At 50.1% G+C, this 57,671-nt stretch carries 49 protein-coding genes (1 of these 49 only partly in view); 44 read left to right on the forward strand and 5 right to left on the reverse strand.

Annotation, left to right across the window (positions count from 1 at the left end; all coding sequences use genetic code 11):
• The 11 genes from AC0YN3_RS00255 to AC0YN3_RS00305 form a co-directional block, all read left to right on the forward strand.
• Positions 1–333, forward strand: partial view of a FecCD family ABC transporter permease gene (locus AC0YN3_RS00255; RefSeq protein WP_475773177.1) — the 3' end only. The gene continues 705 nt to the left of window position 1, outside the view; the window shows 333 of its 1,038 coding nt (coding positions 706–1,038); its start codon lies beyond the left edge, outside the window; its stop codon occupies positions 331–333.
• A 1-nt stretch (position 334) separates the two neighbouring features.
• Positions 335–1,285, forward strand: coding sequence for an ABC transporter substrate-binding protein (locus tag AC0YN3_RS00260; protein WP_475773178.1), 951 nt, complete (start codon positions 335–337; stop codon positions 1,283–1,285).
• Positions 1,286–1,486: 201 nt separating this feature from the next.
• Entirely contained in the window at positions 1,487–2,566 is a 1,080-nt protein-coding gene (locus AC0YN3_RS00265) for an AI-2E family transporter (protein WP_475773179.1), read from the forward strand.
• Positions 2,567–2,661: 95 nt separating this feature from the next.
• Positions 2,662–3,492: a uroporphyrinogen-III synthase gene (locus tag AC0YN3_RS00270; protein WP_475773180.1), complete on the forward strand. Its 831-nt coding sequence runs from the start codon at positions 2,662–2,664 to the stop codon at positions 3,490–3,492.
• Between the two features lie 175 nt (positions 3,493–3,667).
• Entirely contained in the window at positions 3,668–4,843 is a 1,176-nt protein-coding gene (locus tag AC0YN3_RS00275; protein ID WP_475773181.1) for an ROK family transcriptional regulator, read from the forward strand.
• Positions 4,844–4,896: 53 nt separating this feature from the next.
• Complete coding sequence (locus tag AC0YN3_RS00280; RefSeq protein ID WP_475773182.1) at positions 4,897–6,090, forward strand: MFS transporter; 1,194 nt, start codon at positions 4,897–4,899, stop codon at positions 6,088–6,090.
• The gene (locus tag AC0YN3_RS00285; protein WP_475773183.1) at positions 6,090–8,390 is read left to right on the forward strand and encodes a helix-turn-helix domain-containing protein; all 2,301 of its coding nucleotides are present in this window, start codon (positions 6,090–6,092) and stop codon (positions 8,388–8,390) included. Before AC0YN3_RS00280 ends, AC0YN3_RS00285 begins: the two co-directional genes overlap by 1 nt.
• Positions 8,391–8,670: 280 nt before the next feature.
• A complete protein-coding gene (locus AC0YN3_RS00290) occupies positions 8,671–10,278 on the forward strand; it encodes an extracellular solute-binding protein (protein WP_475773184.1) in 1,608 nt (535 codons plus the stop codon).
• A gap of 87 nt (positions 10,279–10,365) precedes the next feature.
• On the forward strand, positions 10,366–11,268 hold the full coding sequence (locus AC0YN3_RS00295; RefSeq protein WP_475773185.1) for an ABC transporter permease: 903 nt from the start codon (positions 10,366–10,368) through the stop codon (positions 11,266–11,268).
• A gap of 31 nt (positions 11,269–11,299) precedes the next feature.
• Complete coding sequence (locus AC0YN3_RS00300; RefSeq protein WP_475773186.1) at positions 11,300–12,172, forward strand: carbohydrate ABC transporter permease; 873 nt, start codon at positions 11,300–11,302, stop codon at positions 12,170–12,172.
• Between the two features lie 26 nt (positions 12,173–12,198).
• Positions 12,199–13,785 carry a hypothetical protein gene (locus tag AC0YN3_RS00305; RefSeq protein ID WP_475773187.1) on the forward strand — a complete coding sequence of 529 codons (1,587 nt, stop codon included), beginning with the start codon at positions 12,199–12,201 and terminating at the stop codon, positions 13,783–13,785.
• A 73-nt stretch (positions 13,786–13,858) separates the two neighbouring features.
• Here the strand turns inward: AC0YN3_RS00305 and AC0YN3_RS00310 are convergent, their stop codons facing one another.
• The gene (locus tag AC0YN3_RS00310; RefSeq protein WP_475773188.1) at positions 13,859–14,761 is read right to left on the reverse strand and encodes an AraC family transcriptional regulator; all 903 of its coding nucleotides are present in this window, start codon (positions 14,759–14,761) and stop codon (positions 13,859–13,861) included.
• 162 nt (positions 14,762–14,923) lie between these two features.
• Between AC0YN3_RS00310 and AC0YN3_RS00315 the strand changes: the two genes are divergently transcribed.
• Both AC0YN3_RS00315 and AC0YN3_RS00320 read left to right on the forward strand, forming a co-directional pair.
• Complete coding sequence (locus tag AC0YN3_RS00315) at positions 14,924–15,955, forward strand: alcohol dehydrogenase catalytic domain-containing protein (RefSeq protein WP_475773189.1); 1,032 nt, start codon at positions 14,924–14,926, stop codon at positions 15,953–15,955.
• On the forward strand, positions 15,952–16,938 hold the full coding sequence (locus AC0YN3_RS00320; RefSeq protein ID WP_475773190.1) for a Gfo/Idh/MocA family protein: 987 nt from the start codon (positions 15,952–15,954) through the stop codon (positions 16,936–16,938). Before AC0YN3_RS00315 ends, AC0YN3_RS00320 begins: the two co-directional genes overlap by 4 nt.
• A 132-nt stretch (positions 16,939–17,070) precedes the next feature.
• On the opposite strand, the gene AC0YN3_RS00325 is transcribed toward AC0YN3_RS00320, so the two are convergent.
• Complete coding sequence (locus tag AC0YN3_RS00325) at positions 17,071–17,739, reverse strand: GntR family transcriptional regulator (RefSeq protein WP_475773191.1); 669 nt, start codon at positions 17,737–17,739, stop codon at positions 17,071–17,073.
• A 210-nt stretch (positions 17,740–17,949) separates the two neighbouring features.
• On the opposite strand from AC0YN3_RS00325, the gene AC0YN3_RS00330 reads away from it, so the two are divergent.
• Entirely contained in the window at positions 17,950–19,179 is a 1,230-nt protein-coding gene (locus AC0YN3_RS00330; protein WP_475773192.1) for an MFS transporter, read from the forward strand.
• Positions 19,180–19,629: 450 nt separating this feature from the next.
• On the opposite strand, the gene AC0YN3_RS00335 is transcribed toward AC0YN3_RS00330, so the two are convergent.
• Complete coding sequence (locus AC0YN3_RS00335; RefSeq protein WP_475773193.1) at positions 19,630–20,514, reverse strand: helix-turn-helix domain-containing protein; 885 nt, start codon at positions 20,512–20,514, stop codon at positions 19,630–19,632.
• Between the two features lie 163 nt (positions 20,515–20,677).
• On the opposite strand from AC0YN3_RS00335, the gene AC0YN3_RS00340 reads away from it, so the two are divergent.
• The 26 genes from AC0YN3_RS00340 to AC0YN3_RS00465 all read left to right on the forward strand — a co-directional run bounded on the left by AC0YN3_RS00340 (position 20,678) and on the right by AC0YN3_RS00465 (position 51,651).
• Positions 20,678–21,760 carry a Gfo/Idh/MocA family protein gene (locus AC0YN3_RS00340; protein WP_475773194.1) on the forward strand — a complete coding sequence of 361 codons (1,083 nt, stop codon included), beginning with the start codon at positions 20,678–20,680 and terminating at the stop codon, positions 21,758–21,760.
• Positions 21,761–21,784: 24 nt separating this feature from the next.
• Positions 21,785–22,621, forward strand: a complete 837-nt coding sequence (locus AC0YN3_RS00345) for a sugar phosphate isomerase/epimerase family protein (RefSeq protein WP_475773195.1) — start codon at positions 21,785–21,787, stop codon at positions 22,619–22,621.
• 226 nt (positions 22,622–22,847) lie between these two features.
• Entirely contained in the window at positions 22,848–25,232 is a 2,385-nt protein-coding gene (locus tag AC0YN3_RS00350) for a glycoside hydrolase family 95 protein (protein WP_475773196.1), read from the forward strand.
• Between the two features lie 5 nt (positions 25,233–25,237).
• Positions 25,238–28,066 (forward strand): glycoside hydrolase family 3 C-terminal domain-containing protein, encoded by a 2,829-nt coding sequence (locus tag AC0YN3_RS00355; protein ID WP_475773197.1) that lies wholly within the window; start codon positions 25,238–25,240, stop codon positions 28,064–28,066.
• 400 nt (positions 28,067–28,466) lie between these two features.
• Positions 28,467–28,814 (forward strand): hypothetical protein, encoded by a 348-nt coding sequence (locus AC0YN3_RS00360; RefSeq protein WP_475773198.1) that lies wholly within the window; start codon positions 28,467–28,469, stop codon positions 28,812–28,814.
• 178 nt (positions 28,815–28,992) lie between these two features.
• Positions 28,993–30,795, forward strand: a complete 1,803-nt coding sequence (locus tag AC0YN3_RS00365) for a sensor histidine kinase (RefSeq protein WP_475773199.1) — start codon at positions 28,993–28,995, stop codon at positions 30,793–30,795.
• Positions 30,788–32,347, forward strand: a complete 1,560-nt coding sequence (locus AC0YN3_RS00370; RefSeq protein ID WP_475773200.1) for a response regulator — start codon at positions 30,788–30,790, stop codon at positions 32,345–32,347. The genes AC0YN3_RS00365 and AC0YN3_RS00370 overlap by 8 nt, the downstream gene beginning before the upstream one ends.
• Before the next feature lie 288 nt (positions 32,348–32,635).
• A complete protein-coding gene (locus tag AC0YN3_RS00375; protein WP_475773201.1) occupies positions 32,636–33,595 on the forward strand; it encodes an ABC transporter permease in 960 nt (319 codons plus the stop codon).
• A gap of 12 nt (positions 33,596–33,607) precedes the next feature.
• Positions 33,608–34,501 (forward strand): carbohydrate ABC transporter permease, encoded by an 894-nt coding sequence (locus AC0YN3_RS00380; protein WP_475773202.1) that lies wholly within the window; start codon positions 33,608–33,610, stop codon positions 34,499–34,501.
• A gap of 72 nt (positions 34,502–34,573) precedes the next feature.
• On the forward strand, positions 34,574–36,283 hold the full coding sequence (locus AC0YN3_RS00385) for an ABC transporter substrate-binding protein (RefSeq protein WP_475773203.1): 1,710 nt from the start codon (positions 34,574–34,576) through the stop codon (positions 36,281–36,283).
• A gap of 91 nt (positions 36,284–36,374) precedes the next feature.
• Positions 36,375–38,399, forward strand: a complete 2,025-nt coding sequence (locus AC0YN3_RS00390) for a beta-galactosidase (protein WP_475773204.1) — start codon at positions 36,375–36,377, stop codon at positions 38,397–38,399.
• A gap of 384 nt (positions 38,400–38,783) precedes the next feature.
• Entirely contained in the window at positions 38,784–39,236 is a 453-nt protein-coding gene (spoVAC, locus tag AC0YN3_RS00395; protein WP_475774246.1) for a stage V sporulation protein AC, read from the forward strand.
• Position 39,237: 1 nt separating this feature from the next.
• On the forward strand, positions 39,238–40,251 hold the full coding sequence (gene spoVAD / locus AC0YN3_RS00400; RefSeq protein WP_475773205.1) for a stage V sporulation protein AD: 1,014 nt from the start codon (positions 39,238–39,240) through the stop codon (positions 40,249–40,251).
• Between the two features lie 6 nt (positions 40,252–40,257).
• The gene (gene spoVAE, locus AC0YN3_RS00405) at positions 40,258–40,608 is read left to right on the forward strand and encodes a stage V sporulation protein AE (RefSeq protein WP_441943435.1); all 351 of its coding nucleotides are present in this window, start codon (positions 40,258–40,260) and stop codon (positions 40,606–40,608) included.
• Between the two features lie 140 nt (positions 40,609–40,748).
• Entirely contained in the window at positions 40,749–41,705 is a 957-nt protein-coding gene (locus AC0YN3_RS00410; RefSeq protein ID WP_475773206.1) for an AAA family ATPase, read from the forward strand.
• Positions 41,706–41,709: 4 nt separating this feature from the next.
• A complete protein-coding gene (locus AC0YN3_RS00415; RefSeq protein ID WP_475773207.1) occupies positions 41,710–42,957 on the forward strand; it encodes a DUF58 domain-containing protein in 1,248 nt (415 codons plus the stop codon).
• A complete protein-coding gene (locus tag AC0YN3_RS00420) occupies positions 42,954–45,200 on the forward strand; it encodes a DUF4129 domain-containing transglutaminase family protein (protein WP_475773208.1) in 2,247 nt (748 codons plus the stop codon). The genes AC0YN3_RS00415 and AC0YN3_RS00420 overlap by 4 nt, the downstream gene beginning before the upstream one ends.
• Before the next feature lie 199 nt (positions 45,201–45,399).
• Positions 45,400–45,924, forward strand: a complete 525-nt coding sequence (locus AC0YN3_RS00425) for a YqeG family HAD IIIA-type phosphatase (protein WP_475773209.1) — start codon at positions 45,400–45,402, stop codon at positions 45,922–45,924.
• Positions 45,924–47,048 (forward strand): ribosome biogenesis GTPase YqeH, encoded by a 1,125-nt coding sequence (gene yqeH, locus AC0YN3_RS00430; RefSeq protein WP_475774247.1) that lies wholly within the window; start codon positions 45,924–45,926, stop codon positions 47,046–47,048. The genes AC0YN3_RS00425 and yqeH overlap by 1 nt, the downstream gene beginning before the upstream one ends.
• 30 nt (positions 47,049–47,078) lie before the next feature.
• Positions 47,079–47,948, forward strand: a complete 870-nt coding sequence (gene aroE, locus AC0YN3_RS00435; protein WP_475773210.1) for a shikimate dehydrogenase — start codon at positions 47,079–47,081, stop codon at positions 47,946–47,948.
• Positions 47,949–48,020: 72 nt separating this feature from the next.
• Positions 48,021–48,326, forward strand: a complete 306-nt coding sequence (gene yhbY, locus AC0YN3_RS00440; protein WP_183563978.1) for a ribosome assembly RNA-binding protein YhbY — start codon at positions 48,021–48,023, stop codon at positions 48,324–48,326.
• 113 nt (positions 48,327–48,439) lie between these two features.
• A complete protein-coding gene (gene nadD / locus AC0YN3_RS00445; protein WP_475773211.1) occupies positions 48,440–49,030 on the forward strand; it encodes a nicotinate-nucleotide adenylyltransferase in 591 nt (196 codons plus the stop codon).
• Positions 49,020–49,574 (forward strand): bis(5'-nucleosyl)-tetraphosphatase (symmetrical) YqeK, encoded by a 555-nt coding sequence (gene yqeK, locus AC0YN3_RS00450; protein WP_475773212.1) that lies wholly within the window; start codon positions 49,020–49,022, stop codon positions 49,572–49,574. The genes nadD and yqeK overlap by 11 nt, the downstream gene beginning before the upstream one ends.
• A 21-nt stretch (positions 49,575–49,595) precedes the next feature.
• Positions 49,596–49,943: a ribosome silencing factor gene (gene rsfS, locus AC0YN3_RS00455; protein ID WP_441943444.1), complete on the forward strand. Its 348-nt coding sequence runs from the start codon at positions 49,596–49,598 to the stop codon at positions 49,941–49,943.
• The gene (locus tag AC0YN3_RS00460) at positions 49,940–50,887 is read left to right on the forward strand and encodes a CvfB family protein (RefSeq protein ID WP_475773213.1); all 948 of its coding nucleotides are present in this window, start codon (positions 49,940–49,942) and stop codon (positions 50,885–50,887) included. Before rsfS ends, AC0YN3_RS00460 begins: the two co-directional genes overlap by 4 nt.
• A complete protein-coding gene (locus AC0YN3_RS00465) occupies positions 50,884–51,651 on the forward strand; it encodes a class I SAM-dependent DNA methyltransferase (RefSeq protein ID WP_475773214.1) in 768 nt (255 codons plus the stop codon). The genes AC0YN3_RS00460 and AC0YN3_RS00465 overlap by 4 nt, the downstream gene beginning before the upstream one ends.
• 109 nt (positions 51,652–51,760) lie before the next feature.
• Here AC0YN3_RS00465 and AC0YN3_RS00470 read toward each other — a convergent pair whose 3' ends face one another.
• Positions 51,761–52,624: an SDR family NAD(P)-dependent oxidoreductase gene (locus AC0YN3_RS00470; RefSeq protein WP_475773215.1), complete on the reverse strand. Its 864-nt coding sequence runs from the start codon at positions 52,622–52,624 to the stop codon at positions 51,761–51,763.
• Positions 52,625–52,842: 218 nt separating this feature from the next.
• On the opposite strand from AC0YN3_RS00470, the gene AC0YN3_RS00475 reads away from it, so the two are divergent.
• Positions 52,843–53,280, forward strand: a complete 438-nt coding sequence (locus AC0YN3_RS00475; RefSeq protein ID WP_475773216.1) for a MerR family transcriptional regulator — start codon at positions 52,843–52,845, stop codon at positions 53,278–53,280.
• 225 nt (positions 53,281–53,505) lie between these two features.
• Here AC0YN3_RS00475 and AC0YN3_RS00480 read toward each other — a convergent pair whose 3' ends face one another.
• Positions 53,506–53,721 carry a hypothetical protein gene (locus AC0YN3_RS00480; RefSeq protein ID WP_475773217.1) on the reverse strand — a complete coding sequence of 72 codons (216 nt, stop codon included), beginning with the start codon at positions 53,719–53,721 and terminating at the stop codon, positions 53,506–53,508.
• Between the two features lie 283 nt (positions 53,722–54,004).
• Between AC0YN3_RS00480 and nrdI the strand changes: the two genes are divergently transcribed.
• Genes nrdI through nrdF form a run of 3 tightly spaced genes read left to right on the forward strand, consistent with a single transcriptional unit; the run spans position 54,005 to position 57,438 of the window.
• Positions 54,005–54,364 carry a class Ib ribonucleoside-diphosphate reductase assembly flavoprotein NrdI gene (gene nrdI / locus AC0YN3_RS00485; RefSeq protein ID WP_475773218.1) on the forward strand — a complete coding sequence of 120 codons (360 nt, stop codon included), beginning with the start codon at positions 54,005–54,007 and terminating at the stop codon, positions 54,362–54,364.
• Positions 54,351–56,435 carry a class 1b ribonucleoside-diphosphate reductase subunit alpha gene (nrdE, locus tag AC0YN3_RS00490; protein WP_475773219.1) on the forward strand — a complete coding sequence of 695 codons (2,085 nt, stop codon included), beginning with the start codon at positions 54,351–54,353 and terminating at the stop codon, positions 56,433–56,435. The genes nrdI and nrdE overlap by 14 nt, the downstream gene beginning before the upstream one ends.
• 46 nt (positions 56,436–56,481) lie before the next feature.
• Positions 56,482–57,438, forward strand: a complete 957-nt coding sequence (gene nrdF, locus AC0YN3_RS00495) for a class 1b ribonucleoside-diphosphate reductase subunit beta (RefSeq protein WP_441943451.1) — start codon at positions 56,482–56,484, stop codon at positions 57,436–57,438.
• The last annotated feature ends 233 nt before the right edge of the window (positions 57,439–57,671 follow it).

Genomic DNA, 57,671 nt, shown 5'->3' on the forward strand with positions numbered 1-57,671 from the left:
GGCGTGGGCAGCCCGGTTGGGCGAAGCCGGTTGATGCTGACGATCCTTGCTGTTGCTTTAGCCTGTGCGAGCGTAGCGATGGCCGGCGGGATCGGCTTTATCGGCTTGATTGCGCCGCATATTGCAAGACGGCTGGCTGGACCGCAGCATCGTCATTTTTTGCCGATTGCAGGTCTTATCGGTCTTGTCGTTCTAGTCGCGGCGGATACGGTAGGCAGATCCCTGTTTCAGCCGAATGCCATACCTGCAGGGGTTGTCGTGGCAGCAATCGGAGGACCTTATTTCTTGTATTTGCTCTTGCAGTCCAAACCAAACTCTCGGAGGAATCCTTAACATGAATAGAAAATGGCTTGCTTTGTTCGTTTCGCTTATTGTTTTCGTTGTTTTATCCGCATGTGGCGACAAGGCCCCATCCAATCAGCAGTCAGCGGAATCGCCGGTACCAGCCGAATCTGCAGCTTCAAACGAGGGAACGGCAGCCCATGATGCAAATGCCAAAATCGCATCGATGTCGATCCACATTACGAATAATTTGCTCGCACTCGGCATTAAACCTGCAGGCTCGGTTGTCGGCGGGGATGTAAAGGACTTTCTTCCGCATGTTGCCGATCAGCTGCAGGGAGTTGCTAAGCTCGGCGTTGTAACGGATCCTGACATGGAATCCGTATTGGCGCTGAAGCCGGATGTTATTTATCTGGACGAGGTTTACTCCGGCGATGAGCAAGCAAAGTTCGAGAAGATCGCGCCCTCGATAAGTATCGATATGGATCAAGGGACCTGGCGCGACCATCTGAACCGGATTGCTCAGCATGTCGGCAAAGAGAAGGAAGCGGAAGCGTTCATCAAGGAGTACGCCGATCAAGCAGAGCATGTCCAAACATTAATCGATTCCGAGCTGGGACAAGAGGCGAAAGTAATGGCGATTCGCATGACGGCGAAGGAGCTGCGGGTGATGGGCATGAAACGCCCCTTAGGACCTATTCTATTCGAGGATCTTGCTCTTAATCCGGCTGCTGGCGTGGAGAAAATAACAGAAGAGCCCTACGCTGTTATTTCGCAAGAGGTACTGCCTGATTTCGATGCGGATGCCATCTTTGTTATCATAAGCAAAGGCAGCGAGGCGAAAGCCAGATTCGACGAGCTAGCAACTAATATAGTATGGCAAAATCTGAAAGCCGTGAAAAATAACCACGTTTATGTGCTCGATGGGCAGAAATGGCTGGATTACTCATCAATTGGGCATCGCATGGCTTTGGATGATGCCGAAACATTATTCACAAAGTAATATCTTGGTTTGGAATGGACCGCTGCTTGGGGGAGGAAGTGCCCTCGGGCAGCGGTCCATTTTTGTTAACGGCGTTTCATACACGGCGGCCAAGGGTAAAAGGTACGTAACCTATTTTGAACAGTGAGGCTTATGTCAGGGGGAAAAAGCGGAAACAGGGCACAAGGACCGCCCATTCTAAAAAGAGAAGAAGGTGCGCATATGGCAAGGCATAATCGGTTCATCCGCTGGTGCATTTCGATTATTTTAATTTTAATCATTATTTATTTGGGCTCGCGCGTTGATTTTATTTTCAGGCCAATCCTCTCGTTATTCAGCATGATTATTATCCCCCTTATGCTTGCGGGGTTTTTCTATTATTTGCTAAGGCCGCTTGTGAACCTTATGGAGCGGCGAAAGATGAACCGCACGTTGGCGATTTTGTTTATATATTTGGCCTTCGCACTGATCGTGGTCGGCTTCAGCATCGGGGTATGGCCTTCGCTCCGAACGCAGCTGGTCAATTTGGTGGAAAATGCGCCAAGCTTATTCACGGCCTTGAGCGAACAGGTTGCAGAGCTTGAGCACAACGGCTTCATTTCGTCATTTTTGCCTGAGAATTCGAATCCTCTCTCCAAGCTTACCGAGTATTTGAATCGGGGCTTCACGCTTTTGACGGATTATCTGTCAGGCATGCTGACGTTCTTTTCGAATTTTGCAATCGTGTTGATTACGTTTCCGATCCTCCTGTTCTATATGCTGAAGGAGGGAGGGAAATTCGGCGAGCAGCTCGTTCGATTTATTCCCAAACGGTTTCGCCATGACGGCTCAGAGGTTATGGAGGATATCGACCATATGCTCAGCAGCTTCATCGTTGGCCGCGTTATCGTAAATGTAGCGCTCGGCATCCTGATGTATGTCGGTTTCCTGTTTATTGATTTGCCCTATGCCTTATTGCTAACGGTCGTCGCGGTCATACTGAACTTTATCCCGTTTATCGGGTCGTTCCTTTCTTCCGTTCCCATCGTTATTATTGGCTTCATTGAGTCGCCGTCGATTGCGATCTGGTCGATTGTCATCATCACGGTTGCCCAGCAAATACAAGATAATCTGGTAGCTCCCTACGTATTTGGCAAGCAGCTCGATATCCATCCGCTTACTACGATTATATTAGTGCTCGTCGGCGGGGATATTGCAGGCATTTTAGGCATTTTGCTTATTATTCCGATCTATATGATCTTAAAGATCGTATATCGCAAAGTCTATGCTCTGTTTTTCAAGGAGCAATGGGAAAATGCCTAACACAAAAATGACATAAGGGATGCTTATTGGCTCTTCATTTGATATAATGACCACGGCTGAGGCTAATTTACCGAAAGTACGGTGGCTTTTAGATTATGGGGATAACTGGGTTGCAAGGAAAACGAATCGTCATTGCCGGGTCGCGGAAAACGGATGAGATGAGCTTGATCATAGAAAAGCAGGGCGGGATTGCGCTTACGCGTTCTCTACAGGGATTAACGATGTTCGAAGAGGAGCAGCTCGAGGAACCGCTGCGGAAATTTGCAGCTGAAGGTGCCGACTGGGTCATTCTGACGACGGGGATGGGGTCGGACAGCTTGATGGGCGCTGCCGATAAGCTTGGTATCGGCGAAGAGGTAAAGGAACGTCTGTCGCAGGCCAGAATCGCGACCAGAGGGTACAAAACCTCTGCTTTCATTAAGCGGACGGGTCTGAAAGCAACTGTCAGCGATGATGACGGAACGATGCAGGGTCTCATGGAAAACTTATCGGCTTACGGCTTTGAAGGGCAGCGCATATGGATTCAGCTGCATGGGGAAGCAGCGCCTGAGCTGGTTCGCTTCCTTCAGGAAAAAGGCGCGGCCGAGGTGGTATCCGTTCTGCCCTATCGGCATGTCCCGCCTGAACCGGCAACATTAGCTTTATTAATGGGAGAGCTCGCCGAAGCGGCTGTGGATACCGTTTGTTTCACAACGGCCGTACAGGTCCATTATTTGTTCAGGCATGCCCTTCAGGCTGGCAATCAAGAACGGCTGCGGGAAATCTTCGATAAGCATGTTGTCGCCGCAGCGGTCGGAAAGGTAACCGCGGAAGCACTTACCGAATATGGCGTGAAACGAATAGTCGTCCCGGACCTCGAGAGAATGGGCGCGCTCATTATCGAAATCGTACGGTATTATGAGCTGCATGAGGGTGCGCAGTCTTAGCGCTTTTCTTATTTTGGATCTCAAAGACGATGAAAGCCTTTCCTTTTTACTGAAGGAGAGGCTTTTTTGCGTTTATGGACTATTCGATTGACGGCTGTCGAATAGGGTGATTATAATAGCTTTATATAATTAGTTAAACTAACTTACTAATTAGGAGGAGAGGTAAAAACCGCTTATGCAAAAGGGAGATTCACAATATATAAGAGGATTGAACGATCAATTCGTTCTGGACATTATTTTCCGCCAAGCACGGATATCAAGAGCGGAGATTAGCCGGATCGCCGAGCTGAGCAAGCCTACGGTATCGGCCTCCGTGCAGCGGCTGCTGGATAAGGGGTTGCTGAAGGAGGTTGGCCGAGGGGGGAATGCGCAGGGACGCAAAGCGACCATGCTTGAATTCAATCACGCAGCTTACTTCGTGTGCGGCATAGAGCTAAGCGGATACCGGGCGCGGATTGCGTTTGCCCGTCCTGACGGCTCGCTTCTCGACTACGAGGAGCTTGAAATGCGGAGCGTGCCGCCTGAGGCGTTTTTGCGCATTCTTCGAGAAACGGTGGAAAGCATGATTACGCGTCATGGCGGAGACTGGAGCAAGCTTCCGTATGTATCCGTTGCGCTGCCAGCGGTCATCGTGCCGGAAACGGGCGAGGCTTCTTTATTGCTAACAGAATTAGCCCCCTATGCGGATGCCTTTGCGCGGGAGTCGCTAGAGAGCGCTTTTGCGTCAAAGGTGCTTATCGAGAACGACGTTAATTTAGCGACTATGGCGGAGCAAAGCAGCGGTGCCGCGGTAGGCCGTGCATGGTTCGTCTATCTATCGGTCGGTTCAGGCATTGGCGCTGGGCTCGTCGTTGGCGGTCAGCTGGTTAGGGGAATGGGAGGAGCAGCCGGAGAGATCGGGCATATGAACTTAGGCAAAGCAGGGCGCGTTGAGGAGCTGTTGTCCACGGAAGGCTTGATCAACCTCGCGCAGAAGCAATTGTTGTCGCATGAAAGCACTTCGATGCTCCGGGAGCATGGCGAGCTGTCCGTGACATTGTTGTTTCATGCAGCGCGTTTTGGCGATGCTGCAGCGATTGCAATCCTTGAACAATATAGCGAAATGCTTGCGCTGGCGATCCATAATGTGACTGTCATTCTGGCTCCCGAGCTCATTGTCCTCGGCGGCGAGATCGGGCAGCATGCAGATGTATTGCTGCCCATGCTGGAGAAGCATGCGGACAAGCAATTTCCGATCCGGCCGAAATGGGCAGGCTCGGCCCTTGGTGAAACGGCAGTCGCGTTAGGGGCGGTGAATATGGCTGCATCGAAAGCTTATGAGGAAATAAGGAAAGATCTGGCGCAATTATAAAGAGAAGCACGGCGGGGGTCAAAGCCAATACGCGGAAAAGGAAGATTAACTTCATGGAAAAGGCTATGGCAGTAGAATCGTCGGCAATTACAGGAGAGGCGAGGGCTGTGCTGTTCAAGCTCCGTTTGCTTTATTTATTTACAGGTCTTGCAGGAGGCATGTTTAACCCTTATCTGACCACATTATTCGTGCATCAGGGCATGTCAGCCAGCCATGTCGGTATCATGATGGCAGTAGGTACGCTGCTGTCCATCCTTGTGCAGCCGTTATGGGGGCTGATGGTGGATCGCTTCCGTCAGACGAAGCTGGTTCTCGTCCTCAGCATTTCAGTCCCGTCTATTCTAGCGTATTTCTATAGCGTCAAAATATTTGCGATCATGGTGCTTGTCTATACGGTCTCTATTATTTTTCAAGTTACGCAGAGTCCGATTGCGGATTCTTACGCCGTTACGGCCGCTAGAAACGCGCGTACCTCTTACGGGACGATTCGCAGCTTAGGCAGTCTAGGCACGGCACTCGGAGGTTATGCCGGCGGATTATATTTATCGCATTTCTCTATTACGCAGCTGTGGATGCCTTTTTTCATCTTCAGCGCGGCAGGCGCGATTACCGTTTTATCGATTGCCGGGCAAACCGACCATTACAAATCGGCGGTATCGCTATCTGAGGGCTTCAAGAAGCTGTTAAGCAACCGCAACTTTGTCGTTTTCCTCATTGCCTGTTTTTTTGTCAACCAAACGTTAACGGCCTATAATTCTTTTTTTGTGTTATCTTTTCAAAAAGCGGGGGGAAGCTACTCCATGGTTGGAATAGCGCTTCTCCTCGCATCCATGACGAACGTCCCTTCCATGCTCTTGGCTGCGAAGGTGGTCGGTAAGATCGGCCATGAAAAAACATTGGTTCTTGCTGCGCTGGCGTACGCGCTGCGCTGGGCGATTCAGTGGTGGCTCCCGGTTCCGTCGGTCATGATCGGCATACAAGCGCTCCACGGCCTTTCCTTCGGATTGTTTTATGTCGCCGCGGTAGAATATGTGGCGTCAGCATCGGGCAGGCAGATGCAGGCAACCGGACAAAGCTTGTTTAATATGGTATTTGTTGGATTGGGCGGCATTGTCGGCAATCTGCTGAACGGTTACTTATTTAATGCCGGCGGCCCGGAAGCGATGTATTTGGCCTGTACCGTTAGTGCCTTAATCGGGGTAATCATGCTATATTGGGTGAACAAGAGAGCGAGCAGCCACGTATAATGGCGATGTTTAGTCAGTATGACGGGCTTGCGTCTGCCCGTTCTCCAAATCCGAATAAAGCGGCGCGGGGGGATGAGATGAGAAGAAATTGGTCAAGCAGGATGATGTTTTCTTATTTCCCGATTTTTTTATTGACGGTCTCGATTCTAATCTTTTTATCCTTCCTTATCGTTGGGGAGCTCTCGCGTTCAGAGACAAAGAAGGCCAATGAAATTTCAACGGGATACATCGTGGATACGGTGCAGCGCTCATTGAATGAGATCGAGCTCTCGGTGCTTCAGGAGATGGAAACCAACCGCGTATACAATGATTTCCTGAGCGGTTTCAACCAAGCGGAAGACAGTAGCAGGCTTTACGATACCGTACAGGAATTGAACGGAATGCTGAACCGAAATAAGCTGATAGACTCGATTTATTTGTACCGCAAGCTCGATGAGAAGGTTCTGACGACAAGCGGCTTGCGGGCACTCGATATATTCGCGGACCGGAAATTTCTGGAGCAAGCTTTGATTGACCATCAATCAGCGAGTTGGAGCGCCGTGCGCCCGTTCCAGCAAAAAAACGCTGACATCTCAAACCGGGTCATCAGCATTTATAAGCTGCTGCCCATTCCTTTCGGAGCGGAAGGAATGGTTGTCGTCAATATCAATATGTATGGGATCGAGCGCATGATTGACGATATGACGAACAATCAGATTTCATTTATGCGGATCGTGGACGACAAAGGCGGGCTCATATATGCCGCTCACGGCGAAAAAGAGCAGAATAGCGAAGTATTGACCCGTTTTCGTTCGGAGAATACGGGCTGGTCATTCGAGAGCGGAATCAAAGCGGGACAGCTATTCGCATGGGTCTCGGTCGTATCGTACATATGGATCATTATCGGGATACTAACCGTCATTCTGGGAACCATTTATATCATGTATATTACGCGCAAAAATTACCGGCCAATTCAAGTCATGATGAACCGGATTCAAGCTTTGCAATTCCAAGGCGGGAATCTTGCAGTGAGCAGCGAGCTTGTCGTAATCGATCAGGCGCTTGAGAAGCTCATCGAGCAGACGATGCATTACGAACAGCAGCATCACGAGAATTTGCTTGTACAGCGGAGGCAGCTTTTTCTGGATTTAATTGAAGGAGAACGGCTAGGCAGCCTGCCTGACCGTTTAGTTCAATTTGAAGCGATGCCGATTGAGCCGTCCAAGCTCGTATTTATCGCGGCAGAAATAAACCAATACAGTGAATTTCGCAAAAGCTATTCGCTTAAGGATCAGAACATGCTGAAATTCACGCTGATGAACCTTTTCCAAGAGTTTACCGATGACGTTAACGTATACAGCTGGTCAGAATGGATCAGCGGCAGCCGTATGGGGATCATTATGGGGTGGGATCAGACCGCTACCGTAAACAAGGAGACGCTTCGCGCATTAGCCGATAATGGGCTTAGATGGGTGAGCGATAACCTTGGGCTTTCGTTGGCGATTGGCGTCGGCGCGATTGTTGATCACTGGGAAGCCGTTCCGGCATCCTGCCAAGCGGCGAACGCCGCATTGCAGCATAAGCTGTCACTCGGGCAGGATATGGTGGTTATGAGCGAAGAGCTGCCAGATAAGACTGCCATGCAATCCTACAAGTATTTGCAGGTATTCAGCGAGATCGTCCGCGACTTCCGGATTGCGGACGAGAGCTGGCGCGCGAAACTCGATAGCCTGTTCGAGTCCTTCCAGAAGGATTCGATGAAAGACGAGCAGATTCGGATGCTGCTTCATGCACTCATGCAAATGCTGGAACGCGAGATCGGGGATCTATCGGAGAGCCTGCGCAAAACCTTTGACGGGTCGAGCATGCGATTCTACGAAACGGAGCTTGAGGACGCCGCAACCTTAACGCAAGTGCGCGAGGTGCAGCTGAATTGGTTGACTGAACTTTACCGCATCTATGTGTCCGTTAACGAAACGAAAAGCTACCGCGCCATGATCAGCGAGATGAAAATTTATATCGAAGAAAATTTCGCTAATCCCGTTTTGTCCCTTAAGCATTTGAGTGACCGGTTCCAAATCTCGGGCAAATATGCGAGTTATTTGTTCAAGGAAGAATTTGATATGAAGTTTGTCGATTTTCTCATGCAGTTGCGAATGCAACGAGCAGAATATTTGATTGCTGGCAGCAGCGATCCGATTCAAGAGATTGCGCTTCAGGTCGGTTATGCCAACTCGATTACGTTCGGTCGAGTATTCAAACGAATCATCGGTGTTACGCCAGGCGATTACCGCAAGTTGAAAATGAAGCCAGAGCAATAAACCTGACACGAATCTAAATGAAACGTCCGTTGTTTTACCTGACAAGGTAGAATAATGGACGTTTTTATATATAAATGATCAGGAAAATGGTTTACTTTTGCGAAAATAGTTGGGTGTGATAGAAAAAGTGACGCGAAATCACGGATAATATGATGCGAATCTAGTTTATTGTTCGTTTTTAAACTATCATGTAATAATAGGTGACATCGAGGTGCTGCTGAACATATTGCAGAGGCCGATGATAATAAACGGACATAGAGAAGGGTTTGGGTGAAGGGTTATGGAGAGAAACCGTTATGCAAAGCTGGCACGTATGGGAGTCGCAGTTACATTAATCTCTAGCGTATTGCTCACGGCATGTTCATCTAAAAGTGAAACGCCAGACGCGGAAGGCGGCAATGCAGCAAGCAAGCCTTCTACATTAAAGGTAGAGCTGTTCGACAGAGGCAACACGCCGGCTGGATACACTATCACGAACAGCTATTTAACGAACCTGGTGAAAGAACGGTTCAGCGTGCCAAACAACATCGACGTTCAATTCGTCCCCGTACCGCGTTCAGAAGAGATTCAGAAGCTAAACGTGTTAATGGCTAGCGGCACCGAAGTTCCTGACATTGTATTCACTTACGACTCCGGTACGTTCAATCGTTATGCGGAGCAAGGCGGACTAACGGAGCTTACGGATTTGATTAATGAATACGGCCCTAACCTGAAGAAATTTCTCGGCGAAGATACATTAGCTTACGGACAATACAACGGAGAGCAATTCGCAGTGCCAGGCAGGCGGCTTGTATTAGGCAAATATGCTTCCTACGTCCGTCAGGATTGGCTCGACAAGCTCGGCTTGCCCGCACCGCAAAACAGCGAACAGCTGTATGACACACTCAAAGCTTTTAAAGAAAAGGACCCGGGCAATACGGGCGGCAAAGTAATCCCGCTTGGCATGACGATTGCATCCGCGCAGTATGAACCGCTTCTGTGGTCGTTTATCGAGCCGCTTACGGAAGAGCAAAGGTATACGCTGACTCAACAGCTTGGCTCGAATGATTTCCCGACGCTTCTACCGGGCTTCAAAACCGCGCTGCAATATATGAACAAATTATACAATGAAGGCTTGATCAGCAAAGACTTTGGTCTTGATAAAGATAAAAAACAGCTATGGGAAGACGTGCAAAGCGGACGCGTTGGTTTCTACAGCGAGGATGCGGGCGAGCTTTATTTCACGCAAAACAATACGTACAAAAACCTGCAAACGAATGTGCCTGGCGCTGTAATGACGCCATTGGATGCATTCGCGAATTCGGAGGGCAAATTCGCTAAGCCGACTTATGCGCCGAACGGAATGTATGTCATGATTCCAAAATCAAGCAAGCACGCGGTTGAAGCGATCAAATATTTGGACTGGATGGCATCGGGCACGAACTTGTTCGACATTCAATTCGGCATTGAAGGCGAAAACTTTACGCTCGTAGACGGCGTGCCGGTTGTTAAACCGGATGCCGCGCAGGAAGCGATCGACAAAATTTATAACTTTGGCGACTTTGCCGTCATCGTAAACGGAAAGTTTGCGGGCGATGACAAGAAAAACACTGATGCCTATATCGCTCAAACGCCTGCGGAGTATCAAGCGGCAATGCGCAAATCGGTTGAAATTTCCAATACGGATCCGATTGCTCCCGTTCGTTTCGATCACCCCATCGCTGCGGAATCGAAATACGGAAATGGCCTAGCTGACAAATTCCAAGAGTTTATCGTAAAAGCGACGATGGTGAAAACCGACCAATTCGAAGCGACTTATTCCGCAATGCTGAAAGACTACATGGCTAGCGGCGGCCAAGCGATATTGGACGAGCGTATTGAAGCGTACAAACAAATGAGCTCGAAGTAACAACCTATAAGCATCTTGCGAGGTGGGAGGAATGAACCGATCATTCCTTCCGGCCACGTATTTCAGTTACAAGGAGGACTAGTGGCCATGAGAACAAACATGTATTTACGAAGAAACTGGCATCTCTATATGTTGTTGGTATTTCCATTAGCTTATTTTTTCCTGTTCAAATATGGCCCTATGTACGGCGTTCAGATCGCTTTCAAGGATTTTAACTTCTTTCAAGGCATTTCCGGAAGCAAATGGATTGGGCTCGATGCGTTTCGGGAAGTGTTTCAGAATCAAGATTTTTTCGATGCGCTGAGAAACACCATACTATTGAATTTTCTCGATCTGCTCATTTCCTTTCCTGCTCCGCTCCTGCTGGCCATTATGCTTTATGAGCTGAAGGCAGCTTGGTTCAAGAAAATGGCGCAAACGGTATTATATATCCCGCATTTTATATCCTGGGTCATAATCGGAGGCATCGTGCTGCAAGTATTCGGTACGCAATCCGGGTTCATCAACAATATGCTTGAGGCAATGGGGCTTGGCCAAATCCCGTTTCTGACCGACAAAAAATATTGGCTCGTCACTTACCTGGCAGTAGGCATGTGGCAAAGCGCAGGCTGGGGAACGATTCTTTATTTAGCCGCGCTTACAGGCATCAATAAAGAACTATTCGAGGCGGCGGAAGTAGACGGTGCCAACCGATTCAAACGCATCTGGCATATATCGCTTCCGGGCTTGAAGACGACAATCGCTACATTGCTTATTATCAGCCTCGGCAATATGATTTCTATCGGCTTTGACCGGCCGTTTATTATCGGCAACGTTGCCGTTCGCGACTATTCGGACGTACTCAGTACTTTCGTATACCGAATCGGGATGGAGTCGGGTCAAATTACGCTGGCAACAGCCGTTGGCTTATTCCAAGCACTCGTCGGGCTGATCTTCCTGCTAGGCGCCAATTATGCTTCGAAGAAGCTGGCGGATGAAAGTATTCTTTAATGAAGATACGTGAGAATGGAGGACTACCATCATGAGTGAGCGCTCGTCGAACCGTATGATCGATACGGCCAATATTGTTTTTGTTATCGTAACCATGCTGCTTTGTTTAGCGCCCTTTATACACATAATTGCTATTTCCTTGAGCTCGAATAGGCCGATCATGTCAGGAGAGGTTTCCTTTTTTCCTGTTGAGCTAACTTTCGAGGCATACAGCAAAGTATTCTCTGACATGTCGATGATCCGCTCATTGGGCTTTACGGTTGCACTAACCGTGTTGTCCACGGTATTATCAATGATCATGACGATTGCCGTAGCTTATCCGCTATCGAAGAAAGAGCTGAAGGGCCGCAAGCTGTTCATGCTCATTATTGTGGTTACGATGTTCTTCACGGGCGGCATGATTCCTGAGTATATTCTCGTTCGTGATTTCCATCTGCTTGACAGTATGTGGGCGCTCGTATTGCCAGGCTTGATCAGCCCGTTCTACATGATCATTCTTATTTCCTTCTTCAACAATATTCCGAAGAGCTTGGAGGAAGCGGCGGGCATAGACGGCAGCAGCCATCTGGGGACGTTGTTCCGCATCATACTTCCTTTATCTCTGCCGGTTATGGCTACGCTCAGCTTGTTCTATGCGGTTGGCCGCTGGAACGGCTTCCAGGATGCGCTTATGTACATTACCAATCCCGAGTTATACCCGCTGCAGCTAAAGCTTTATCAAATGATTCAGCAAAACCAGGTGCATGATCTCATGCAAATGGAAGGGATGACGGCTGCGACCGTACTGCCGGAAAGCCTGAAAGCGGCGAGCGTCATCTTCTCGACGCTCCCGATACTGATTGTATACCCTTGGCTGCAGCGTTATTTCATTAGCGGCGTGATGGTCGGTGCGGTTAAAGGCTAATACGCGGAGAGGGATGGTAACCACCAATGAGTCGAAGCATGTTGAATCAAATGTCGGAGCAGTCAAGGTTTTTGGTGGAACAATCCATGGCTTACATGGACCGGCTTTACGATAAGGAAGCCGGAATGCTGAGGGATGCCGAGCAGTTGGAGCGGCACAACACGCGCGGCAGCGGCCATTATGCGATAGGGCTGCTGCTGCGCAACGCGCCGGGTGATTTGGAACGGGCATGCGAATTGATAAGCAATGTGCTTGCTATGCAGCTGGATGATCCGGAGGAAATCTATCACGGAACGTTTAAGTCTGCGCCTCAAGCAACCGCGCCATGGAAAGGGAAGTTGCCGTGGAAGCAGTTGGGACCGGGAAGCGGGTATACGGCAGACGAGAACGTGATTTCGCCCGTCTGGAAAACCTACGATCCGAACTGGCGGGAGTTCATTGCTTGCACATTCGCGGTTATTCTAGAAAAGTTTGAAACGATGCTGCCAGCGATGCTGGTTGAACGGATGGATGCTTCCATGGTCAAAGCGCTTACCGGTTCGATTGAACGCCGCTTATCAGCAGCGATTCCGATGAATTCCAACATTGAGCTGATGCATATTTTCATAACGCACTATTTTGGGCACCGTATGGGCAATGAGGGCTGGCTAGCCCACGCTACCGATGAAGCGCATCGTTTCCATAAGGCGTTTGCGGAATTTGGAACGTTGGGGGAATTCAATACGACGACGTACTACGGCGTGGATATTACCGTTCTAGGCCTATGGCGGGAGTATGGCAAGTCGGAGGAGCTTAAACGTATCGGCAGCGATATCGAACGGGGACTCTGGGAATCCATAGCCTTATTCTACAATCCATATTTGCAAAACTTGTCCGGGCCATACGCACGGGCATATGAGATGGAGATGCTCGGCCATAGCTCGATGGGCGTTTTCCTCTATCTCGTGCTTGGCGAAGGCTTCGAGTATCTTGCCGCAATAAACTGCGAATCCGAGCATGATCCGCTTATTGCGCTCGTAGGCGTGAACGTTCCTGAAAACGTGCTCCCAGCGTTAACCGTATTTAATCAAAAAAGGCTTGCGGTCGCCACATTTCGCGAGCTTTGCGAGCGGGATTTGCCAGGGGAGAACATGAATATATGCACGGCTAAGGCATGGATCGAGAAGGACCTGATGCTTGGCGCAATGTCAGGCAGTAGAAATACGAATGGGCAAATGCATCCTGCCACCATCCACTGGGCTGCCGGGAACGGGCAAAAGTATTATTTGAGGTTGCTCAAGCGGGATGCGGGCGGAAGTTGGAACACGCACTCGAGAGGCATACGATTTGAAGCGGATGCGAGGGAAAATGAGCTCGAAATCCAGGTCAGCCTGGAAACCCGGCAGGAGACGGACATTTATTTCGAAATAAGCGGTGGTCCTATCGACCTTCATGGGATATTAGCGGAGAGATGGATTCTGCCTGGCCTTACCCTTCAGATTGAAGCCTCCGCACCAAAGCCCGTATTGATCCAAGCGGATAACCATATCGAAATTGTATACGCTTATAAACCGCATGCGACGGCTAACCGGATGCGATTTAAGCTAAGCGTGATCGGACGGCAAACCGTCTAGAAGCGGATGAAACGAATCCTTTCACCCAGAAATGCCGGTTTCCGGCCTTTTGGTTGAAAGGATTTTTTGATGTTCACTCCGTGCCCTTCATCGTGCGACGGTTGAGCTCGTTTCGATAGGCGCGCGGCGAGCAGCCGAGCTTCTTTTTGAATGCTTTGGAGAAATGCGACGCATTCGCGAAGCCGCAATACTCCGCTATTAAATCGAGCTTAAGGTCTGATCCCGCTAGCAGCTCACAGGCTTTATCGAGTCTTAATCCGAGTAAATATTGATGGGGCGTCACGCTGAACAAGCGATGGAAGACCACGTTGAAATGGGATTCGGAATAACCGGCATGCCGCGCCATTTCGGATACGGATACGCAGTTGGATATGTGCGAGACCAAGAAGGACTTCATCTTGGCGGCGAATTGCTGATCCTCGAACCGAGCTGAGCTTGATTCCTCATAGTCCGTGATGAGAAGGACGAGAAGTTCGGTAGCCAGCTTCTGCGTGAGCAGCATGCTTTGGATGTCATTATGCTTGAAATGGCCAATCATGCGGTAGAGCAGCTCCTTAAGCAGTCCGGGCTGCCTTGGCGACAGCTTAACGGGAAGCCGGAGCGACGGAAAGTCGTTCAGACTCGGCTGAAGCAGCTCCATATAGGAAGCTAGGTTCGTTTGGCCAGGCGTCGTTACGAAGCTTTGTTCCCTTAAAGGGTTATAGAAGAAATCGAGGTGCGCATTCGGAACCAAGCATCTGCCGATCCCTTTTGTCGTAAACAGCTGGCCAGGCTGTATAAGAGCGAAATCGCCAGGCAATAGCTCATATTCCGTACCTTCCACGGTAAGCAGGTAACGCCCCTCTTCGAGAAACAAAAACAAATAGTCAAGCAGCCGCCGCTCCCCTTGGAAAAAAGAGCTCTGCTCAAAACGGTAGCATAGCCGGATAAAAGGCAGGACCGGGTAATCGCTCCAGCTGTTCAAACGTTGTTCCAAATCAAGCATCCTCCTATACCCACCAATAGGTGAAAACATTCATGGTTTTTGACATTATACTTCATCGTTTTAAACATGATTAGCTAATCATATAGGGCTATTATATGAAATAGCAAGATCGGTAGCCGAAGATTATGACATGTATATCATGGAGGTATGAGAATGATCGCGAACGTTCCAAGGATGATGAGAATACCGCAATTTTTGGGCAATGGACAAATAGGCTTTCAGGAAGTGCCCGTACCGATTCCCGGCGTTGGCGAGCTGCTGGTCGAAGTTAAAGCGAACGCGTTGTGCGGGTCTGAACGAGGTCAGTTCAACGAAGGCTCGGCCTTCACGCCAGGGCATGAGGCAGCTGGCATCGTTGCCGCAGCTGGAGCAGGGACGGCGTGCGCGGTGGGTACGCCAGGCGTTATCTATTTAATGGACTACTGCGGACAATGCCGCAACTGCATACAGGGCCACACGAATCAATGCTTAAACAAGAAAGGGGATTACGGTTTCAATCGCGATGGCGGTTATGCGCCTTACATGCTGGTCAGCGAAAAGGTTTTTTTTCCGATTGGTCCGGATATTCCGCTGACTGAGGCAACCATGCTCTTAGACATTATGGGAACGGGCGGACATGCCATTAGAAGGGCGCAGCTAGTTCGAGACGATATCAATTCGATTGTCGTCGCAGGCGCCGGGCCGATCGGTCTAGCGGTGTTGTCCATGGCGAAGCTGCTGCTAGGCCATGATGTGCCTGTGATTGTGACAGATTATACGCATTACCGCTTGGAGCTTGCCCGGCAAATGGGAGCGGTCCCGGTTCATTTGGGAGAGGTGGCGCTGGAGACTGTCTTGGCGAATGCAGGTTTATCGGGAGTGGATGCGGCATTCGATACGAGCGGCAAGACGGCTGCGCGCCAAACAGCCTTGCATGCGCTGAATGCGCGCGGAGTGCTCGTATGCATCGGACACGGGCAAGAGCTTCATCTGCAAGTGTCTTCCGATCTTATCGCAACGGAGAGGGCGGTTCTCGGCAGCGAATATTTTTGTTTCGGCGAGCTGGAAGACAATTTGCGGCTGATAGCTGAAAATCTGGTTTATTTGAAACAGATTATTACGCATCGGTTCGGTCCGGAATCGATGCAAGCGGCTTTCGAGCTTTTCTTCCAAGGCGAAACGGGCAAGGTGGTCATCGAGCAATGAGCGCACGGAAGCAAACGAAAATTGCGCTAATTGGCGCGGGGGGCTGGGGATACCATCATGCCCGGATCTTTCAAGGACGTCAGGACGTTGATTTCTGCGCGATAGTCGGCCGTGACGAAAGCAGGACATCGGCACGGGCAGCGGAGTTCGGTACGAGGGCTTATACAGACATCGCGAGCATGCTGGAACGGGAAAAACCTGACTTGGTCAGCCTTTGCCTGCCTAACCAAGGACATTTTGACGCGACGCTGCAAATCATTCAAGCCGGAGTGCCATTATTGGTAGAGAAGCCGCTCGTGTTCGGAATCAAGGAGGCGGAGACGCTGCTCGAAGCGGCGGACAAAAAAGGTTTGTTTTTCGCGATTAATTTCAACCATCGTTATGCCGTTCCCGTTCAGAAGGCAAAAGCTGACATCGATGCGGGAAGGCTTGGCGATCTTGTGTTTGCGTCTTGGCGTTTCGGCGGAGAAGGGGAAGGAGGGCACCCGCATGCGAATCTGATTGAAACGCAGTGCCATGGCTTTGATACGCTGGAGTATTTGTGTGGCCCGATCAGATCGGTAATGGCGCAAATGACAAATAAAACGGGGAATGGTTTCTCTACGTTAGCGTTAGCCCTTGCGTTCGAGTCCGGTGCCGTGGGAACGCTGCTGGGCTCCTATGATTCCTCTTACGCATATGCAGGCACGCATGCCCTTGAGCTGAACGGCTCGTTAGGGAGAGCGACGATCGAGGACACCGTGAAGCGGTATGCGTTCCAGCAAGCCGGGAGCGAGACCGCGGAAGTTTGGCAGGCAGGGTATTTCAACGACGCGGACCGCCAATTCCATCTGACCTTCGACAAGCACTTCGACCATTTGCTCCGAGCCTTCCGAGCAGGAGAGGCGCCGCCTATTCATGCTTCGGCAGGATTTAGGGCGCTCCGGCTAGCGTATGCAGCCGTTGAATCGTTCGAGTCGGGCAAGCGGATAAGCACGAGATAAGTATCTTTCCGATAACGAGACAAGAACGCCTGCTATGTATGGGATAAGCGTATATGCCAAAAAACGAGATTAAGCCTGCCGCGCAGAAGCTTAGTCTCGTTTTGTTGGAACCGGCTATGAATGAGTCGAAGCTCATGAAAGCATGCTGTCCAAATGCGCAAGCGGCCGAATGAGGTTTTTCTTCATTAGCCGCGCGGCTTCTGCCGCATCACGGGCCGCGAGCGCATCTATGATCGCTTCGTGGTCCTCGGCTGCCGCTTGTGATTCCCAGTTCGGCCGTTTGAAAAAGATGTATTTATATCTTCTGATATGCATTTGCAGCGAGGAGCAAAAGGTGAGTATATGCTGATTGTTCGCAACATGAAGAATCGTTTCGTGAAACTCCTCGTCGTATTCCATTGCCTCGTAAAGCTGTTCTTTTTTTACGCTCTCGCTGAAGCTGGCATTAATGGAACGAAGCTGCTCGATATTTTCCTGTTGGATGAGTTCGCATGCCAGCTCGGCGGCCAGCGCCTGAAGCACGGTTAATGGCGCGTATAGCTTGATAATGTCTTCCTTCTCGAGTGTCGTCACGCGGGTTTCTTTGCCTGGGAACGTCTGAATCAAGCCTTGTACCTCAAGCAGCTGGAAGGCTTCTCTAATGGGGGTGCGGCTGACGCCTAACGCTTCGGAAAGCTCGGAGTCAATGAGCTTCTCGCCTGGCTGGAGCGTGCCGTCGATAATCCATTTTTGCAGCTGGCTGAGCGTACGTTCCTTGGCGGAGAGTCTGACCGGCGATGAATAGTCTGTTGGAATAGGCAACGAAAGCCCTCCTTTTACTTGGAATGTTGCCATAAACCTTGATGGTAGTACCATGCAACAATATATAATATATCGCAGGTGGATGGAGTAGGCAAACGAAATGCGGCAAAGAGAAAATCTTGTATTGCTATTCTGTGCTAGTCGAAATATAATATGCGATATATCACATATCGCAAAACATTTGAAAAGCGATAAAGGAGAAGTGACACCATGTCCAGCAATCAAGCCGCATTGGCAGCGCCGCCGTCCGCGATGAAGACGATATACCCGTTATTGTTCGCGATCAGCTTCGTTCATCTCGTTAATGACTCGATTCAATCGGTCGTTCCTGCCTTATTTCCGATTTTGAAGGATTCGCTGTCACTCAGCTTTGCGCAAATCGGTCTTATTTCCTTAATGATCAACCTGACCGCAGCGTTGCTGCAGCCGGTTATTGGGATCTTATCGGATTCGCATCCGAAGCCGATGCTCCTGCCGATCGGCATGCTGTTCACGCTCGGAGGGGTAGCCGCGCTCTCGTACGCAAGCCAATTCTGGGTAGTCATGGCTGCTGTCATGCTCATTGGCATAGGCTCGGCGGTGTTTCATCCAGCCTCCGCCCGTGTTTCTTATTTGGCCTCCGGCGCGAAAAAAGGGACAGGCCAGTCGATTTTTCAATTCGGCGGCAATATTGGCCAATCCTTAGCCCCTATCATGACAGCGGTATTATTCGTCCATACGGGGCAGAAGGGAGTAGCCTGGTTCGCGTTAGTCGTATCCGTCGGCATCTTGATTCAATTCAACGTGGCCAAATGGTATGGGAAGCAGCTGGCGCTTGTGCCGGCAAGAAGTACGGCGCGAGCGGCGAAACCCGTCTCCCAGATGAACGTAACGACGGGAAAAGTCATATTTGCGATTACGATTTTAATGGTTTTGGTTTTTTCCAAAAACGTATACATTGCGGCTATCAGCAGCTATTATTCGTTTTATGCCATCGATCATTTTGGGCTTTCCCTCACCGGGGCGCAAATCGTTTTGTTCGTTTTTCTGGCTGCCAACGTGATTGGTTTGCTATTAGGGGGAATGCTCGCGGATAAGTTCAGCCGCCGCAGCTTGATTTGGTTTTCGATATTGGGTACGGCACCGTTTGCGCTGCTCTTGCCATATGCCAATTTAACTTTTTCGATTATTTTAATCTTTTTCGCCGGCCTTATATTGGCTTCTGCTTTTTCGGTTATATTGGTTTACGCCAATGAGCTGCTGCCAGGCAGAGTCGGCCTAGTCTCGGGTGTGTTTTTCGGCATGGCATTCGGGCTTGCCGGCATTGGATCGGCGGTTCTAGGTGATTTGGCGGATTCGATGGGGATCGAATTTGTCATTCGCTGCACCTCGTATTTACCGTTGCTCGGCATGCTTACCATATTGCTTCCTTCTGACCGGAAGGACTCGGCAAGAAGGTAAGCTCTGCATAATTTCTATATCAGGACAATTTCCACGTTGTCCCCGCCCACATACAATAATGGTGTAAAGCCTAATCGGTGCAGGGAGGGGAGTAGCGCTGTGAGTAAGCGGACTTTAATGGTCGTGTCGCTTGTCATTTACGTATTGCTAGCCGTCTTGTTCGTGGTCTTATCCATAATTCATTAAACACATAACCAAGCAAGGGCTGCCTCCGCAGTAGATCAATCTACTGGAGGCAGCCCTTGCTTATGGCTCGGTTATTCTTGACGTATAGGAAAGGATAAGAGTTTGCTCATCCTTTCACTATACGTTTCGCCGAAACGATGGCGTCTATTGAAGGAAGCCGTCAGGCGTTTCTTTTTAAAATATAGGAAAGCAAATCATTTCGCCGACTTTCGCTATATTTCATGCGAAACGTAAGCTTAACCGCCAGAGGACGGCTTCAGCCGTTTACGCTTGGACAATCACGTCTGGGGACAGCTTCATTTTCCGATAATCCTTTGGCACGACGCCTTTCGTTTCGCGGAAGATGCGCGAAAAGGTTTTGTAGGAGCCATAACCAACCTCAAGCGCAATCTCGGCAACGCTCATGTCGGTGGAAACGAGCAGGCTGCACGCGTGCCTTAGCCGCAAATCATGCAGGAAGTGGACGAAGGTCTGTCCTGTTGTCTGTTTGATTACTTCGCTTATTCTTGAGACGCTGAGGGAAAATTGGCTTGCAAGATCGGATAAGGCCAATTCCTCCTGATAATGGCGATGAATGTAGTGGATAATCGGCCAGATTGAAGTGCTCGACCGGGACGCCAGCTTTGTCACATCCGCTACGGCCGACGACTTTCTCCGGTACCGGTCGAAGCAGATTAAAATTTCTTTGAGCTTCGCCTGCAGCATGGTTCTGCGCCAGGGTTCCTTGCCTTTGTATTCGAAGTACATCTCTTCAATCAGGCGGGTCATCCGTTCATTGTCCTCACCGCTCAGCTGGACGAATGGCGGCCAGCCATTCTGGTCGTTAAGGCCAAGCAAGCCATCTTCCTGACCGGGCTCCATCAGAAGATCCATGCTGAACATGCAGTTGTAGAGAACGAGCGTGCTGCCCGGCTCCGTGAACAACTCATGCACCTGATAAGGCAATACAAAGGTGAACGTTCCAGGCAGCATTTGATGCCGCGCGTCGTTAATGGATTCAGAGCCTCTGCCGTCCACGACATACGAAAATTCCAAAAAGTCATGGCGATGCGGCCGAAAGCCATGGTAAAGGCGATTCAAGCTGATGTGGAGCGGCGATGAGGTATTCATATTTGGATACGTTTTCAAATAATCAGGTATATAGGTCATGAATGAATGGGTTCCTCCGAAAAACTGAGACTTTTACCGAAAAACAAGCACGATTTCTCATCTCGTTTATTCTAACATAAATACAGGGATCAAGCGCTCGCAATTAAACGAATGATTGCGAAAGGCTGCTTTGCTTTTCACTAAAATCGCAGGAGGAATTCCAATGACGACTGGAAATAAAATAAGAATCGGATTAATCGGAGCGGGCAATATCGGCAATGTGCATGCAGGTGAATTTTCGAAGCTGGGTGACGAATGCGTCATTACGGCCGTGACGGATCTTGATTTGTCTCGCGCGGAGAAAGCTGCTAAGCAGTACGGGATAGAGCATGTAATCGCTTCAAATGAGGAGCTGATCCAGCGCTCGGACATAGATGCGATTATCATCGGCGTTCCGAACCAATTCCATGCTCCGCTTGCGGTGCAGGCACTGGCGGCTGGAAAGCATGTGCTGCTTGAAAAACCGATGGGCATTAACAGTGAGGCTGCGCGTGAAATATTGAAAGCAAGCGAAGCATCGGACCGCGTATTGATGGTTGCCCACCAAATGCGCTGGGAGTCTGTCGCCATGCAAATCAAGGAGCAAATCGATCGCGGCGAGCTAGGTAAAATATATTCGGCCAAAACAGGCTGGTTCCGCCGCAAAGGCATTCCGGGCTGGGGAACATGGTTCACGCAAATGGATCAATCCGGCGGCGGCCCTCTTATCGATATTGGCGTACACATGCTTGATCTTGCGTTATACTTAATGGGCAATCCAAAGCCGGTTTCGGTATTCGGTTCTACTTATGCCGAGTTCGGACCAAACCGAAAAGGCATCGGTACTTGGGGAACGCCTGATTGGGACGGTACTTATGATGTAGAAGACCTTGCAACGGCGTTGATCAAAATGGAAGACGGCAGCACGTTGTCGCTTGAAGTGAGCTGGGCTGTGCATATGGATACGGACAACTCGCCGTTTATCCATGTCATGGGCTCCGATGGCGGAGCGAGTTACCGCGGATCCGAAGGCAAACTGCTTACGGAAAAATTCGATCGTGCGATCGAAAGCACGCTTAGCAAAGCAGAAAACGACGAGGGAGAACGCGCCCGCCTGAGCAGGCACTTCCTGGCATGCATCCGCGATGGCAAGCAGCCGATTACATCGGTATTATCCGGATTTACGAATAACCTCGTGCTGGATGCGATCTACGAGTCCTCACGTACGGGCAATGAAGTTAAGCTGGATTGGAACTTAAACAAATAGAAGACGAAACGAGGAGGCATTCAAATGCTGAGAGGATTGACAGGAGCAGGGCTTGGCCGCATCGAAAGCGACGAGCGCTTGATTGAGCTTGCTGGCGCAAACGGCTTCCAGGCGGTAGACATTGACGCATATTCGCTCATCGAGCGTCACGGATTGGAGAAAGCACGCGAGCTGTTGGCAAGCAATGGCGTAGTGATCGGCTCGATCGGATTGCCGGTAGAGTGGAGAACGACGGAGGACGCATTTCTGGAAGGCTTAGAGAAACTCGCAAGATCAGCCGCAGCTGCGGCTGCGCTAGGCTGCACAAGCTGCTGCACCTATATTTTACCGTCAACGGACTTGAAAGCTGCGCGCTTCATGGCGCTTGCGACACGCAGGCTGCGCACATGTGCCCAAATTCTTGGTGCATACGGTATCCGGCTTGGCCTTGAATTCGTCGGTCCGCATCATCTGCGCACGCGCTGGGCTAATCCTTTCATATGGACGCTCGAAGAAACGCTGGAATGGATCGACGCAATCGGCGAGAGCAACGTCGGATTGCTGTTCGATGCCTACCACTGGTATACAAATGAGCTTGCGATTTCGGATATCGAAGCGCTGCGCCTTGATCAGATCGTACATGTGCATATTAATGACGCTCCTGATGTACCGGTGGGAGAAGCGCTTGATAACGGCCGCATTTATCCAGGCGAAGGCGTGATCGACTTGGAAGGTTTTCTTCGCGCGCTAGCGAAAATCGGATACAAAGGTGCCGTTTCACAAGAGATTTTGACGGCTGAAGCGCCAAATGAGACGCCGGAGGAGCTTGTGAAACGCTCCAAAGCCGGATTCGATAAGGTGTTCGGAGCTGCAGGACTATAACGGGTAGCGATAGCTAGCAACGAGCCGGAAAGGGGCCGTCCCATCAGTCATTCAATTGACGATGGGACGGCTCCTTTTTTTGCGCATAGCCGCATGAAAGCGCTAATTTCCATATGAATTTTTATGAAATCTAATGGGTACTGTACGAGTGGTGCTTTCCGTTATGATGAATAATAACCTTTTCTATATCAAGAAAGATGACAAGAGACCATAGGAGACCAACCATATGAGCGATAGATTAGAGCAGGCAAAAGCATGGAAGCTTTGGTATAAGCAGCCCGCCGCCAGATGGGAAGAAGCGCTGCCGGTTGGCAATGGCCGGATGGGCGGCATGGCATTCGGAGGCGTGCGCCAGGAGAGGGTACAGCTGAACGAGGATACGCTGTGGTCTGGATTTCCGCGTGATACAAACAATTACGAAGCGCTGCGCTATTTAAAGCGATCACGGGAATTGATCAAGGAGAAACGTTTCGTTGAAGCGGAACAGCTTATCGAAGCCCGCATGCTTGGAACGAATACGGAGTCTTACCAGCCGATGGGCGACTGGTTCATAGAGCAGCGTTTCGCACTGCCGGATGCGCAGCCCGAAGCCTATACCCGCGAGCTGGACATCGATGCGGGAGTGGCCGGCGTTCGGTTCCAAATCGGACGAACGCAGTATAAACGAGAGTTGTTTGCAAGCACGCCTGACCAGATTATTTGCATGAAATATGAGGCAGAGGGCGAGCACGGACTGGAGCTGACAGCATCCCTGCAAGCTGACGTTCCGCATTTTCTGTCCGCTACAGGCGGGAGCGCGATTACGATGCATGGCCGCTGTCCGAGTCATGTGGCGGACAATTACTGGGGAGACCATCCCATGGCGGTGCAGTACGAGGACAGCCGGGGCATTCAATTCCAGGCGAAGCTGCACGTTGTCATCGAAGGTGGCAAGGCTTCCGTCACAGGCGACCACAAGCTGGTCATCGAGGGAGCGCGGTCGGCTGTTTTCCTTCTGAGCGCGGCGACTAGCTTTAAGGGGTTTGACCGTCAGCCGACAAAAAGCGAAGGCGAATTAGCCGCGCAAAATGAGCGCGTGCTCGCAGCTGCCTTGTCACTTGGATATGAACGGCTTCGCGAACGGCATGTTAATGACCATCGCAGGTTGTTTCAGCGCGTACGCATCGATTTAGGTGTAACAACGAACGCGAAGCTGCCTACTGACCTGCGGCTTGAGGCGTATAAGCAAGGCGAACGGGACCCGCAGCTTGAAGCGTTGTATTTTCAATACGGCCGTTATTTGCTCATGGCTAGCTCGCGCCCGGGCACGCAGCCTGCCAATTTGCAGGGCATATGGAATGATCGCGTGCAACCGCCTTGGAACAGCGACTATACGACCAATATTAATACGCAAATGAATTATTGGCCTGCTGAGCTAGGCAATCTGAGTGAATGCCATGAGCCGCTATTTCAACTGATCGAGGAGCTAAGCGAGACGGGAGCGAGAACGGCAGCAATACACTATAACAGTGCGGGCTGGGTAGCCCACCATAATGTTGATATTTGGCGGACGGCAACGCCGACAGCCGGACATCCAAGCTGGGCTTTCTGGCCAATGGGCGGCGTATGGCTCACCCAGCATCTTTGGGAGCATTACTTGTACAACCCGGATTTGGCTTTTTTGCGCGATAAGGTTTTTCCCATTATGAAGGGCGCGGCGTTATTTTGCTTGGACTGGCTGCAAGAAAATGAGAAAGGCCTGTTAATGACCGTGCCGTCAACCTCGCCAGAGAACAAATTTTTGACGAAGGAGGGCGAGGCAAGCAGCGTCGCTGAATCGTCAGCGATGGATATAACGTTAATCGGTGAGCTGTTTGACCACTGCATTAGCGCCGCTGGCTTGCTTCAGCAGGATGAGGCATTTGCTCAGCGAATCGCTGCAGCCATGCTTAAGCTGCCTATGCTGCAAGTTCAGGCGAACGGATTATTGCAGGAATGGCATGAATGCTTCGAGGAGCATGAGCCGGGACATCGCCATGTTTCCCATCTCTACGGCCTGTATCCAGGCACATCGATCAACCAGGAGGCATCGCCTGAGCTTGTTGAAGCGAGCCGCCGTTCACTCGAAAGCCGAATTCGGAACGGTGGCGGACATACGGGGTGGAGCTGCGCATGGCTGATTAATCTTTACGCTCGGCTAACGGACGGGGAAGCCGCTTATCGTTTTATTCATACGCTATTGGCACGTTCGACCCATCCGAATCTGTTCGATGACCATCCGCCGTTCCAGATTGATGGCAACTTCGGCGGTACGGCTGGCATTGCTGAGCTCCTCCTGCAAAGCCATTTGGACCGGATCGTCCTGCTGCCGGCACTGCCGGCAGCTTGGCCGAGCGGTTCCGTACATGGCCTTAAAGCAAGAGGCGGTTTCGTCATCGATATGGCATGGAAGGATCGCAAGCTGACTTCAGCCCGCATTCATTCAACCCATGGAAGCGTATGCCGAGTGCAGGCTGCCTGCGGCGTTGCTATACAAACCTCGGATGGCCATTTTATTGACGGTTCGAAGCCTTTTCAGACGACTAAAAATGACTGGTACAGCATTATGCCTGTACAAACAGAAGGAGTGTAAGCATTATGACGACGCATACGGAGTATCCTTTTCAAAATACCGGCCTCCCGCTTGAAGAACGGGTAACTGATCTCGTTTCCCGGTTTACATTGGATGAGAAGATTGACTCGATGGTGCAATATCAGCCGGAAATCGCGCGTTTAGGCGTGAAGCCATACAAGCATGGTACTGAAGCGGCCCATGGGATGGCTTGGCTTGGAGAAGCAACCACCTTTCCGCAGCCGATCGGACTGGGCTGCACATGGAATCCCGTCCTGCTGAAGGAAGTAGGCTCGGTCATCGGTGACGAGGCACGCGTCTATTTCCAGAAAAACCCGGCGATTAACGGTTTGACGTTGTGGGCGCCAACCGTAGATATGGAGCGCGATCCGCGTTGGGGACGGACCGAGGAAGCTTACGGCGAGGACCCGAAGCTCACAGGAGAGCTAACCTCGGCGCTCGTACAAGGCATACAAGGCGACCATCCGCTATATTTCAAAGCGGTCGCGACCTTGAAGCATTTTATCGGCAACAACAATGAAATCAACCGCGGCAGCTGCTCCGCAAGCATTGACCCGCGCAACATGAAGGAGTATTACCAAGCAGCGTTTAAGCCGGCCTTTGTGAAGGGCGGGGCGCATTCCATGATGACGTCCTACAATTCCGTTAACGGAACGCCGACCATCTTGCATGAGGACGTAAACAAGGTAGTCAAGGAAGAATGGGGCATGAACGGGTTTATCGTCAGCGATGCCGGGGATTTGCTCGGCATCGTAAACGACCATCATTATTATGAATCCTATAAGGATGCGGTAGCCCATTCCATCAAAGCCGGAATCGACAGCATCACGGATGATAAAGAAAAATCATGCGCAGCGATCCGTGAAGCTTTGGATGAAGGGCTTCTGACGGAGCAGCATCTCGACAAAGCGCTAATCAATACGTTTCGAGTCCGTTTCCGTCTAGGCGAGTTCGATCCGGCTGAGCGGAATCCTTACGCGGATATGCCGGAATCGAAGCTTTGCGCGCCTGAGCACGGGGAGCTGTCGCTGCAAGCGGCGCGGGAATCAATCGTATTGCTCAAAAACGAGAACAAAGCTTTGCCGCTCAACAAGGAAAAGCTGAACCATGTTGCCGTAATCGGACCGCTTGCCGATGTAGTATACCGCGACTGGTATTCCGGTTCTTTGCCTTACAAGATTACGCCATTGGAAGGCATCAAAAGCAAGCTCGCAGGCAAAACGGTCACGTTCAGCAGCGGGAATGACCGTATCGAGTTAAAATCGGCTGCGAACGGAAAAGCGCTGCGCGCGGCTGCGAACAACGAGAATCGCCTGCAAGCGGCTGAGCCTGCGGCGGAAGGAGATCATTTCGAGGTTACGGATTGGGGCTGGGGAAGCTGCACGCTGGAGAATCAAACGACCGGCAAGCTGCTGACAAGCTCGGACGACGTGAATGTCGCTGCGGCGGCGGATGAAGCTTTCGGCTGGTACGTCAAAGAAGTATTCAAGCTCGATGAGCAGGATGGCGGCCAGTTCGCGATCCGTACATGGAATGGCAAATTGGTCTCTGCTCCGAACGGCGGCAACGATTCGCTGCAAGTTGCGGAGGCGGCTGAGATCGGCGTCAACGAGCTGTTCACTAAGAACGTCGTCGCGGACGGGCTTGCTGAGGCAGTTGCGGCAGCCAAGGCAGCTGAAACGGCAATCGTCGTTGTAGGCAATAATCCGCTCATAAACGGCAAGGAGGAGATTGACCGTCCGAGCTTGGAGCTTGCCGACTCACAGAACGCTCTGATCAGCGCCGTATACGAAGCGAACCCGAATACAGTCGTGGTCGTGATCGGCAGCTATCCGTTTACGTTGAATGCCGTCAATGAGCATATACCAGCAGTAATCTATTTGTCCCATGCGGGACAGGAGCTCGGAAATGCCATTGCGGACGTGCTCTTCGGCGACTATTCGCCTGCGGGACGCCTGAATATGACATGGTACAAATCTGCGGAGCAGCTTACGGATTTGATGGATTATGATATTCAAAAGGGGAAAAGAACTTATTTGTACTTCGATGGGGAGCCATTGTACCCGTTCGGCCACGGGCTTAGCTATGCTTCCTTCGCATACAGCCCGCTGGAATTGACGAATGGCGCAACGAGCCTGGATGGCAGGGTTACGGCTAGGCTGCAGGTGACGAATACATCGGATATTCCGGCAGACGAGGTCGTTCAGCTGTACGTAACAACCACGGGCTCAAGGGTGGAGCGTCCGCTCAAAAAGCTGGTCGGCTTTACGCGGATTACGCTGCAGGCAGGAGAAACGCGGGATGTCGAGCTTATCGTTCCAGCGGAGGAGCTTGCGCTCTGGGATGTTACGCGTGACCGCTTCTGTCTGGAGACGGCAGAATATACGTTCAGCGCAGGCGGTTCCTCCAATGACGTAAAGGCAGCAGCCACGATTCGCATCACTTGTGAAACGATTCCGGCACGCAATCTATCCTTGCAGACGCGCGCGGAAAACTATGACGATTATGCCAACGTGTATCTCGATGAAAGCAAGGAGGGCGGCACGGCCGTGCGTCCGCTGCACGCGGAGGGCTGGATTAAATTCTCCGATATCGATTGGTCCCACGGATCAGCCGAATTTGAGGCGCGCGTATCGGGAGCCGAGCAAGGCGGCGAGCTGCGCATTCGGATTGGGGCTAAGAATGGTGATATTCTCGGAGCATGCATGGTACCTGCAAGCGGTGAACAGGAATGGCAAACGGTGAGCTTCCAGCTGCCGGCGATCAAGCTGGAAGGCGATTTAGTCATTAGCCTGCTTGGAAGCGTGAAACTGAGCGGCTTCCGCATCCGCTAACGTAACGGATCGGTTTATAGGCAGGGGCTGACGCCAAAGGGGGTCGCTCCCCGAAGAAGCAGCCCGCACAATCGAAAATTAAAAAATTCGCATTAAACAAGCGTTGCAGAGGGCTATTCCGCAACGCTTGTTTTTGATTTTGGTCTCTTGCTGCTTTCTTTAGCAAATGATGGTAAACGGAGCATGTAAATGATACTGGAGAAGCGTCAGCGGTCGTGTTAGTGAAGGGATTAGGGCCTTTCCTCGTTGATTCAAAGGAATCCCTGGATAATGGCAATCGGAAGAATAGTTAAAGGTGCAGTTTGCCGTTTCACCTTGGCAGGCGTGAAGGTTGCAATTTTGGATTGCATTCATTATCCTTGAACATAGCATTTCAACATGGTGGAGGGGAAACGTTGTGATGAGTGGAATCGGAATGGATTTATATAACGATTGGATAGAAACGGTGGAGGAAATATTTCGAGGCTCCCCGGAGGCGCTGCCAGAGAACATTAGAGGCTTGGATATCGCAGTGGCTTATTTTCTCCAAACCGCGCAATCGGATGAAGAAGCGGAGATGCTGGCGAAGCAGAATAAAGAGCGCTTCATCCTTATGGAGAAGGCGATTAGGGACAATTTTGTTTCCGTCATTCTTCCGGATATTCGAAGCCGTACGGGTTATGCCGGCGAAACTTTCGAATTTAAGTGGGTGTATAACCAAGGCGAGCATATCGTTGAGGTTAACTCCGAATACCGGATTCCGCTCTGATTCAGGGCGGATTTTTGCTGCGGGCGAATAGGTTTCACTGACGATGTCTAATTGTTATATGATAAAATAACGAATAAATTATGTATGAATGCGGCTTCCCCCGCTTTATAATATAGGATGCTTCAAATGAACGCGAATAAAAGTAAACGCTTTCCTTGATGGAGGAGGAGCAGCCCGCATGATGAAAAGCATCAAAGCGCTTGCACTTAGAATGGACAATATTCGCATCAAAAAAAAGCTGATTTTTTCATTTATCCTCGTCGTATTCGTGCCGGTGCTGATCGTAGGCATTTTCTTGACCGTTGCTTTTCGCCAAAACGTGCTGGATCAAGCTACGCAGCAAATTACGAACAACGTGGAAAGGATAAAGAAGCAGACGCTTGATATCATTCGGATGCCGATCGAAATCTCGGACAAATTGCTCGTCGACAGCCGATTAACGAACGTCGTCAATACCCAATACAATACGACCTTCGAGGTCGTAAAGGCTTTTTGGGATTACCGTGATTTCCGTGATTACATTCAATTGTATAACGAGATCTACAATATCCGCTTCTATACGACGAATATGACCATCTTAGACAACTGGGAGTTTCTTAAGGTTACCGATGCAATAGAAGAGAAGCCCTGGTATCAATCCGCGCAGGGAGAGGACGGCATCCACTGGGGCTACATCGGAGACGAAACGAAAAATAACCGCAATTATTTGAGCCTGATCCGAAAAATTACGTTTCCCACATACCGGACAAATGGCGTGCTCGTCATCGGCGTGAATCAAGCCGAATTAAACGCGATGGTCAGCCAGGAGCCGTTCGATACGATGATCATTGATGACCACGGCTTTATGGTCGCTGCAAAAAATCCGGACTGGATCGGCAAAAATATCGATGAATTGGACTTTGCGAGCCAGTTAACGGACAAGGCAGAGGGGACCTATGAATTCAAATACGATGGAAAACCATCGAAAATCGTCATCGAGGATCTCATGCCCGATTCCAGCCGGAACGGCCTCAAAATCGTATCCGTATTTACCATCGACAGCATCGTAAGCGGAGCTAACCGCATCAGCCTTCTCGGCTTCGGCATTATTATGCTTAGCCTCGTTATCGCGTTTATTCTCATCTATATCTTCTCGTCGATCCTCGCCAAGCGCATGCTGGTGCTGAACAAGGATTTGAACAAAGTCGCGATGGGGGACTTGAACGTTATTTCGCATGTGACGGGCAATGATGAAATCGGTATTCTCTCGAAGCAATTCAATAACATGGTCGTCAGCATACGCGGCTTGATGGACGAGGTTTCTGAATCGCATAAGCAGCAGGCACAGCTTCAGCTGCGGCAGAAGGAAATCAAGCTGAAGATGATGGCGAGCCAGATCAATCCGCATTTCTTATTCAACGCGCTGGAATCGATTCGCATGAAGGCGCATATTAAAGGCGAAACGGAAATTTCCTCGATCGTTCGGATGCTGGGCAAAATGATCCGCCGCAACCTGGAGATCGGTACGCGGAAGATTGCTTTGAAGGACGAGCTTGAGATCGTCCGCTGCTATTTGGAAATCCAGAAGTTCAGATATGGCAATGACCGGTTGACCTTCCGTCTCGAAGTGGATCCGACAGGACAGGACATCGAGGTTCCGCCGCTTATTATTCAACCGCTTATCGAGAATGCAGTCGTACACGGCCTAGAGAATATTGCCGAGGGAGGCTTCGTTCTGCTAACCACGCGGATCATCGATCAGAGGCTGCGCGTCGAGGTTTCGGACAATGGCGTTGGGATCAGCGAAATGAAGATTAGCGAGATCAAGGCGTCGCTTTACGATATGGAAGAGGATGAGGAATACCGAATAGGTCTGCGCAACGTCCATCAACGGCTCGCCATGATTTATGGGGAAGGCGTAGGCTTAACCATAACAAGCGAGCTCGGTGCCGGCACACGCATCACTTTTGAAATTCCGATAGGAGGTCATTCATTTGCATAAGGTACTAATTGTCGACGATGAGCCGATGATCCGGGAAGGCCTTCAAACCTTGGTTGATTGGAATAAATACGGATTCTCGGTCGTAGGCACGGCCTCGAATGGCCGAGAGGCGATAGAGAAGCATGCAGCGCTTGCTCCCGATCTGATATTGATCGATATTCGCATGCCTGGCATGGATGGGCTTCAAGCGATAGAGGAAATTAGAAAAACGGATATCATTTGCCATTTCTTGATCCTTAGCGGATACGCTGAGTTTAATTATGCCAAGCAGGCGATTGCACATCATGTGGACGGATATATATTGAAGCCGATAGACGAGGATGAGCTGGCAAGCTACGTGGAACGGATTGCGAGCCAACTTGTAAGCCGGACAGAGCAGAAGCAAAACTCCGAGCAGACCACCGTCCTGCTGCGCGAAGAGCTGCTGCAGCAGCTTGCCGCGGGCAAGCTTGATGGGGATGCAGCCAGAAATGCGGAATTCAAAGCATTATTGGGAGAACCGGCCAAATATTATCAGCTGCTGCTCATCGAGCTTTATAGCAGGGAGCATTCCTTGACAATGAACGCAACGCTCAAAAAGAAGCTTGCTGACCGAATGTCGCAGAAGCAGCTCGGCTGGGCTTTCTCGGCTGAGCCATACGTAGGCTTGCTGCTGAAGGATTATTTGCTGCAGAACGGATCGCGCGAGCAGATGAAGCAATGGATTGAAGAAAGCTGCGGGCCGAAAGTGAGATTCGCAGCGGTTGCATCGGAGCCTGAGCGCGAGCCGAATGAGCTTCTTGGGTCCGTTCCGGCAGTGAGAAGCTTATTAAAGCGGCGTTTCATGCTGCAAGGACAGCAAATCCATTTGGTAGGCCGGGCAGAGGAGGATGTGGCGAGCGTCTCCGAGAATGATAGGGAGGAGCTATCCATCGAGACCTTAGCTCAGAAGCTCTATTATATGATAGATATCGGAAATAGGGAGGGAGTCGACAAAGCGATTCAGGTCGCTGCCGACCAAATATGCGCCTATGATGCTTCCGAGCAGTTCATCAAATCGAGCTGGGCCCAGCTTTTAACCATCGTGCTGAACAAAGCCGCATTATCCAATCCTCAAATCTCCATGCAGGAGGATCTGTCTATGATTACGGCGCTCTATCTGGCGCATCATAACCAAGAAATGCTCGTCCAGCTTCAACGGCGTTTGGCTGATTTGACGGCGAAGCTCGGCAAGTCCGACAGCCTGTCCGTGATGAAGCAGATGACGGATTTTATCGAAAGGCACTATAGCGAGAATATTAAACTGGAAACGTTGGCTGACCTCTTTAATTACAATAGCGGCTATCTGGGCAAGATGTTCAAAAACTATACCGGCGAGCATTTCAATACGTATTTGGATCAGGTTCGCATTCAGCATGCGATCGAGCTCTTGCAGGAGGGCTTGAAGGTTCATCAGGTATCCGAACGGGTTGGGTACGCGAACGTCGATTATTTCCATAGCAAATTCAAAAAATACAAGGGTGTTTCCCCTTCTTCCTATAAAAGCATTTCGGGCAAATCGCAATCTGAATAGCTGCCTGAATGTCTAGCGTCTTCCTTTTTACGATATTGCGTCTATATCGATGCTCCGACGCCGGAGCAACAGATATAGGCGTTTTTGTTTGATCTAAAGTAACCATTGGTTATGAAAGCGCTTGGAAGTGCTTATTTTGATATGATTTTAGAACTAATTTACTGGGTGCAAGAGAGTGGGACTCATCGTTTATGATAAGTACAGATAAGAGAGGGTAAGCTACACAGACATAGAGGTTGCTTACGAAAGATGTTTTTGCCCGAAGCAAAAACAATAGGAGGAACAGCGATGAAACCGCTAACAGAAGGTAGTCAGCAAACAGGTTTAGCCAAAAAAAAGAATCGATTTTGGTCCAGGGCTTTTCAACAGCGTTACTTGTACATGATGTCATTGCCGTTCGTCATCTGGATTTTCATATTCAGCTATGTGCCGGTATGGGGATGGTTGACTGCCTTTCAAAACTACAAACCGAAGAACGGAATATTCGATCAAAAATGGGTGGGCTTAGACAATTTCATTGAGCTGTTTCAGGACGAGAGATTTTACATCGTCTTAAGAAATACATTGGCAATGAGCACGATGGGCTTAATCGTCAGCTTTACTATCCCTGTTATATTCGCACTATTATTAAATGAAATGAGAGGACAGTTCTTCAAGCGTTCCGTTCAAACGATTTCCTATTTGCCTCACTTTGTATCCTGGGTAGTCGTAGCGGGGCTAGTGTCGAAGATGCTGTCCACGGACGGCGGAGCAGTCAATCAATTGCTCATGTATTTGAATATTATTGATTCACCTATTCAATTCATGGCAAAGGGCGAGTGGTTCTGGGGCATCGTTACATTGTCCGATTTGTGGAAAGAGATGGGCTGGAATTCGATTATCTTCCTAGCGGCAATGTCAGGCATCGACCCAGAGCTTTATGAGGCTTCAACGGTTGACGGCGCAGGACGATTCCGCAAAATGTGGCATATTACGCTTCCCGGCATTCGGACAACCTTCATGGTTTTGTTTATACTCTCGATAGGGCATTTGGTCAGCATAGGCTTCGAAAAGCAATTTTTGCTAGGCAATCCTCTCGTATCCGATTACTCAGAGGTGCTCGATCTGTATGCGCTCAAGTACGGTATTCAAATGAGCCGATATTCGTATGGTACGGCAATCGGCATATTTAACTCCGTCGTCAGCATCCTGCTCGTGTTTATCGCGAACGGCATATACAAACGAGTCACCAAAGAATCAATCATTTAGGAGGAAACGCATATGCAAGGAACGATGAGAAGAAATACAGGCGATAAAGTATTCGATACCTTCATTTACATTTTTATGGCGATTGTTGCCATTGTGACGTTATATCCGTTTCTTAACGTGCTCGCTATATCATTCAATGATTCGGTAGATACGGTAAGGGGCGGCATTACGATATACCCTCGTGAATTTACGCTCAAAAACTACGAAACGATATTCGGTTTCGACGGACTGCTAGTCGGCTTTAAAAACTCGGTGCTGCGTACGGTAATCGGTACGGCAATCGGCGTATTATCCGCTTCGATGATGGCTTATACGCTCAGCCGTCCCGATTTCCAGGCAAGGAGATGGATGTCAGTGGCTTTCGCTCTTACGATGTATTTCACGGGCGGACTAATCCCAGGCTTCCTTCTTATGAAAAACTTAGGTTTGATCGGCACGTTTTCCGTGTACATCATTCCTGCGCTTCTCAGTGTGTGGAACGTGTTCGTTGTCCGATCCTACATTGACGGACTTCCGTACGCCCTTCAGGAATCCGCCAAAATCGACGGCGCAAACGACTGGACGATATTTTGGAAAGTTATTCTTCCGCTCTGCCAGCCGGTGCTTGCCACCATCGCTTTGTTTATTGCAGTCGGCCATTGGAACTCATGGTTTGACACTTATCTGTTCAACAACCGGAGTCCCGAGAATACGACGCTTCAATATGAACTGATGAAGGTACTGTTGTCGACGCAAACGGGCAACAACTACCGCGATCCGAACGCACAGCAGGCTATATCTGCCGTTTCGCCGGAATCGATTAAGATGGCGATTACGATTGTGGTTACTATTCCGATTCTCATGGTGTATCCGTTCCTTCAAAAGTATTTCGTGAAGGGTATGACATTAGGAGCAGTAAAAAGCTAATTTTGGTAATAGCAGGTTTCCTGTTATATACATGTACATCACGCTCAAGAAAAAAAGGGAGGCTTTCCAGCAATGAAAAGAAAGACGCAAATGGCGCTAAGCTTGATGTTGGCACTTGTATTCGTATTCGTCACCGCATGTGGCAATTCGAATAATGAAGGCGGCTCGAACACGGGTTCAACAAATGGAGCAACCAATGCTACAAACGAGGTCGAAGCGGCTGAACCGATTACAATCCGCGTAGCTTCCGGCGATATCAATGCCAACTGGGATGATATGCAATCCGAAACAGGTAAATTCATTCAGGAAAAAACAGGCATCACGATGAAACAGGAATTTCCTGTAGGCGGTACGGATGCAGAGATGTTCGCACTTATGGTAGCCAGCGATGAGTATCCAGATTTAGTTATGCCGAAAGGCAGTGCAGGCAAATTAGTTGATGCAGGCGCATTGATCGACCTTCGTCCCCTAATTGAAGAGTTTGGTCCAAACATCAAAAAAGTGTATGGCGAATATTTCAACCGACTTCGCTGGAGCGAGGATGACGATGCGATTTATACGCTTCCTTCCGGCGGTGTAGGCCAAACGTATTTCGAAGCAGGCGGCGGCTTCCAACTGCAGCACCAAGTGCTCGAAGCAGCTGGGTACCCAGAGATCAAAACGGTTCAAGATTACGAAGCAGCCATTAAAGCTTACATTGAGAAAAACCCGAAAACGGCAGACGGCCAACCGACAATCGGTATGTCCCTGAATGGCGGCGAATGGCAGATCCTGATTTCCGTAACGAACCCTGCTTTCTATGCAACGGGCGCTCCGGATGATGGCGAGTTCTATATTGACCAAGAAACGCATGAAGCGATTATGCACTACCAGCGTCCGGAAGAAAGAGAATACTTCCGTTGGTTGAACCACATGAATGATATCGGTTTGCTTGACAAAGAAAGCTTCGTTCAAAAATACGATCAATACAAAGCAAAAGTCGCTTCTGGCCGCGTTCTTGGTCTCATTGACCAAGATTGGGATTATGGCGATGCGCAAAACGCATTGAAAGCTGCTGGCAACTTTAAAGCTACCTATGCTCGTTTCCCTGTAACATTGAATGACACGTTCCAAGATCACTCTTTCCAAGGCACGGGTTATATTGCCGGCTACGGCATTGGGATTACGAAGGATGCTAAAGATCCGGAACGTTTAATCAAGTTTCTTGATTATCTTGCTTCCGATGAAGGTCAAGTGCTCGTTAACTGGGGTATCGAAGGCAAGCATTACAATGTAGTGGACGGCAAGCGTGTCATTCCTGAGGAAATTCAAGCGCAGAAGTCGAATGACAACAACACGTTCAAGAAAACTACAGGTATCGGCAACTACTTGCTATCCGCCCGTTACGGCGATGGCGTGAAGGATCCTTCTGGTAACTACTATACAACAACGTTCCCAGAACAAATCCAAACCGCTTATTCCGAAGAAGACAAAAAGACGCTTGCGAAATACAATGCAACTACGTACAAAGATCTATGGCCTGCAGACGACGCGTTCCCAGAGCGTAAATACGGCGCAGCTTGGACGCTTCCTTTCGAAACAGGCTCGCAAGCGAACGTTATTTTCCAAAAAACGCAAGATATTATGAAAAAACGCATTCCGGAAGCTATTCTTGCTAAACCAGCGGACTTCGACAAAATCTACGATGCATTTTTGAAAGATCTTGACGATGCCGGCGTAGACAAACTAAATGCTGAGTTTACGAAAATGGTGAAGGACCGCGTAGCGCTTTGGTCCAAATAAGTTTAAAATAGCAAGGAAGGGGAGGGCTCATTTCATGGGCTCTCTTCCCGCGTTCTTATTACGTAAAAGTTGAGAGGAGAAGGACAACAACATGATACATAATAAACTTCCAAAAATATGGTATGGCGGGGATTACAATCCCGAGCAGTGGGACGACGAAACGATGACTGAGGATCTTCGGATGTTCAAGCTGGCGGATATCGACGTGGCAACGGTTAACGTTTTCTCGTGGGCAAAGATTCAACCGAATGAAGAAACCTATGATTTCACTGAGCTTGATCGTATTATTGACCGCTTGCATGGAGACGGAATTGCAGTATGTCTGGCTACGAGTACAGGCGCTCATCCTGCGTGGATGGCGAAGCGCTACCCAGACGTAACTCGGGTTGATTACGAAGGGCGCAAGCGCAAATTCGGCGGTCGCCACAACTCATGCCCAAGCAGTCCCGCATACCGCAAGTACTCTCAGCTTATTGCAGGCAAGCTGGCTGAGCGCTACAAGGATCATCCTGCTCTTGTCGCTTGGCATATTTCCAATGAATATGGCGGCTATTGCTATTGCGAAAATTGTGCAGAAGCGTTCCAAGCATGGCTGCAAAAGCGTTACGGCACGATTGAGCAGCTTAATAAAGCTTGGTATACGAGCTTCTGGGGGCATACGTTCTACGATTGGGACGAGATTGTTCCTCCGAATGCGCTGAGCGAGGAATGGGGCGGCAACCGTACGAATTTTCAAAGCATTTCGCTTGATTACCGCAGGTTTCAATCGGATGCGCTGCTCGACTGCTATTTGATTGAATATGAAGAAATTCGCAAATATTCGCCGGACATTCAAATTACGACCAATCTGATGGGAACGTACCCCGAGCTTGATTATTTCAAATGGGCGAAGCATATGGACGTTATCTCATGGGATAATTATCCTTCAATTGATACACCGGTTAGCTATACGGCGATGACGCATGCTTTAATGCGCGGGCTTAAGAGCGGCCAGCCGTTTATGCTGATGGAGCAGACCCCAAGCCAGCAGAACTGGCAAGCTTACAATGCGTTGAAGCGGCCAGGCGTTATGCGTTTGTGGAGCTACCAAGCCGTTGCGCACGGTGCGGACACGGTTATGTTCTTCCAGCTGCGCAGATCGATCGGGGCATGCGAGAAATACCACGGTGCCGTTATCGAGCATGTGGGTCACGAGCATACTCGCGTGTTCCGGGAATGTGCGGAGCTGGGCCGCGAGCTGACGCAGCTCCAAGACAAGCTGCTCGATTCGCGTATTGACGCCAAAGCGGCAATCGTATTCGATTGGGAGAACCGGTGGGCGGTTGAGCTCTCGAGCGGCCCGAGCATTGCGCTTAAGTATGTGGACGAGGTTCATAAATATTATGATGCTTTGTTCGAGCTGAACGTTCAAACCGATATGATCAGCGTGGAAGAGCAGCTGGACCAATATGACCTGGTCATAGCTCCCGTTATGTATATGATCAAGCCTGGTTTTGCCGAGAAGGTTGAAGCTTTCGTGGCGCGCGGAGGTACCTTTATCACGACTTTCTTTAGCGGTATCGTGAATGAGAATGATCTCGTTACGACGGGCGGCTATCCTGGCAAGCTTCGTAAGGTACTTGGTATTTGGGCAGAAGAAATCGATGCGTTGCTGCCAGGCCAACAAAACCGGATCGTAATGAAAAAGGTGGATGGCGCGCTTAGCGGCACGTATACCTGCAGCCTGTTATGCGACTTGATTCATTCCGAAGGCGCCGAGGTCGTCGCGGAATACGGATCTGATTTCTATAAAGGCATGCCTGCCGTAACCGTCAATAAATTCGGCGAAGGCGAGGCATGGTATATCGCCTCCAGCCCGGATCAGCATTTCCTTCAATCATTAATCGCTAATATTTGCAAGGATAAAGGCATCGAGCCGCTGCTTGTCACGTCTAGCGGCGTTGAGGTTACCCGTAGAAGCAAAGACGGCAAAGGGTATACGTTTGTTTTGAACCATAATGCAGACGAAGCAGAGGTTCAACTAGGCGCCCAGCCGCGTCCTGAGCTGCTATCCGGCGAAGTGGTCAGCGGAGCTTATCGCCTTGCTGCCAAAGGCGTTATGATTATTGAGGATTAATTTCCTGAAGCCGTAAGGCGAAGACAGGCTCCGGTCCTGGGTGTTTGGCATATGCTATAGTTAAATGCCCGGTTGAGGGGAGCAGCATTCGTGTCAAAAAAACGGCATCGTCGCTATTTGAGCATTCTTATGCTTGTTCTATACGTTCTTCTCGTTCTTCTTTTGTTCGCGATTTGGATTTGAAAAAGGATTGTCCCGGCGATTGCAAGCGCCATGGACAATCCTTTTTTTTGCTGGAATATTGCTTCCTGCTATTACAAATAATGAATGAGAAGAAAGCAACGCGTTTACGGTACTCTGCGCTATCGCGCCAAGGGAAGCCGTACCGAAAAGGAGGATGGCGCAGTGGCTACAAAAAGCAAGAGCCGCAATCATTACAAAAAAATGGCGATGTCACCTAAGGAGTATCAATCATTTGCGAAAACGATGGAGCCTCCGAGATCTATTCTCGGAAATTGCTTGAAGGCCTTCGTGTTCGGAGGCGCCATATGCGTGATTGGACAAGCCATACAAGAGATGTTTGTTCATTTAATGGGGATGAGCCAGGAAGCGGCCAGCAATCCCACCGTTGCTACGCTGATTCTGCTATCCGTCATACTCACCAGCCTTGGCGTTTACGACAAAATTGCGCAGTGGGCGGGAGCCGGCTCAGCTGTTCCCGTCACGGGTTTTGCCAACTCCATGTGCTCAGCAGCCTTGGAGCACCGAAGCGAAGGCCTCGTGCTCGGGGTTGGCGGCAATATGTTCAAGCTTGCCGGATCGGTTATTGTATACGGAACGGTAGCTGCATTTTTCGTCGGTATCGCGCATCTCATACTTGGTACTGGGGGTCAGTAATATGCTGCGTGGGAAACAATCCTGGTGGTTCGAGAAACGGCCCGTTATTATCGGCGAGGCAACGGTTGTAGGTCCTGATGAGGGCGACGGGCCGCTTGCAGCCGATTTCGACCTCGTACATCCCGAGCTCGATATGCAGCAGAAAAGCTGGGAGAAAGCTGAGCGGCTTTTGCTCGAGCAAGCTTCTGAATTTGCCATTCAAAATGCGGGAATAGAACGCGATCAGCTTCAATTCTATATCGGCGGAGATTTAATGAACCAAATTATTAGCAACAGCTTCGCGGCACGCTCGCTCGGCGTTCCGTATATCGGCGTATTCGGCGCCTGTTCGACCTCGATGGAAACGTTGGCGCTTGCTTCCCTGTTCGTTAATTCGGGATCGGCTACCCATGTGCTTGCAGGAACCTGCAGCCACAATTGCACCGCGGAGAAGCAATTCCGTTATCCGACGGAATATGGTTCACAGAAGCCGCCGACGGCTCAATATACGGTAACCGGAGCCGGCGCGGCTGTCGTTGCGGCACAAGGCGACGGACCGGTCGTTGAATGCGCGACAATCGGGAAAGTGATTGATTTGGGAATAACCGATCCGTTTAATATGGGCGCGGCTATGGCCCCAGCGGCAGTCGATACGATCCAAGCCCACTTTAATGATACAGGACGTACGCCCAGTGATTACGATCTTATCGTTACGGGCGACTTGGCAGGCGTTGGCCATCCGATCGCGAATAAGCTGCTGCTGCAAAACGGCGTTCCGATGAATGATACGGTGTTCAGCGATTGCGGCTTAATGGTCTACGACGTGCAGAACCAGAAGGTGCAGGCCGGAGGCAGCGGCTGCGGCTGCTCCGCGGTTGTCACCTATGGGCATCTGCTGAAACGGATTAAAAAGGGAGAATTAAAACGGATATTGGTCGTTGCGACCGGCGCTTTGCTGTCTCCGCTATCGTTCCAGCAGGGCGAGAGCATTCCGTGCATTGCGCATGCGGTTGCGATCAGCGCAAAAGGAGGTTAAGGCGATATGATTTTTTTCTGGGCTTTTGTGGTAGGCGGGGCCATTTGCGTCCTCGGCCAGCTAATGTTCGACGTACTGAAGCTTACGCCGGCGCATACGATGTCGACGTTAGTCGTCATTGGGGCAATAGTAGACGGGTTTGACCTGTACGAGCCGCTGGTGAAATTCGCGGGCGCGGGAGCGACCGTCCCGATTACGAGCTTTGGCAACGCGCTCGTTCACGGCGCATTGACGGAGCTGCATTCCCAAGGATGGATTGGCGTCATATCCGGCATATTCAAAGTGACAAGCGCAGGCATTTCGGCAGCGATCATTTTTTCGTTTTTGGCGGCTTTGGTGGTTAGGCCTAAGGGCTAAAGAATAGCGTGAAACAATTGGAGGATCCTGTGGGATCTTCCAATTTTTTTTGTAGCGAAAAAGTTTGTGCAGTGGAAAGGTAGTACTGTAAAATAGTAGTATTGAACATGAACACAAGCGTTATTTCGGGAGGTAATGGAATGGATATTCGTCCTGCAGACATGCAATTATGTGCTACGATTCTACGAAACTTAGAAACTTGTATCTTAGGCAAAGAGGAAGAAATCAAAAGGCTGCTCATCGCGGTAATTGCAGGCGGACATGTTTTGCTCGAAGATGTGCCCGGCACGGGTAAGACCCAGCTCGTCAAGGCGCTAGCCAAATCAATCGGCGGACAGTTCCGCCGCATCCAATGCAATCCCGATCTATTGCCAACTGATATTACGGGTGTTTCGATCTATCATCCGAAGCAGGAATCTTTTATTTTCCGGCCTGGCCCGGTCATGTCGAACATTCTATTGGCGGATGAGATTAACCGCGCGACCACGAAGACGCAATCGGCGCTTCTCGAAGCAATGGAAGAGGGACATGTTACGGTGGACGGTGACACGTACGAGCTTCCTCGCCCGTTCGTGCTGCTGGCAACCCAGAACCCTATCGAATTCGAAGGAACGTATACGCTTCCGGAAGCTCAGCTGGACCGCTTCATGATGAAGCTGTCGCTTGGGTATCCAAGTGAATCCGATGAGCAGCGCATGGTGTTATCTAATGAAGGAATACATCCGTCAGATCGTATTCAACCGATGATTGACATAGCAGATATGATTCATATTCAAGATCAAGTGCTCAAGGTGCATATCGATGATGCGGTCGGCAAATATTTGGTTAGCGTTATTAGAGGCACGAGGGAGCACGCGAACGTGATGCTGGGAGCCAGCCCGCGTGCCGCACTTGCGCTTGCGCGAGCAGCCAAAGCGAGCGCTTATATCCAGCAGCGCCAATTCGTAACGCCAGACGACGTGAAGGAGCTAGCGCCATATGTCCTGTCTCATAGGCTCTTGCTTCGGACGGAAGCCCGAATGAACGGTCTGAAAGCGGAGGATATCATCGATCAGGTGATTCAATCCACCAAGGTGCCGGTTCGGCTAGAGCGTTAAACGGATGGCAGCGGCTAAATCGAAGAAGCTGCGCTGGCAGCTTGTTGCCGTTATTTATGTGACCAGTCTGTTTTATTTTTTATTTCAAGGCGGGAAAACCGCTTTTATGCTTTATATGATTTTGAACCTATTGCTTGTCTATTTGGTGCTTGGCCGCTGGAGCGGCATTAACCGGGTTTCAGGCAGCAGATCCTATTCGGTTCCCAGCGCGAATGCGCTTGAACAGAGCTTATCCGCGGGTAGCTCCCTGGATGTCACTCTCTCGATGAAAATACCAGGCTACTATCCGCTTCCATATGTGATCGTGAGAGATCAAATGCAGCGCCATAATGGACAGAAGCTGGCTTTCGAGTCTTCTTTCGTACCGAATTGGAAACGAAGCGGCCAAGTTGTCTACCAAACGCCGCCGCTGCAGCGCGGCGAATATCGTTTTACGCATACGCAATGCTTGTCTTATGACGTATTTGGTTTATTCGAGCACGCCGGGCAATTCGGAACGGAAACGGTCTTTAACGTTCTGCCCCAGACCGTGCCGTTAAGGCAGTGGAACGGGATTCAGCGTGGTATCCGCGGTCCTTATTCCCATGCCATTGCATCCCGGTCAGCGAAAGAAACGACACAAATCAATGGCGTTCGGGAATATTTGTATGGGGATCGATTATCCCGCGTGCATTGGAACGCGACTGCGAAGACGGGGGAGTGGAAATCCAAGGCCTTTGAGCGGGAGTCGCTGCCGCGTACAATCGTAATCCTTGACCGGTATGCCGGCGGCTACGCATTGGAGCTGGCGACTCGTTTCGAACTCGCGGTCTCGGCTGCGGCTTCGCTGCTTGAGAATGGCTTGAAGGACGATACAGCCATGGGCTTGCTGTCCATTGGCGATAAGCTGACGATGATCAGTCCCAAATCGGGCATTGAACAGCGGAATATCATGATGAAGCATCTCACCTTTGTGGATGCGAATGCGGTTAGGCCGCTTTATTCCTCACTGCAGCAGGCGGATACGATTCTTGAGCCTGGCAGCTTTGCCGTCGTGATAACACCAGATACCGGCGCTGATGTGATAAGGAGTATGGAGTGGCTGTCGCGAAAAGGCATCACGCCTTGTTTGCTTCATATTTCATCCGCTGTCGATAAGCTTAGCGGCAACACGTCGTGGAAGAATGTGATGCGCGAGCGTGGTTGGCCCGTATTCGAAATCCGCCAGCTTCAAGAGCTCCCCGCTGTACTAGAAGGGAGTGGCATCGCATGAAATCATACATGAAAGCAATCGGTACCTATTTAGCATCGAATTGGTTCAATAAGCTTAGATTTATTTTTATCGCTATCATACTATCCAATACCATTACGCTTTTCGAAGGCTATTGGTGGGAAGAAACGTTCACGATCGCGTACCTAACCCTCTTCGCTGCCGCGGCGATCGACGTTCTGCTGCCTCCAAGCGTAAAGTATGCGAAGCTTTTGCTTCAAGCAGCTGCGGCGATCTTCATAACAACTAGGCTGGTCAAGATGGATTGGCTCATCGCCAAACCGGAGAGCTGGCAGGATTGGGTATGGTGGCTGCAGGCACATGCCGTACAGCTGAATCCGTTTATTTGGATTAGCGCCGCATTGCTTCTGCTTTACGTATTGTTCGGGATATGGACAACGACACGGTTTAGGATGATCGGTTTCGTTGGCGCCAACATTTTGCTGCTGACGATCGGAGATTCGTTTACGCCTATTTGGCTGTGGGATGAAGTGGGCATGGTTGTATTCATTGGCTTGCTATGGCTGGTCGCGAGCCACATGGCTAGGCTCGAGCGCGAGCATCCTGCCAGCTGGAAGGAGCTTGCGGAATACCCGCTGCAGCTATTGCTGCCCATCGCGATCGTGCTTACGGTACTGATGACAGTGGGGCTCAACATGCCGTCACTGTCTCCGCTCCTTCAAGATCCATATACGATCTGGAAGGAAGCGAAAGGCGAGCAGGTGCAAGTATTTCTAGGCGATAAAGGCACGGAATCGATCACCCCAAGCAAAACCGGCAACGCGAGTTCAGGCTATAGCCGCAATGATGATCAGCTGGGAGGCGGCTTCGAGTTTGACTACTCGCCTATGATGACGGTAACGACCTCCCATCGCAGCTATTGGCGGGGGGAATCAAAGGCCCTTTATACCGGAAGCGGCTGGAAGGATGTCGAAACCGGAGAGACGCTAACCCCGATCACAAAAGGCGCGGCGTTTGCTGCGCTGGACCCTGCTCCAGTTGCGGGAGTTACGAAGATCGACCAAATCGTGACGATGGTTCGCAAGGACGTGTATCCGATCTTGTTCGGCGCTGCCCCGTTGACCACCTTGAATTGGGTGGACAATGATGAAGCTTCCCTGCCTTCAGGGCTGCGCTGGGAAGCGAATTCCGGCGAGCTTCGATTATTGAATTGGTCCATGAAGAACCGCAAATATCCGCAAACCTATTCCGTTACGTCTTCCGTGCCCGTATTGGACGAAGAGCTGCTGCGGAAAGCGGAAGCAGGCTGGGCGAATGAAGCGGATGCGTCCCGCAATGCTTATTATTTGCAGCTTCCTGATACGCTGCCGGAGCGGGTCAAGCAGCTTGCGAAGGACATAACGGCGGAGGCTGCGAATGACTATGACCGCGCAAAATTGCTGGAATCGTATTTAAGGCTGAATTACAATTACAATAACCTGCCGGATCAATCCAAGCTGACCGGTGCTTCCCTTGATTTTGTAGACCAGTTTTTGTTTGAATTGAAAGAAGGCTACTGCGATTATTTCTCCACCGCAATGGCTGTAATGGCACGGAGCTTGGATTTGCCGACCAGATGGGTGAAGGGGTTCGCGCCAGGCGTGCTTCCGATTAGCGAATACGGACCTCCGGGCGAATTCATGGGTGAGGAAGTCAACCCGAGCGGTGCAGGCACCTATACGGTTCGCAACTCCGATGCCCATTCATGGGTTGAAATTTATTTCGAAGGATTCGGCTGGATTCCATTCGAGGCTACTTCCGGGTTTAGCTTTCCGTACACGATGGCTGTCGAAGAGGACGCTGTTTTGCCGGATACGGAAACAGAGGAAACGGATGCTGCAGCGGTTGCCGAATCGGAGACATCGTCCAGTTCGAAGATATGGCTGTGGAGCGCCGTTTCTCTTATCGCTATTGCAGCGGCCACGTGGCTCTATGTGTGTCGCCAAAAGCTTGTATTAGCATGGAGAAAGCTTCGTCACGGCTCATATACTTCTAATGATCGGATTGTTATTGAGACGCATAGATTGCTTCGGATTTGCAAGAAGCGGGGCATGGAGCGCGAGGAGCATGAGACGCTAAGAGAAGCGGTCATCCGGTGGTCGCAAAGCAGGAAACGGCTTCGTGAGGATTTCAAGGCCGTTCTGGACGGGTTTGAGCAGGCGAAGTACAGTCCGGCCATGGCATCCACGGAGGATGCTGATCGATTCGTCATCAAAGTACGCTCACTAATCGATCAATTGAAATAATAGGGTTAGCCAGCAGCGGCGGATTGGAAGCTTCCTTCCACTTGCTGGGAATATTCAGGATAATCAACCGAGAGTGATCATTTTAATTGCACAAATACCGTTTGCCTGAGAAATTGGCAGCGGTATTTTTTTGCAACAAATTTGGTTTGTATGGTATAGTTTCGTAAGATAGCAGGCAGAAAGCAGAGGGATATCCATTATGTTTGAACGGCTGTTGCCGCATATGCGCGTTAATACAGTTTATGAAATTAATTTAGATGAGCTGCATGCAAGAGGCGTTCGCGGCATCATTACGGATTTGGATAATACGCTCGTCGGTGCCAAGGAGGCGTTAGCTACGCCTGAGCTTGTGCAGTGGCTTGATTATGTTCGCTCACGTGGCTTCCAGGTTGTGATCGTGTCGAATAATAATGAAACCCGCGTTGGAAAGTTTGCGGCGCCGTTGAATATTCCATATATTCACGCAGCACGCAAGCCTGCCGGCAAAGCGTTCAAGAAAGCGCTTGGTGTGCTCGGCTTAGCTGTTGAGCATACTGTCGTTATTGGCGATCAAATGCTGACGGATGTGCTAGGGGGCAATAGAATGGGGCTGTATACCATTCTGGTATTGCCGATCGCACCTGCCGATGAGGGCATCATGACGCGAGTGAATCGCCAGATTGAACGATTTGCTTTAGTACGCTTAAGGAAAAAAGGGTTATGGTATGAGGGGGAAAAGAAGTGATGGAACAACAGCTTAGTCAGGCATCCGGTTCATGCGCGGGCTGCGGTGTAGCGCTGCAAACGAAAAGCGTCGATTTGCCTGGATATTTGCCGGAAGCGGCAATCGGCAGGGAGCCGGTCATATGCCAAAGATGCTTCCGCATACGCAATTATAATGAAGCTTCATCCGTAGCGGTAGATCAGGATGACTTCTTAAAGCTGCTAGGCAGCATCGGAAGCACGGATAGTCTTGTGGTGCATATTGTCGATTTATATGATTTCGAAGGCAGCTTGATCTCGGGGCTGCAGCGATTCGTGGGCAACAATCCGGTACTGCTTGTCGTGAACAAAATTGACTTGCTTCCGAAAGCGATGAATGTCAACCGGCTGCGGAACTGGGTTCAAAAGCAAGCGAAGGAAGAGGGCTTGCGGACCGTAGACGTCGTCCTATGCAGTGCGAAACGCAATATGGGCTTCGAACGCGTTATTGAAGCGCTCGAGCAATATCGCAACGGCCGCGATGTGTATGTGGTCGGTGCGACAAACGTAGGCAAATCAACGCTCATTAATCGTCTTATCCGGGACTACAGCGATATGGAGCGCGAGCTGACCACATCCCGTTACCCGGGCACGACGCTTGATGCCGTTCATATCCCGCTTGAGGACGGCAAAGCGATCATCGATACGCCAGGCATCGTATACACGACGCGCATGACCGAGGTTGTGCCGCGCAGCTTTCTTGGCTCGCTATTGCCGGACAAGCCGATTAAGCCGCTTGTCTATCAATTGAATTCCGGCCAGTCGCTGTTTATCGGCAGCCTTGTCCGTTTTGATTTCGTCGAGGGCGATCGCCAGTCGTTTACTTTCTACGTGTCCAATGCGCTCAACATGCACCGGACGAAGCTGGAGCGGGCGGACGAGCTGTATGCGGATCACCGCGGTCAATTGCTTGGCGGACCTACACTTGAAGAGCTTGAGACGATTCCGGCTTGGACGAGGCATTCGCTGCGTGTCAAACGAGGAGTAAACAAGGATGTATTCATTTCCGGCCTTGGCTGGATTCAAGTGAATGGCACCGGCGGGGCCGTTATTGATATTTATGCGCCAAAAGGCGTTAAGGTCATGCTCCGGGATTCAATGATTTAGTCTAACAATGCCTCTGGGAGGGAATTTACTGTGACGAACGCGGGCGCAGGAAATCGGATTGACAGCAATACCCTCTTGTTCGGCGTAATCGGCAATCCGATCCGGCATTCGAAATCACCGATCATGATGAACCGTGCCTTTCGGGAAACGGGAATTAACGGCGTATATACCGCATTTCATGTTACGGCTGATCGAATCGCGGATTTTGCCGCAGGCGTGCGCGCAATGGGCATTCGCGGCGTGAACGTGACCATTCCGCATAAGCTGGACATCATGTCCGTGCTTGATGAAATCGATGCCAGCGCGCAAGCGATTGGTGCGGTCAACACGATCGTAAACGAAGAAGGGCGCCTTATCGGCTATAATACGGACGGAATCGGTTATGTCCGTTCATTAAAGGAAGAAGCGGAACGCGAACTGGCTGGCAAACGCATCGTCGTCATTGGGGCGGGCGGTGCTTCGCGCGGAATCGTATATGCGCTAGCGAATGAGCGTCCCGCTCGCATTACCATTTCCAACCGCTCCCTTGAGCGGGCGCAGGAACTAGCAGATTCCTTGCAAGGCGCGGCAGACATAATCGCCATTACGCATGATGAGCTTCAAGCTGCTTGCGAGGAGGCTGACATTGTCATCAACACGACGTCCGTCGGCATGTTTCCGAATATCGGGGAGACGCCGGTCAATGCAAGCTGGCTGAAGCAGGATGCTGTCGCAAGCGACTTGATATATAATCCATTAAAAACCAAATTCCTGCTGGAGGCCGAGCAGCGGGGCTGCCGCATTCACGGCGGACTCGGCATGTTTATTTATCAAGGAGCCTATGCATTCGAGTATTGGACTGGACAGCCTGCTCCGGCAGCGGCAATGAGGGAGACGGTACTCGCCTCCCTGCAGCAATAACCCGTCATTCATTTGTTCAATTATTACGGATTAAATAGATGAAACATCGAGATGAAAGAAGGAACTATTCACATGCTTACAGGCAAACAAAAACGTTATTTAAGATCACTTGCTCATCACCTGACTCCTATATTCCAAGTAGGTAAAGGCGGCACCAACGATCATCTGGTTCGTCATATTGAAGAAGCCATCGAATCCCGGGAGCTTATTAAGGTTTCTGTACTGAACAATTGCTTAGACGATCCGAAAGAAATCGGCGCAGAGGTCGCGGCTGCAGCCGGAGCCGAGCTCGTACAGGTCATCGGCAAAACGATTGTCCTTTACAAGGAATCAAAAGACAATAAACAGATTGAGCTGCCGAGCGCAGCTCGCAAATAAATCCGCTTGATAGATCGGAGCTTGGCTGAGCGCAGGGACTAGCTTCCTTACCAGGTTGGGTTAACGAAACCAGCAGCTTTGCATGTGCTTTATTTCAGGGAGGCTTTCGCAGAATGAGTAAGATTGGCATTATGGGGGGCACCTTTGATCCCATCCATATCGGGCACTTGATTGCGGCGGAAACGGCGCGCGAGCTATGCGGCCTGCATGAGGTATGGTTTATTCCGTCTTACGGTCCTCCTCTCAAAGCAAATGAGCCAGGTGTAAGCGGATTGCATCGCTTCGAGATGGCGTGCGAAGCTACGCGCAGCAACCCCGCTTTCCGCGTACTCGATATCGAGCTGAAGCGGGGCGGAATCAGCTATTCCTATGATACGGTTCTAGAACTTCAGAAGCATAATCCAAATGATTCTTTCGCATTTATTATCGGATCGGATCGCATTAATGACCTGCCTGAGTGGCATAAGATCGAGGAGCTGGCAGCCAAGGTCTCCTTTATCGGCCTGGAGCGTCCCGGTACACCTATCCAGCTGACGGCTTTGCCGAACTATTTGCAGGAACGGATCATGCTGATTCCGATGCCCGCGATCGATATCTCTTCGACAATGATCCGCAGTAAGCTGGAGGGTGGACATTCGGCACGGTATCTTGTACCTGATTTGGTGGATAGCTACATGAGGAGGCACAAGCTGTATGAATCGTGAGCAAATGATCGAAAAGGTAAAGGCAGAGATGCCGGAGCGAAGATGGCTCCATACGCAAGGCGTGATGGATACGGCAATCGTCCTTGCGGAGCGTTTTGGCGAAGACCCCGTACGTTCTGAGCTGGCTGCCATTCTGCATGACGTAGCCAAATACTGGCCAACCGAGCGGATGAAACAGGTCATACAGGAGCAGTCGCTTCCTGCTGAGCTGCTCGTCTACGATAAGGAGTTATGGCATGCCCCTGTAGGCGCTTGGGTAGCTGAGCACGAATACGGCGTTACGGACGCGGAAGTGCTGGATGCCATCCGGTACCATACCTCAGGGCGACGGGGCATGACTAAGCTTGAGAAAATCGTTTGTCTGGCTGACTATATGGAGCCGGGCCGGGATTTCCCTGGTGTGGACGATATTCGCAGGCTAAGCGAGCAGTTTCTGGATGAAGCCTTGCTGGCAGGCTTTAACTCGACGATTTCCTTCTTGATTCAGAAGGGGAAACGGATCTTCCCGCTAACGGTTGAAGCGAGAAATGGTTTATTAGAATAATAGGTTAGAGGAGGATAAACGATGGCGGTACATTCAGATGAATTGCTTCAAATTACGGTCGCGGCGGCAGAAGATAAAAAAGCGGTTAAGGTCGTTGCTTTAAATTTAAAAGAGGTTTCTTTGGTAGCGGATTATTTCGTTATCTGCAGCGGTAACTCTGATACGCAGGTACAAGCGATTGCAACTGAGATCCGCAAGCAGGCAGAGAAAAACGGCACGCGCGTTCGCGGCGTTGAAGGCATGGACTCGGCGAGATGGGTGCTGATTGATCTCGGTGACGTGATTGTACACGTATTCCACCGTGATGAGCGTGAATATTACAATATCGAGCGGCTTTGGTCCGATGCGAAGGTTGTGGAGTTCGCATGAGTTTTGTAGCCGGTACGACCGAAACGCTTCGGGTTGACCGAGAAGTATCGCCTTATGGTTATTTTCTGAGCAATGGAGAGTCGGATGTGCTGATGCATTATACCGAGCTTGTTGGCTCGAAGCCCAAAATCGGCGATCAAGTTGAAGTTTTTTTGTTTTTTGATTCAGAGGATCGCTTAGCCGCAACAATGAAGAAGCCGCTGCTGCAGCTTGGCGAGCTGGCGCGCCTACAGGTTGCGGATGTCCATCCGAGGCTTGGGTGTTTTCTTGAGATGGGCCTTGGCAGGCAATTGCTGCTTCCCCTCTCGGAGCTGCCGGAGAGCATTGAATACCGCCCGCTTCCAGGGGACGAGGTATTTGTTGTGATGAAGCATGACAAGATCGGCAGGCTGGTGGCCAAAATCGCCTTTGAGGAAGAGCTGTCCGAGCTTGTATTTCCTGCGCCTGACAGCTGGAACAATCAATGGGTTGAGGGCTGGGTAACGAAAACGCTGCAGCTTGGTTCCTTCGTTATGATCGATGGAGGCGTGGTTGGATTTGGCGTCTACGGCTTGATTCCAAGCGCTGAACGCATTCGTCCGCTGCGGCTGGGCGAACGCGTAAGCGCCCGAATAACCTTTATTCGCGAGGATGGCCGGGCGAATCTATCCATGGCGCAGCGAAAAGAGATTGGCCGGATAGAAGATGCCGATCGCATCTTGGCATTCATGAAGGAGCGGCCGGGCGGCGGTATGCCGTATTCCGACCAAACCGATGCAGACATCATTAAACAAAAATTCGGGATCAGCAAAGGCGCATTCAAACGTGCCGTCGGCAAGCTTATGCGCGAAAGGCTCGTTACGCAAAAGGGCAGCTGGACTTACTTGGCTGACCAGTCGCCTGCGGTCCCGGCAGAGAATGCCGATGCACCAAGCAGCGAGGCTGAAGGGGCTGACGGGCAATGACAAGCTCTTACGGTCAGTTTGCTACCGTATATGACCAGCTTATGGAGGATATGCCCTACGCGGATTGGCTCGGCTTCGCAAGAGCCGGCTGGACGCGTTACGGAATGCCCGCAACCGTTGTTGATCTAGGCTGCGGAACAGGAAGCATCTCTATCCCGTTGGCACGTTCGGGCTTTCATGTGTACGGCATTGATTTGTCATCCGACATGCTCGCGGTTGCCCGCAGCAAATGGGATGAGCCCCCTCAGCTCGTTGCTAGGCCGCGGTCAGGATCACTCCGATGGCTGCAGCAGGATATGAGGGAATGGGAGCTTCAGGAGCCGGTTGATGCGGTAATATCGTTTTGTGATTGTTTGAATTATTTAACCGAAGAAGCCGATATTGAAGCCGCTTTCCGTGCGACCTATCTTGGCTTGCGGGACGGAGGGACCTTTCTCTTTGATATGCATCCCCCTAAGCAGCTCATTCGTTATGCGGAGGAGCAGCCTTTTGTCTTAGACGAGCGGGATGTGGCTTACATATGGACTTGTGATTTCGAGGCGGAGCGCTGCGAGATCGAGCATCATTTGACCATTTTCTCGCGCGACCGGGATTCAGCGTTCCAGCGTTTCGAGGAGTCTCACGTCCAGCGAGCTTACGATCCTGATTGGATCGAGGCTGCCTTGCGCCGAGCTGGCTTTCAGACGGTCGACCGATATGCCGATTTCGAGCTTAAGCCGGCAGACAGCGAATCCGAGCGGCTGTTTTTCGCGGCTGTCAAATAACGACAGCATCAGCATTGAAAACAAGGGCAATTCTACAAGATAACGTATCTTGTGGAATTGCCCTTGTTTGCGTGATTCGTCCTTCACTGCGGAGCCTAATATTACCTCCTCAGCTGTGCTGCGCGTTGTTTGGAATGAATTCCTTCATATAAATGGCCTTTACTCTTGCTAGAACCCGATGGCCTTGCTCGGTGAATCTTAGCGGGGATACCCTGCCTTTTATTAAAAAGTCTCCGGATGAGGCATACTCAGCTGCTAACGCGCCATTGTACAGCAGCTCCGCACCTTTACTTGGATGAGGGAAAAATAATTTGATAACCGGCTTCAGGTAAAAGGGGATGCCGGAGCCTTTGCCTTTGCGAATCGTATTGTTCCCTCCTGGATCCACGCTTAAAAGCTTTATGCCCTCGTTAGCGAGCTTGGGAGCGAGTTCGCGTGTCCACAATGAGAGTGCTAGCTTGGAAGCCGCGTAGGGGCCAAACAGCTTCGTAAACTCGGTCGGGTGCTCAAGCCTTTCTGAATCAAAATGTTTGATGAACTTAAATGCGTTGGTTGATGTGTTGATGACGGTTTTTAATGAACCGTTCAACAAGAGCTGCTTCAGCTCCATCAATACCACGTAAGGGGCTACGGTTTGCAGCTCGTAATGTAGCTCACGGCCTTGATTGGAGAAACGCAGCTCATCGATGCTCCCACCGGCATTATTGAAGAGAAGATCTGCTTTCTGTTCGGCTGCTTTCATTCGATTCAAAGCAGCGCGCAGGCTTGTAAAGTCTGAAAGATCGGCTTTGTAGACGCGAAGCCGCCGCGTAGTGACGGCTTCTTGCAGCAGCCCGTCTTCCTTTGGGAAGTCGGAACGTATGAGAGCGATGACATGCCAGCCTTCCTTCACCAACCTGCGGGTCAATGCAAGGCCTATTCCGTTGCTTGCGCCAGTTATGATTGCCGTTTGATCATTTTCTTCGTTTTTCATGGCTCTGACCTCCAATTATAATGTTCACTCCGGATGTGCCTGTCGGATGTGACCACTATATAATTTGGAGTCGACTCCAAGTCAAGCGATTATTTTGGCGGAATATATGCTTATTTGGCAGCAAGTTGGTGTACAGGAGCTTTTGTCGACATATGTTGACCTGGAGTTCACTCCAAGTTGTATAATGGATAGATTGTTAGATGAAGGGGGCTTACTGCATGTCTGAATCGATAGGGATGACAATCAAGGAAACTTCGGAGCAGGCTGGTTTATCCGAGGATACCATTCGTTATTACGAGAAAATTGGTCTGCTGCCGCGGGCGGAACGCAAGGAAAACCGGCACCGCGTTTATCAGGCTGAAGACGTGGAGACGATGAAGCTCATTGCTTGCTTGAAAAAAACAGGCATGTCATTAGACGAGATGAAGCCTTACCTAGATCTTGCTAGGAACGATGCGCTTCAGGCTTCACCGGAGGTGTTCGACTTGATTCAAAGCCATAAGCGTAAAATCGAGCAGCAGGTTGCTTCCTTGCAGCAGATTGTCGATCTTATTGACAGCAGGCTGGTACGGGGCAATTTTGCCGCTGAGGGCTGTTCGCTCCCAGAAGAGGATAAACGCATGCCGAATGGTCCGGGGAGCAGACAGAAGCGTTAGCCAATTGGAGGAGGCCGCCGGCCTCCTTGCTTGCTGGACGAAGTTGGGCATGCGAACGGGTTGCCTTTCAATCTGGTCTACATATAGTATTAGAAGTCGGATTCTATCAGATTATGAAGCTGATTGTAATATTTTATCAGGGGGAGCCTAGTGAACGAGAAGTGCTATCGGTTTATTCGAATCGCAGGCTTGTATATGTCTAGATCTTGTGTCTCGCTTTGCCAATCATTCGCGAAGCGCTTCTTTCAACCGGCTGTTCATGCCTGCGGCAGCTGATGCTTTACGGACGGAATCAAGCTTCATTTTGTTCATTTGAAGGGTTAGCTGTTCGTGGTTTTTTTCGAGTGTTTCGATGTAAATAAGCAGCTCAGGCACGGTATAGCCGGCATCTTTGAACAGCTTGTCTATCGTTTCCCGTATTTGCTCTGCCTCGGATTTCATGTTCGTGCGCGCCTCCTAAATAGCAATAAAATGTCACTATCCCATCATATCCCCATCTGTTAAAATAGTCGAGTGCGACAAAAAAGTAGATTAATATTTTCTCCATAATTTTCATTGACTACTCCTATATATTGATGTAGAATCAAAAACATCAACTACATATTGATGTGGATTGGTGCTTTCAATGATTACCAATGGTAAACCTTGAACTGGCGCGGCTGACGGATTTGCTAGTCGGAAGCGCTTTTTGATTGCTTGAATTCAGTAGGGGAGCGAACGTGCAATGCTAGTTGTCTATGATTCCAAAACAGGTAACGTCAAGCGTTTCATCAAAAAATTGAATATGCGGGCGGTGCCTATTGACGAAAAGACAGCAGTGGACGAGCCGTTCGTGCTGGTCACGTATACAACAGGGTTTGGCCAGGTGCCGGAGAAGGTCACTTCGTTTCTGGAGAACAACGCGGACATGCTTCGCGGCGTTTCTGCCAGCGGCAACCGGAACTGGGGAAGCGGATTCGCTAAAAGCGCGGACACGATCTCCCAAAAGTATGCTGTCCCCGTGATTTTGAAGTTTGAGTTGTCAGGCACGAATCAAGATACGCAACATTTTGTCGAAAGGGTGCGAACCATTGAAGCATATTGAATTGAATAACGAATTGATGCAGCGCGGAGCGGACGGATTCTATCAGCTTGAGAAGGATAAAGAGGCTGTCGCGGCATTTATGGAAGAAGTGGCCGAGAAGAGCGTGAAGTTCGACTCCCTCAAACATAAGCTAAACTACTTAATCGAGAACGATTATTACGATAATGTATATGAAAAATATACACATGAGCAGGTTGAAGCTGTATTTACGTTGACAGCGAGCAGCGGCTTTGAATTCCAGTCCTACATGGCGGCATCGAAGTTCTATAAGGATTACGCGATGAAGACTAACAATAAATTGCAATATCTAGAACAATACTCCGATCGCGTAGCGATTGTTGCCTTGCATCTTGGCGAAGGCGACGCAGCTAGAGCTCTTCGAATTGCTGAAGCGATGATTGACCAGCGCTTGCAGCCAGCAACGCCAACCTTCCTGAATGCAGGCAAAAGCCGCCGCGGCGAGATGGTTTCCTGCTTCCTGCTTGAAATGGATGATTCCCTTAATTCCATCAACTATGTGCTAGGCACTTGTATGCAGCTCTCCAAAATCGGAGGAGGCGTTGCCGTTAACCTCTCGAAGCTTCGCGGGCGCGGTGAGCCGATCAAAGGCGTAGAAGGTGCTGCGAAAGGCATTATGCCTGTCCTAAAGCTAATGGAGGATGCATTCTCCTACGCGGACCAGATGGGTCAGCGCAAAGGCTCAGGCGCCGGATACTACAATATTTTCGGCTGGGACATCATTGAATTTTTGGATTGTAAGAAGATCAATGCTGACGAAAAGGCACGTATCAAAACGTTGTCTATCGGCCTAATCATCCCGAACAAATTTTATGAGCTTGCTGCTCAGAACAAACCGCTATTCGTATTCGGCCCGCATTCTGTACAGAAAGCATACGGCAAGCATCTTGACGATATGGATATGGACGAGATGTACGAGGAATTGCTCGCCAATGAGCTTGTCACACGCAAAAAGGTTATGAATGCACGCGATATGCTGACCAAAATCGCTTCGATTCAGCTAGAATCAGGCTACCCATACATTATGAACAAATCCAACGCCAACAGCGTGCATGCGCTTAAGGATATCGGTTCGATCAAAATGTCCAACCTGTGCACGGAGATCTTCCAGCTGCAGGAGACTTCAGAAATAAAGGATTACGGTTTTGAAGACGTCATTCAACGCGATATTAGCTGCAACTTGGCATCGCTGAACATCGTGAACGTAATGGAGCATAAAAAGATTAAAGAATCCGTGCATGTCGGCATCGAAGCTTTGACGACAGTCAGCGATTTGTCCAATATTGACAATGCCCCGGGCGTTCGTAAAGCAAACGAAGAGCTTCATTCCGTCGGTCTTGGCGCGATGAACCTGAACGGCTACCTTGCCAAAAACAAAATAGCTTACGAAAGCGAAGAAGCGAAGGATTTTGCCGGCGTATTCTTTATGATGATGAACTACTATTCACTGGAGCAAAGCATGGAGATCGCGAAAGAACGCGGTATTACGTTCAAGGATTTCGAGCGCTCCGAGTACGCGAAGGGCACGTATTTCACGCGTTATGTAGAGACGGATTACCGTCCCAAAACGGATCGCGTCAAACAATTGTTCGAGGGCATGGAAATTCCGTCGCCGGAGGATTGGGCTGCGCTGAAGGCTAAAGTACAAGAGCACGGGTTGTACCATGCTTACCGCCTAGCAATTGCGCCAACTCAAAGCATCTCGTATATCCAGAACGCAACTTCCAGCGTTATGCCGATCGTTGAGCATATCGAAACGCGTACTTACGCGAACTCGACTACTTATTATCCGATGCCGTATTTGGCGCAAGAAAACTATTTCTACTACAAATCCGCCTATAATATCGATCAGTTCAAACTGATTGATCTCATTGCCGAAATTGGGCAGCATATTGACCAAGGCATTTCGTCCGTGCTTCATGTAAACAGCAATGTGACGACTCGGGAGCTGGCGCGTTTCTATGTTTATGCTGCGCAAAAAGGGCTCAAATCTCTCTATTACACAAGAACGAAGCGGCTTTCCGTTGAGGAATGCACAAGCTGTGCTGTTTAAGTTCTATTTTAATTGATGCTTACGTAGCAAAGAAGGAGCTTATCAAATGAAAGCAGTAAACTGGAACCGCCCGGATGATGATTTTACGTTAACATTCTGGCAGCAAAACGTTATGCAATTTTGGACAGATGAAGAAATTCCTTTGTCGGACGATAAAATGGATTGGATGGAAATGACAGACGCTGAGCGCACGCTTTACAAAAACGTGCTTGGCGGCCTGACACTGCTGGATACGATTCAAGGCGGCATCGGCATGCCGAAGATTCTGGAGCATGTAGACGGCCTGCAGCGCAAAGCTGTGCTTTCTTTCATGTCCATGATGGAGCAAATCCACGCCAAGTCTTACAGCAGCATTTTCACGACCTTAGCATCAGGCGAGGAGATCGACGAGATCTTCCTGTGGGTAGAAAGCAATGAGCAGCTGCAGAAGAAAGCGAACCTTATTTCTTCTTGGTATTCGAACATTACGGGACCTAAAGAGCTATACAAAGCAATGGCTGCGTCTGTGTTCCTAGAGAGCTACCTGTTCTACAGCGGCTTCTTCTATCCGCTATACTTAGCTGGACAAGGCAAAATGACGAGCAGCGGCGAAATCATCGATTTGATTCTGCGCGATGAGAGTATCCATGGCTTGTACGTCGGTGTTCTTGCCCAGGAGCTATTCGCTACGTTTAGCCAGGAAGAGCAAGAGCAGCTTCAAATCGAGGTGTACGCGCTCCTGAATGAGCTGTACGAGAACGAGATCGTGTATACGGAGCATTTGTACGCGCCACTCGGCCTCGCTGAGGAAGTGAATGTATACGTCCGCTACAATGCGAACAAAGCGCTGATGAACCTCGGCATGGAGCCGCATTTCCCGGAAGAGCCGGTTAACCCGATCGTGTTCAACGGAATTAGCACACATACCAAGCAGCATGATTTCTTCTCCAAAAAAGGAAACGGCTACGTACGCACGATTCATGTTGAGCCACTTAACGATGATGACTTCGTATTCAACTTTTAATTAACATTTCACTTGTATATAACAAATAATACCTCTGCGGCTACAAGATCACTTGTAGCCGCAGAGGTTTTTTTTATGTTTAGATAATAGAACTAAAGCAATAGATGATGAAAGCTTATTTTCTGAGCGCTTACATCGACGAAAAAACGTTATTTCTGAGCGGATTCAGTCCTTATAGGCGAGAATGACTAAGACAGATGCTAACATGTGCAACAAGAGAATCATATTGATGT

The sequence above is a fragment of the Paenibacillus sp. J22R232 genome (assembly GCF_056269165.1).

Excerpts from the sequence above, each read along its gene's own strand:
- AC0YN3_RS00260 (WP_475773178.1), top strand. The coding sequence starts at position 335 with ATGAATAGAAAATGGCTTGCTTTGTTCGTTTCGCTTATTGTTTTCGTT.
- AC0YN3_RS00265 (WP_475773179.1), top strand. The coding sequence starts at position 1,487 with ATGGCAAGGCATAATCGGTTCATCCGCTGGTGCATTTCGATTATTTTA.
- AC0YN3_RS00270 (WP_475773180.1), top strand. The coding sequence starts at position 2,662 with ATGGGGATAACTGGGTTGCAAGGAAAACGAATCGTCATTGCCGGGTCG.
- AC0YN3_RS00275 (WP_475773181.1), top strand. The coding sequence starts at position 3,668 with ATGCAAAAGGGAGATTCACAATATATAAGAGGATTGAACGATCAATTC.
- AC0YN3_RS00280 (WP_475773182.1), top strand. The coding sequence starts at position 4,897 with ATGGAAAAGGCTATGGCAGTAGAATCGTCGGCAATTACAGGAGAGGCG.
- AC0YN3_RS00285 (WP_475773183.1), top strand. The coding sequence starts at position 6,090 with ATGGCGATGTTTAGTCAGTATGACGGGCTTGCGTCTGCCCGTTCTCCA.
- AC0YN3_RS00290 (WP_475773184.1), top strand. The coding sequence starts at position 8,671 with ATGGAGAGAAACCGTTATGCAAAGCTGGCACGTATGGGAGTCGCAGTT.
- AC0YN3_RS00295 (WP_475773185.1), top strand. The coding sequence starts at position 10,366 with ATGAGAACAAACATGTATTTACGAAGAAACTGGCATCTCTATATGTTG.
- AC0YN3_RS00300 (WP_475773186.1), top strand. The coding sequence starts at position 11,300 with ATGAGTGAGCGCTCGTCGAACCGTATGATCGATACGGCCAATATTGTT.
- AC0YN3_RS00305 (WP_475773187.1), top strand. The coding sequence starts at position 12,199 with ATGAGTCGAAGCATGTTGAATCAAATGTCGGAGCAGTCAAGGTTTTTG.
- AC0YN3_RS00315 (WP_475773189.1), top strand. The coding sequence starts at position 14,924 with ATGATCGCGAACGTTCCAAGGATGATGAGAATACCGCAATTTTTGGGC.
- AC0YN3_RS00320 (WP_475773190.1), top strand. The coding sequence starts at position 15,952 with ATGAGCGCACGGAAGCAAACGAAAATTGCGCTAATTGGCGCGGGGGGC.
- AC0YN3_RS00330 (WP_475773192.1), top strand. The coding sequence starts at position 17,950 with ATGTCCAGCAATCAAGCCGCATTGGCAGCGCCGCCGTCCGCGATGAAG.
- AC0YN3_RS00335 (WP_475773193.1), bottom strand. The coding sequence starts at position 20,514 with ATGACCTATATACCTGATTATTTGAAAACGTATCCAAATATGAATACC.
- AC0YN3_RS00340 (WP_475773194.1), top strand. The coding sequence starts at position 20,678 with ATGACGACTGGAAATAAAATAAGAATCGGATTAATCGGAGCGGGCAAT.
- AC0YN3_RS00345 (WP_475773195.1), top strand. The coding sequence starts at position 21,785 with ATGCTGAGAGGATTGACAGGAGCAGGGCTTGGCCGCATCGAAAGCGAC.
- AC0YN3_RS00350 (WP_475773196.1), top strand. The coding sequence starts at position 22,848 with ATGAGCGATAGATTAGAGCAGGCAAAAGCATGGAAGCTTTGGTATAAG.
- AC0YN3_RS00355 (WP_475773197.1), top strand. The coding sequence starts at position 25,238 with ATGACGACGCATACGGAGTATCCTTTTCAAAATACCGGCCTCCCGCTT.
- AC0YN3_RS00360 (WP_475773198.1), top strand. The coding sequence starts at position 28,467 with ATGAGTGGAATCGGAATGGATTTATATAACGATTGGATAGAAACGGTG.
- AC0YN3_RS00365 (WP_475773199.1), top strand. The coding sequence starts at position 28,993 with ATGATGAAAAGCATCAAAGCGCTTGCACTTAGAATGGACAATATTCGC.
- AC0YN3_RS00375 (WP_475773201.1), top strand. The coding sequence starts at position 32,636 with ATGAAACCGCTAACAGAAGGTAGTCAGCAAACAGGTTTAGCCAAAAAA.
- AC0YN3_RS00380 (WP_475773202.1), top strand. The coding sequence starts at position 33,608 with ATGCAAGGAACGATGAGAAGAAATACAGGCGATAAAGTATTCGATACC.
- AC0YN3_RS00385 (WP_475773203.1), top strand. The coding sequence starts at position 34,574 with ATGAAAAGAAAGACGCAAATGGCGCTAAGCTTGATGTTGGCACTTGTA.
- AC0YN3_RS00390 (WP_475773204.1), top strand. The coding sequence starts at position 36,375 with ATGATACATAATAAACTTCCAAAAATATGGTATGGCGGGGATTACAAT.
- spoVAC (WP_475774246.1), top strand. The coding sequence starts at position 38,784 with ATGGCGATGTCACCTAAGGAGTATCAATCATTTGCGAAAACGATGGAG.
- spoVAD (WP_475773205.1), top strand. The coding sequence starts at position 39,238 with ATGCTGCGTGGGAAACAATCCTGGTGGTTCGAGAAACGGCCCGTTATT.
- spoVAE (WP_441943435.1), top strand. The coding sequence starts at position 40,258 with ATGATTTTTTTCTGGGCTTTTGTGGTAGGCGGGGCCATTTGCGTCCTC.
- AC0YN3_RS00410 (WP_475773206.1), top strand. The coding sequence starts at position 40,749 with ATGGATATTCGTCCTGCAGACATGCAATTATGTGCTACGATTCTACGA.
- AC0YN3_RS00415 (WP_475773207.1), top strand. The coding sequence starts at position 41,710 with ATGGCAGCGGCTAAATCGAAGAAGCTGCGCTGGCAGCTTGTTGCCGTT.
- AC0YN3_RS00420 (WP_475773208.1), top strand. The coding sequence starts at position 42,954 with ATGAAATCATACATGAAAGCAATCGGTACCTATTTAGCATCGAATTGG.
- AC0YN3_RS00425 (WP_475773209.1), top strand. The coding sequence starts at position 45,400 with ATGTTTGAACGGCTGTTGCCGCATATGCGCGTTAATACAGTTTATGAA.
- yqeH (WP_475774247.1), top strand. The coding sequence starts at position 45,924 with ATGGAACAACAGCTTAGTCAGGCATCCGGTTCATGCGCGGGCTGCGGT.
- yhbY (WP_183563978.1), top strand. The coding sequence starts at position 48,021 with ATGCTTACAGGCAAACAAAAACGTTATTTAAGATCACTTGCTCATCAC.
- nadD (WP_475773211.1), top strand. The coding sequence starts at position 48,440 with ATGAGTAAGATTGGCATTATGGGGGGCACCTTTGATCCCATCCATATC.
- yqeK (WP_475773212.1), top strand. The coding sequence starts at position 49,020 with ATGAATCGTGAGCAAATGATCGAAAAGGTAAAGGCAGAGATGCCGGAG.
- rsfS (WP_441943444.1), top strand. The coding sequence starts at position 49,596 with ATGGCGGTACATTCAGATGAATTGCTTCAAATTACGGTCGCGGCGGCA.
- AC0YN3_RS00460 (WP_475773213.1), top strand. The coding sequence starts at position 49,940 with ATGAGTTTTGTAGCCGGTACGACCGAAACGCTTCGGGTTGACCGAGAA.
- AC0YN3_RS00465 (WP_475773214.1), top strand. The coding sequence starts at position 50,884 with ATGACAAGCTCTTACGGTCAGTTTGCTACCGTATATGACCAGCTTATG.
- AC0YN3_RS00470 (WP_475773215.1), bottom strand. The coding sequence starts at position 52,624 with ATGAAAAACGAAGAAAATGATCAAACGGCAATCATAACTGGCGCAAGC.
- AC0YN3_RS00475 (WP_475773216.1), top strand. The coding sequence starts at position 52,843 with ATGTCTGAATCGATAGGGATGACAATCAAGGAAACTTCGGAGCAGGCT.
- AC0YN3_RS00480 (WP_475773217.1), bottom strand. The coding sequence starts at position 53,721 with ATGAAATCCGAGGCAGAGCAAATACGGGAAACGATAGACAAGCTGTTC.
- nrdI (WP_475773218.1), top strand. The coding sequence starts at position 54,005 with ATGCTAGTTGTCTATGATTCCAAAACAGGTAACGTCAAGCGTTTCATC.
- nrdF (WP_441943451.1), top strand. The coding sequence starts at position 56,482 with ATGAAAGCAGTAAACTGGAACCGCCCGGATGATGATTTTACGTTAACA.